Below are 40,835 nucleotides of genomic sequence, written 5' to 3' on the forward strand. Positions count from 1 at the left end.
GAAAATCAATCGACCAGACCCGGAAGTTCTTTTCCAGCGATTGATGCACTGGGGCAAATGCTTGAATGTTTGCGCCCCATCCATGCAATAAGACGACATCTTCCCCTTCGCCGGACACATGGTAGTTCACGTTAACCCCATCTATATCTATATACAAAGTGAGACTCTCCTATTCTAAATTTTCTATAGTCTGCATGATGCAGACCTGCCACCTATAGCCGCAGCCTATGTAATAAGTCTTTATAACACAGTAAAAATCAGCTGAGATACATTTCCCAGTAATTTTTTCATATACACAAATCCACCACTTTATATTATCACATAATCTTAAAGACGAGAATGACGACTTTGTGATTCATCAAGGCGTCTGAACGCCCTCGTTCATTATATTTGTTTCCAGGTTTTGTTTCAGTTAATATATGATAGTTCCATACAAAACCAACTTCCCTGAAACTAACAATAGAAAGCGTGAAATTTTATGACGAATGAATCTATACACGTCGGTCCGGCCCAGAAAAAGAAGCTTATTTTTCTGGTGGCTTTGATTTTAACCATCGCAGTTATGAACGGCACTATGTTTAACGTGGCGATTCCGGATATCCAGTCATATTTTGGCATCCCTTCCTCCCAGGTCAGCTGGGTACTCACCTCGTACATTATGGTCTACGCTATCGGGGCTTTGATGTACGGAAAATTAGCAGATTTTTATTCTATTAAAGCCCTGCTCACCTTTGGCATCATCCTTTTTGCCGCCGGGGCAACGCTCGGCCTTTTTTCTCAAAGCTTTGCCATGCTTCTCGTCGCCCGCGTGCTCCAGGCAGCAGGCGGAGCAACCATTCCCGCACTCGGGTTTGTGATACCTGCCCGCTTTTTCCCGGAGGATAAAGGCCGCGTTTTTGGCCTGATTTCCTCCACAGTAGCCTTCGCTTCCGGTGTGGGGCCGATTGTTGGCGGGCTGCTCGGGGGATGGCTCAGCTGGCGTTACTTATTTTTATTTTCTATTCTATCGCTTTTAGCCCTTCCTTTTCTTAGAAAATGGCTGCCGGATGAAGAAAAACGTTCCGGGTTTATCGATTATTTAGGCGCCGCTCTTTTCGGAGCAGCGATAGCCGGAATTTTACTGTTCGTGACTACTCTTCAATGGATCTTTCTTCTTATGTTTATCGTCTTTATGGCTGTTTTCGCTGTTCGGACGGCGAAAGCGGATGATCCGTTTATCCGCCCGTCCCTTCTGAAAAACAAATACTACACCGTGACCATTTTGACGAGCTTTCTCGGAGTCTGCAGCATGTTCGGCCTTTTATTTATCATTCCGCTGATGACCAGAGAGCTGTATGAACTTTCCACTACCCAGATCGGTCTTGTTATCTTTCCGGGAGCAATCCTTGCCGGCTTTCTCGGACGCACCGGGGGCGACCTGGCAGATCGCCACGGTCCAAAAGTAGTCGTTATCGCCGCCCTGGTTTTCATTGCTTTTGGAACAATGCTGCTTTCTGGATTTGCCGGTGTTTCCGCGGTCGCGGTCTCTGTGGTCCTAATCATTGCTTATATAGGCTTTCCCCTGATCCAGAGCTCGACCGCCAATATTTTATCTTCTGTCCTTGAAGAAAATGAAACAGGCGTCGGCATCGGCATGTTCAACCTGATGAACTTCATGGCCGGAGCTTTCAGCAGCGCAATCTTTGGAGCTGTGCTGGAAATTCAGGGCGTGACCACTTCGTTGAACCCGTTTGCATCCGGAGGCAACAGCGCCATTTATTCTAACGTTTATCTCGCTCTGACTCTGATTTCCCTGTTCGCCCTCGCCATGTTTACGTACACCTTCCGCGCCTTCCGGGTCGCACCACGGTCGGAGAAAAATCCTGAATAAAGAGTCCGGCCCGGTGCCGGTCTCTTTTTTGCTATAATAGATAAAATCAAACCGAAAGGAGCGACGGCCTGTGCAGAGACGCCGTGTATCCGTAAGCGATTTAGCCTACGAAGCTTTAAAGCAAAACATTATTGAATTTCGTTATTCCCCGGGGCAGGCGCTTCGTGAGGAACAGTTAACCGAAGAAATCGCAGTAAGCCGCACCCCGCTCCGTCAGGCGCTCTACCGTCTTGAACTCGAAGGATTAATTGTAAAAAAAGCGAATGGCCGTATGGAAGTCCAGACGCTCAGTATCGAAGAAGCCGTCGATATTTTTGCTGTCCGGGAAGCGCTCGAAGGGCTTGTGGCTAAAGAAGCTGCCATGCGGGCCTCTTCTGAGGCTGCAGCAGCTATGAAAGAAGCGCTTCTGCACATGGCTGAAGCAGATGAACGATTTACTTCCATTACGTACGGCAGCCGCTTTCATCATTTATTGTATGAACACGCTTCGCCTACGGCAGTTCAGTTTTTAAACCAGCTAAACAGCCGTCTCGAAAGATACCGTCGACTCAGCGGCTACAGGCACCCTGATTACACAATCGACACTCCAGTATCTGAACACGAAAAAATCCTGGCTGCTATCGAACAGAAAGACGGCCCGGCCGCCGAGCATTACATGCGTGCCCATATTCGCAGAAGCTTAGCCTCTGCAAAGGAAACGCTTGAATTTCATATTTCTTCATTTTAGCAGCTCGTCGAAAAGGGTTTTGCCTTTTTCCAAATAATTGTATACAATTATACAAAGAAGCAGCTTATATTTTTAACCGTTTTTGAAAACGCTTTAAAAATAAAGGAGGCACCACTATGTCTGCAGAAAACGAGTACAGCCCCGGCCTCGAAGGTATTATTGCCGCCGAGACGTCGATTTCCTACCTTGATGTCGAGCAGGAACAAATTGTTATACGCGGATACGACCTTATTGAATTAGCGGAAAACCGTCATTTTTTGGATGTTGCTCATTTGCTTCTTTACGGCTCTCTTCCAAAGGCAGCGGAGAAGGAATCGTTCCAGGACCTCCTTTATCAACAGCTGGAGCTTCCGGAAGCCCTGACTTCTTCCTTTTCATTATTTCCGGCTTCGATGAGCGCCATGGATATGCTCCGTACCGGCATTTCCCTGCTTGGCGGCTCAGAGAAGCATATGCATGACCATTCCGCAGAAGCCAATCAGGAAAAAGCGGTCAAACTGCTGGGCGCTATACCTGCCATCATGTCCGGCAGTTATCGTACGCAGCAGCAGGAACCACTGATATCTCCAGACTCTTCGATGTCTTTTAGTGCCAATATGCTTCACATGCTCACCGGGAAAACGCCTACAGCATTGGAAACCGAAGTGTTTGACCAGTCTCTTGTGGCTTACATTGAGCATGAAATGCCTAACTCTACCTTTGCAGCCAGGGTGATTGCCTCCACACAGGCCGATATGTATGGCGCCTTCACGGGTGCGGTGGCTTCTCTGAAAGGACCTTTGCACGGGGGAGCCAATGAAGCCGTTATGCATCTGCTGCTGGAAGCCGGCACCCCGGACGGAGTCGAGCGGCTCTTCCGGGAAAAACTGGCCAACAAAGAACGGATCATGGGATTTGGCCACCGGGTGTATATGAAAAAAATGGACCCGCGCGCCCAGCTGATGAAAAAATCGCTGCACCGACTCGCGGAAAAGCAGGACCGCATGGACCTGTATGATATGTGTGTACGCGGTGAAGAGCTTATTGCAGAAGAAAAAGGACTGCATCCAAACCTCGACTACTACGCAGCACCGGTGTATTATCTGCTCGGCATCCCGATCGATCTGTATACGCCTATCTTTTTTGCATCACGGGCGGCCGGACTCGGAGCTCATGTGATCGAGCAGCACAGCAATAACCGTTTATTCCGCCCGAGAGTCAACTACACCGGGCCGCGGGGCATTACGCTAACCTAAAGGAGGAAATGAGGATGAACCAGACGATGCAGCAGACAGATGCTTTACTGACCGACATTGCCGACTATGTATATGACCAGGAAATTTCAAGCAGCGAGGCGTATGATACCGCCCGCTATGTATTAATGGATACATTGGGGGCTGGAATTCTGGCATTAAGATATCCGGAGTGCACCAAGCACCTGGGGCCTATTGTGCCAGGCACTACCGTCCCGAACGGTGCGCGCATGCCGGGCACCCAGTTTGAACTCGACCCGGTGCATGCTGCTTTTAATATCGGATGCGCGATCCGCTGGCTCGATTATAACGATACATGGCTGGCCAAAGAGTGGGGCCACCCTTCAGATAACCTTGGAGGCATCCTGGCCACTGCTGACTATTTAAGCCGGCAGCGCGTAGCGGAAGGCAAAGAGCCCATGACGATGGATGACGTTTTAACCGCCATGGTGAAAGCCCATGAAATTCAAGGATCCATCGCTTTAAATCACAGCTTTAACCGGGTCGGGCTCGACCATGTACTTCTCGTTAAAGTAGCTACGACGGCGGTGGTCACCCATATGCTCGGCGGCAGCAAACAGGAAATGATCAACGCGGTTTCCAACGCATGGGTGGATAACTCCAGTCTCCGCACCTACCGCCATTATCCTAACGCCGGGTCCCGTAAATCCTGGGCTGCCGGTGATGCCACCAGCCGCGGGGTACGCCTCGCCTTAATGGCTGTCAAAGGAGAAATGGGATACGCTACAGCTCTTTCTGCCAAAGGCTGGGGCTTTCAAGATGTAATGATGAATGGAGAAGAGCTGTCTGTGCCAAAAATGGATGCTTATGTGATGGAACACGTGTTATTCAAAGTCTCCTTCCCGGCTGAATTCCACGCCCAAACCGCTGTGGAAGCCGCTATCGAACTGCACGGGGACGTAAAAGAACGGCTGCAGGATATTGAGCGCATCGATATTGTTACTCATGAAGCAGCTATCCGTATTATCGATAAAACCGGCCCGCTGCAAAATCCTGCGGACCGGGATCACTGCCTGCAGTATATGACAGCTGTCGGGTTGATCTTCGGCCGGCTTGACGCTGATCACTATGAAGATTCCGCTGCCGCAAACCCTGTGATTGACCAGCTCCGGAACAAAATGATCGTTAAAGAAAACAAACAGTACACCGAAGATTATTTGGATCCATCTAAGCGTTCAATTCCCAACCAGGTCCAGGTCCACTTTATGGATGGCACGAGTACCGCTCCAGCAGAAGTGGAATACCCACTCGGCCACCAGCGCCGCCGGGAAGAGGCCAAGCCGCAGATTATCGAAAAATGCCGTCAGAACCTGAATGCCCACTACCCGCCGAAACAGGCCTCTCTGCTTCTCGAACAAATGCTCGACCATGACCGGCTGGCAGAAACTCCTGTTCATCATTTTATGTCAGACTGGGTTTACTAAAAGGAGGAAATATATTGAGTTGGCTAACCGAAGAACCTGTCTCCCAAAAAGAACTCGCGCAATTATTTCGCGACCGTATTAAGCAGAAGCCGGCGGTGAAAATTCCCGGTGTTCATGACAGTATGTCTGCATTGATCGCCAGAAACACCGGCTTTGATATTTTATATCTATCCGGTGCTGCCTATACAGCGAGCCGGGGGATGCCGGACCTTGGAATCATTCATTCTCATGAAGTCGCTGAACGGGCCCGGGATATTGTCCGTGCAGCAAAGCTCCCTCTTCTCGTTGATATTGATACCGGCTTTGGGGGAGTGCTTGATGTGGCTCGCACCGCGCGGGAAATGACCGAAGCCGGGGTAGCCGCCGTGCAGATTGAAGATCAGGATCTCCCGAAAAAATGCGGACATTTAAACGGCAAAAAACTGGTACCGGCTGAGGAAATGGTTCAAAAGATTAAAGTTATTAAAGAAGTAGCTCCGACGCTCGCCGTTATTGCCCGTACCGACGCCAAAGGCGTGGAGGGAATGGAAGCAGCTATGGAGCGGGCAGCCCTGTACCGGGAGGCCGGCGCAGACGGCATATTTCCGGAAGCTCTCTCCGCAGAGGAGGATTTCCGCCGGGCCGGGGAGAGCCTCTCCAGCACACCGCTCCTCGCTAACATGACCGAGTTTGGCCGGACCCCGTATTATCATGCAGATCAGTTCGAATCATGGGGATTTAATATGATCATCTATCCGGTTACTTCACTGCGGGCCGCTGCCAAGGCAGTCGAACGGGTCTTTCAGGAAATTCATGACAAAGGCACCCAAAAGGATATGCTTGAGGATATGCAGACACGCGAAGAGCTGTACCGCACTATTTCATACTACGATTACGAAGCGTTGGATGAAAAAATCGCCAAAACCGAACTGCCGACCATCGATGAAGATTAAAAAAATAAAGCCGGGGGCGTCCCCGGCTTTATTTGTCTTCTTCGCCGTTTGATGACTCTTCTTCGAGTTCTTCTCCGTAATATTCTTCCATCACCCAGTCATTTTCGTTAAGTGTTTCGGCTAAATCCTCTCCTACATACCGCACGTGCCAAGGCTCATACTGATAGCCGGTAATATCCGTTTTATCTTCTGGATAGCGGATTACAAAGCCGTATTCATGCGCATTTTCTTCAAGCCATTCTCCTTCTTCTGTGTCACCGAGATCTGTCGTTAACGAATAGCCGACGGAAGCAGCACTCACGTCCATAGCCAGACCGCTTTGATGCTCACTCTCCCCGGCTCTTGCGCTATATTTGTTCGCCTCTTCCTCCCCGTCTTCTTCCGCATTAGCTGCAAATATACTTTCCTGACGGTCATACGAACGGTATCCTGACACAGCCGAAAGCTCAATTTCCTCCTCTTCAGCCTCCGCGAACATGTTTTCAAGCTGCACTGCCGCTTCCTCTCTCATATACTTTTTCTGCGGCTCTCCCTCAAATGGAAAAGCCACATCCGGTATTACTAAGTTTTCCGGTTCATAATCTGACGGCAAGTGGTATTCCCGGTTAATTAAAGCGTCTATAGCCGAGGGATTCTCTAAATCCCCGTTTTCTCCTGTCTCGGGTGGCTCCTCTCCTGCATCTGCCTGCTCTTCATTTTCTGCTTCCTCTGTCTTCTCTTCTGTATCGCTCTCTGTTTCTTTCTGACTCTCTTCGTTGTTATTTTCCTCTGAAGGGTCCGAAGAGGTTTCTTCAGCTTCATCGGTCCCGCTGTCTTCGTTCCCGTTATTTGCACAGCCAGCGCTGACCAGCAGCCCCGAAATTCCTGCAACAATCATCCATTTTTTCATCATGGGCATCCTTTCCCTGCCATTCAAGGCGGTCTTCATGCTTTTTGTATTTACGAGACTGTCTGCCTAGTTAATTATCCCTTACTTCCTCATGAATTTTTCCATCCGTCTTTATGTTAGCATCTCAAGCGCCGATATAAACAGTAGAATCAAACATAAAAGGATTGAAATGATAACTGGCTGCCCCCTTTCACGGAGCAGCCAGTTTTCTATCTTTCTGTTTTCAATTGTTCTTTATTATCCGCGTGTACCTGCTTTAATGGTGCTTCAAATTTATGACGGTCAATAAACGCAAAAATGGCGCTCTCCACGTATGGGTCCTCCAACGATTTTTTCGTATTTTCAATATACCATTCTGAATCCCGGAGACGCCTTTCTATTTCTTCCGGCTTCGAAGCAACGAGTCCGTGTCCCGGGATCACGGTGCTGTACTTGCCGTCCTTCCAGAGCTCATCCAGCTTCTTTAACGTAAACTGGTAGGATTCGCTGTGATACTCAATAATGGGAATCTCTACATTGCTTAAATAGTCCCCGGCGATACAAAGGCCGAGCGGCTCTACGACCGCCGCCAGTCCATCCACAGTGTGACCCGGCGCCAGGTAGAACGTAATTTTAGTCTCTCCTTCTTCAAGCACCTGCTCATCCGAATCAATAATAATATCTGGTTTCGGGTACAGGGCTTCATAGCTTCGGTGAATATAGTATGCTTCGTCAAACTCTTTCATTTCCTGAACAATCTCTTCTTTATCCGATCTCGCATTAAATCCGCGGGAAGCAATGATAGTCGCTTCCGGAAAAGCGCCAGCCCCGATAATGTGATCGAAATCCGAATGGGTCAGCAGCAGATATACTGGCTGACCCTTTTTTCGCTCTTCGACAAAATTCTTTATTTCCTCAATTTCGGCTGGGAGCCATGTAGGATCTGTAATTAATATTAAATCCTCTGTCACTACGACAGTCGTATTTGTCTGATAGAGCTCGCTTTGAAATACGCTCCATTGTTCACGATCTAATCTTTTTGCCACGCTGATCACCTTCTTATTAGTATTCATTTACATTTTCTTTCCCGAAAATGAAAGGTTTCATTCATGAATTGAAGTATTATTTTATTGAATAATTATATAAATGCATATAAAAGCAGAGCATCTCTTTTTTATTTTTCATAAGCAAATCGTTCGCATTCATCCCCCCTTTCTCTTATCGTAAAAATATACACTAGCCTAAAAGGAGGAAATTTTGTTGCTGAAGCAATGGATAAGAAGCCTCTCTTTCTCAAAACGCTGCTACTACTGCAGCTCAAAAACTCCCTATATGCGTCCATACTTTACAAAACAGGATGAAAAAGTATTTGTCTGCGAAAAATGCCTGGAATACGCTGAAAGAAGGGCTATGCAGCGAGCCGACTAGGAAAAAACGTATGTCATTTTCGTTTTATATATATCGTTTTGCGCTTATCTCTTTTTTCGATCCTGATCTATATTACAATAGAGAAAAAGACCGATTGGAATTGGAGGGGCCCCGATGAACGAACATGATAAAGAAATGCTCGAACTAATTGAAACTGGCGTGGTCACGTTAATGCGCCGGGCAGATTTTAAGCGGACGCTTGACAGTCAGGCAAGCAGCCTGGATCGTTCCGCTTATTTGATCCTTCAGGTACTGCATCAGCAGAGCCCCCGTTCTGCACGTGAACTGGCTGATCATTTTCTCCTCGATATTTCGACTCTCAGTCGTCAGATCCACTCACTGGAGAAAAAAGGCCTTGTTTCCCGCAGGCCGGATCATCACGATAAACGAGTCAACCAGATTGTTATTACGAACGAAGGAATCGAGGCGATCAATACGCTGAAGCAGGAACGAATTCATATGTATGATAGCCTGTTAGCTGACTGGGATAAAGAAGAGCGCGATCAATTTGCCCAGTTGCTCGAGCGATTTAATAACACCCTCGTACAAAAAAGGGGTCTTCCTTCTTCATAATGCACATGCCGGGCCCTGAACCAGAGCCCGGTTTTTTTATCAAAAATAAGAACATTTGTTCGTTTTAAATATTTATTTTGAGGTATACTTTATAGAAAGAAGCAACTGTTTCACCGAAGGAGGGTGGGCCGTGGAGCGGGTTATTTTTCTTATCGACATGCAGTCGTTCTACGCCAATGTTGAAAAATTGTATTATTCCAACCTGCAGCATAAACCAACAGCCGTAGCCGGAGATCCATCCATCCGGAGCGGTGTGGTTCTGGCTGCCTGCCCTGTTGCTAAACGCCAAGGAGTGAAAACAGCCGAGACAATTGGAGAAGCGCAGCAAAAATGCCCAGAGCTCGTTGTCATCCCTCCGCGCATGGAGCTTTATTTAAAGATTTCTGTACAAATTGCGACGGCGCTTGAAGCTTACACCGATAAAGTAGAACCCTACAGCGTAGACGAGCTTTTTGCAGACATGACGCATACATATAAACATACGGCTTCCACGCCGGAGCAGGCGGCCCTGTTCATCAACCGGCATCTTCTTCGGGCGTTCGGCGTCTACCCCCGCACCGGTATCGGAGCGACCAAAGTTCTCGCCAAGATGGCATGTGACCATTTTGCCAAAAAATCTGCCGACGGGATTTTCACCTTGAAGCAGGAACAGCTGGCTTCAACGCTTTGGCCTCTGCCTGTGAATCATCTGTTCGGGGTCGGGCGCCGGATGGAAAAACACCTGCGGCAGATGGGGATTCGAAAAGCCGGCCACCTCGCCGCCTACCCTGTGGAAGAGCTGCGGCACCGCTTCGGGCTGAACGGAGAGCTTCTATGGCAGACAGCGCACGGCATTGATCCTTCCCCTGTCTCTCCCGGCACTCACACGCACCGAAAGGCTGTCGGGCACCATATGACCCTTCCCCGTGATTACTCGAGTTGGGATGATATCAGCGTCGTGCTTCGCGAGCTGAGCGAGGAGGTGGGACGCCGGGCCCGGATGGAAGGCTGCAGCGGCTGGACAGTTACCGTAGGAGCCGAAGGTCATGACAACGGGAATTCTCTCCATTTTCACCGACAGGCTGCACAGGCCGAACCGGTTAATGACGGCAAAGCTATCTACGAAGCCGCCGCCTCCCTGTTTCGTAAACATTGGACACATTATCCGGTCCGCGGACTGAGCGTAAGTCTTCAACAGCTTGAAAGCAATCAATTTGTACAGTTGGATTTGTTTTCCGAAAAAGAACACCGCGAAGATTTAAACAAAACGATCGACGCCCTCAAAGACCGGTACGGACCAGCTGCTGTGCTCCAGGCCTCATCGCTTCTTCCCGGCGGCCAGGCCCTTTCCCGGGCAGAAAAAATCGGGGGCCACTACAAGTAGGCCCCAGCTGCTTCAGGAACAAGAGTTGACGGCAAAGACAAAAAACGGGATGCTGTAATAAATTGTACTTCCAAGGAGGAAAACTCATGAAGGAATCATCTGAACAGTTTTTATACGATCTGCTCCAAACTCCCTCTCCATCCGGCCATGAAATGGCTATTCAGCGCAAGTGGCTTCAGTACGTCTCTCCGTATGCGGATGAAGTTCACACAGACACGATAGGCAATGCCTGGGGCACCATCAATCCGGAAGCTCCGTTCCACGTACTTTTAGCCGGTCACTGCGACGAAATCGGCTTTCTAGTAAAGTCTATCGACAGCAGCGGCTTCGTACGGGTGGAAAAGCTCGGCGGCATCAGCCAGGCACCTGCTCTGGGAATGAAAGTGACCTTTCAGGGCAGACAGGGACCTATCACCGGCGTTACGGGCGTCAATGCGGAACACAAAGGCGGCAGTAAAAAAGATTTCGCTTTTTCTGATCTGTACATAGATTTTGGGGCCAAAAGCAAAGAAGAAATGGAAAAGTACCTTTCCGTCGGTGATGCCGGAGTTTACGAGCGCACTCCCGAAAAGCTGTTAAACAACCGTTTCAGCGGACGGGGACTCGACAACCGGACAGGTGCCTTTATTACCGCAGAAGTGCTTCGCCGGCTGCAGGACAAACGCCCGGCGGTCGGCGTCTACGGCGTGAGCACGGTCAACGAAGAAACAAACATGGGCGGGGCTCATTTTGCCGGCGCCGGCCTCCGTCCGGATTTAGCAATTGCCCTCGACGTTACATTTGCTTATGATTACCCTGGGTCCAATCCGAATCAGGAAACAGAAGTGACGCTTGGCGGCGGGCCCGTGCTGGCTAAAGGGGCTCCGATCCATCCGACAGCTAATGAAGGACTGGAGCAGGCTGCCAAAAAATCCGGTCTTTCCGTACAATACGAGCTTACTCCGCGGGTGACCGGTACTGATGCCGACCGGCTTCGTCTCGCTGGTAACGGTGTTCCAAGCGTCAATGTATCTCTTCCTCTTCGTTATATGCATGCCCCGGTGGAGACAGCCAGCATGGATGATATCGAAAATGTTATCGGGCTGTTGGTTGAATACATTTGTTCCCTGCAGGAAAATGAAGACCTGCGGCCTATCCGTCCGTAATTTACTTTTACGTACCTTTTATTTCACGGCTCTCTTCCTTTTTAGGAAGAGAGTTTTTATCATTTGTACTTTTTTGATTCAAGGCTGTTCATTTGAAGCTAAAACCGCTACGATACAATTATGAATATTTGTATCTACATCACTCAAAGGAGATGCAGCCAATGGAAGAACGTTTAGCAGAATTCGGACAAATCATCGATCAAATTATCTCCCGGGTCCCGGGGACCTTCGGCGAAAATATCGCTGTATTTGTTCTCGCTATTTTACTGTACCTTTTACTGCGTCCTCTCTTCTTTTTATGGAAGCCGGCAGCTGCACGGCTGTTAAAAATGCTGTGGTACATAGCCCTCGGTTATGTTCTGCTGCAGGAGGCCGGATCCATTTTCTTCATTCTTGGCTTTGCAGCTGCTGTGGAGGCATATGATCAGTTTTTTCTCTTTTTTGAAGAACGAAAACGGCGGGCTCCCATCCCAAAGGCGGAAGCAAAAACACGGACGACCCGGAAAAGAAAAGGAAGCTCTTAGGACCAGCTGACATTTAAGGAGGTTTTACATAATGAATTTTGCCACTGTGGGGACAAACTGGATCACCGAATCCTTCATTCAGGCCGGCAGTTCGCTTGAAGACTTTCAGCTGCAGGCTGTTTATTCCCGGAATATTGAGCGTGCCCAAACGCTGGCGGATCAATACAATGCCCCTGCGGCTTACGATAATTTGGAACAGCTTTGCCGGGACACAAACGTTGAAGCTCTGTATATTGCGAGCCCTACGAGGCATCACTTTTCAATAGCTATGGCCGGCATTCAGCACGGCAAGCACATCATCTGCGAAAAGCCGATGTGCTCTAATGCGGAAGAAGCAAAGCGGCTTCTTGCCGCTGCTTCAGAATACGGTGTCACAATTATGGAAGCGATTAAAAACATGTATTTCCCGGCCTGGGAGACTGTTTCGAACCATCTTGACGAAATCGGAAAGCTCCGCCGGGCATCGATTTCCTACTGCCAGTATTCGAGCCGCTACGACGCCTATCGCAAGGGGACCGTGCTCAATGCCTTTAAGCCGGAACTTTCCAACGGAGCCTCGATGGATATTGGCATCTACTGCCTCCACCCCGCCATTGAACTCCTCGGTATGCCGCACACGGTACAGGCGCATGGCTATCTGCTTGAAACCGGAACCGACGGCCAGGCCGCTGCTCTTCTCGGCTATCCGGAAGCCCAGGCCGTTGTCAGCTATTCAAAAATTTCTGCTTCCAACCAGCCGGTGGAGCTGCAGGGTGAAGACGGAACGCTCACCATCGATCATATTAACCATATGCACCGGGTGACTCTTACAAAAAAAGAGGAAACGACTGTTCTTTGGGAAAACAATCAGGAGGACTCCATGGCCCACGAAATAAAGGCCTTTATTCAGCTGTGTGCCGGCGAAGACGTGCGGCACATTCCTATCGAACGCTCTATTCAGGCGCTGCAGGTGCTTGATGAAATACGTGCCCAGATCGGCGTCCGCTTTCCTGCAGATGCCGAGGAGTAGCGGAAGATGATGAATCTTTCCTTTTTTTCTTTAATAAATGAAGGGTTAAGTGCTGTATTTGCCGTAGATTTGACTCAGGAATATGTGTTTTTCCTATTCAGCTTTGCCTTTTTTCTTCTGTTCCGGCCGCTGTGCTTTTTATGGATGCCTCCGCTTCAGCACCTGCTTCGATGTTCGTGGTACGTAATCATTGCTGTGGCCTTTTTTCAGGAATGGGCCGGAGCGCTTATTATTCTCTTTTTCGCTCTTGCTGCAGAGTGCTGGCATCTGCTGTTTGCTGCTCTGGAAGCAAACAACAGGAAAAGTCCGTCTTAAAAACGGGCTTTTCTTTTTATATGCCCTATGTTAGAATCCTCTCTTGTGTGCAAAAAACAGACCTGTCCCATATTACATATTTTAACAAGGGAGTAGATTCTATCATGAGTTCCACACAGGCAGTATCGTCTAAAAAACGGATCGGCCTGGCTATTCTGCTGGGCTCGCTGGCTGCATTTGGCGCTTTGACTATTGACATGTATTTACCCAGTTTCCCTTCTATAGCACAGGATCTTGATACAAGTGCATCGCTTGTACAGCTCAGTTTAACAGCCTGCCTGCTCGGCCTTGCCTTTGGCCAGTTAATCGTCGGTCCTATGAGTGATGTGAATGGAAGAAAAAAACCGCTGTCTATTTTCTTATTTATTTATATAGCCGCTTCTATTTTATGTATCTTTGCCCCAACAATTTGGATTCTGATTGCCTGCCGTTTCCTGCAGGGATTTTCAGCTTCGGCCGGCATCGTTATTTCCCGGGCAATTGTCCGGGACATGTATTCCGGAAAAGAACTGACAAAATTCTTTTCCCTGTTGATGCTCGTAAACGGCCTTGCGCCGATACTTGCTCCAGTGCTCGGCGGAGCTATTCTTAACTTCACGACATGGAACGGCGTCTTTGCCGTGCTAAGCGCGATAGGAATTATTATCTTCATTATTGTTTTATCCCTGCTTCCGGAAACCCTTCCGGAAACAAACCGTTCAGACAGCGATATAAAAGAAACAGTACGTACCTTTGGCAGCTTATTAAAGGACCGTTCGTTTATGGGCTTCGCTCTCGCCCAGGGGTTAAAAATGGCTGGTATTTTTGCTTATGTTTCCGGCACTCCGTTTGTGTATCAAGGCATTTACGGTGCTTCACCGCAAACCTTTGGCTTTTTGTTTGCACTTAACGGGATCGGCATTATTATCGGCTCGCAGACAACCGGCCGGCTCGCCGGTATTGTGCCAGAACGAAAAATACTCACCTTTGGGCTCGGGCTGACTCTCATTTCAAGCTCCGTCTTATTAACAATGACCGTGATTCAGGCACCGCTTGCTGCTATCGTCATTCCGATGTTTTTTGTTGTTTCAAGCCTTGGGCTTGTAAATACCGCTTCGTTCTCCCTTGCAATGGAAGAACAGGGCCACCGTGCCGGCAGCGCTGCTGCATTAATCGGGCTGCTTCCGTTTTTATTCGGTGCGGCTTCGGCCCCGCTGGTCGGCATCGCCGGAGAGCATACAGCGGTACCGATGGGCATTGTTATTTTTGGCGCAGACGCTGCGGCAGTGCTCAGCTACGTGTTACTCGCGCGATCGTCGAAAACGCCTTCTGCCGAAAAAGAAAAAACCTCTCAGGATTCCTATTATAAAAATGCAAGACCAAAAACAAGCTCATAACCTGAAATGCCCGGATTGCTAAAGCCTCCGGGCATTTCTGCTTTTTGTGCAGAACTCTATATCAAAAACCCTGCAGCCAGGCATATGGCTGCAGGGTTTAATTATTAATCTTCGATTTTTTTCCATTCTTTTGCTGATTCTGCTGCTTTTTTTACTTCTTCAAGCGTTTTTCCCATGCCAGCTTCAACCGCAGCGATATACGCTCCTTCCACAAGCGGGGCGTCAGCGATTGTAATACGGCCTTCAAGCTCCGGCAGCATTTCAAGAGCCATCTCCGCATTCATTAATGCACTGCCGATGTCAAAAAGAAGCAGCACGCCTTCTTCGGTCGTAACCGATTCCACGGCCCCGGTAATCCGGTCAACGCTCGTGCCAATTTCTCCGTCTTCAGTTCCTCCGGCTGCAGCGATTGCAACATCCTCCTGTTTCGTCTGAGATACAAGATCCACGATGCCGTCGGCGAGCTCTTTGCTGTGAGAAATGACGATGATGCTGACTTTAGCCATTAAGAGGCCCCCTCTTTGTACACTTCTGCCAACGCTTCAAAAACGAGCTGCGACGAAAAGGCCCCGGGGTCCATATGACCCTTCGAACGCTCACCTAAATAAGAAGCTCTGCCCTTTTTTGCGACCCGGTCGATGGTGGCTTCTGCTTCTTTTTCAGCTGTTTTGGCAGCCTTCTCTGCGTCTGCGCCGTGCTCTTTCATTTCATCCCGGACAGGTATCCATACGTCGAGCATGGTCTTGTCCCCGAGAGAAGCCTTCCCTCTTGTTTCGATGCCGCCGACGGCTGCCTCGATGCCTTCGGTAAACACCGCACTGTCGAGTACGTCTCTACCTTTCCATGCATTGGCAGCTTTAAGAAATGCCGTTCCATACAGCGGCCCCGAAGCTCCTCCCACCTTCGAAATCAGTGTTGAAGCTACGTCTTTATACATCGCGCCAATGTCATCGTAGGAAGCGTCTTCCACTTTATTGGCTACTTCCTGAAAGCCGCGGGCCATATTATGCCCGTGATCCCCGTCTCCGATGGCCTGATCAAGCTCGGAGAGCTTGTCCTTATGCTCCTGCATTTTTGCATTGATTCGCAGTGCCCATTGTTTCATTACTGCTGCGCTTAGTTCCATGAAAGCTTCACTCCCTGCCAGATAGTAGCAACCGTTTACGTTCCTCATCCAAATTTAAAATCGTTACCGAGCACCCTGTCATTTCAAGTGACGTCATATATTCTCCTACAAAGGTTTTCTTCACGTGAATACCACGGTCTTTCAACAGATGCATGGCCTTTCTTGCCACAATATAAAGCTCCATTAAAGGCGTCGCTCCCTGCCCGTTGATCATTAATGCTACTTCGCTACCGTCATTTAAGTGCATATCATCGAGCACGTGCTGAACCAATTCTTCCGTAACGGCATCTGCCTGCATGAGTTCGCGCCGTTCCACGCCCTGTTCGCCGTGAATGCCGGTCCCGATTTCCATCTCATTCTCATCAAGGGTAAATCCGGGTTTGCCGGAAGCCGGAACAGTACACGGAGAAAGGGAAACTCCCATCGAGCGCACGTTATCAGCCACGCCCTGCGCAATTGTCTCCACCTCGTCCAGGCTTTTTCCCTCAGCCGCTGCTGCCCCGGCAATCATATGCACAAGGGTCGTTCCTGCTACGCCGCGGCGGTCCTCCGGGTTGGAAATCGCTACATCGTCCCGTATAACGACCTGCTTGACCGTAATATCTTCTGCTTCTGCCAGATCGGCAGCCATATCAAAGTTCATGACGTCCCCACTGTAGTTCTTGACGATCAAAAGAACCCCGGAACCGCTGTCGACGGCTTTAATAGCTTCAAGCACCTGGTCGGGCGTCGGCGAGGTGAACACTTCCCCGCTCACTGCTGCGTCGAGAAGCCCTTCCCCGACGTATCCTGCATGAGCAGGTTCGTGACCGCTGCCCCCGCCGCTGATCAAAGCTACTTTGCCCTGCACCGGCGCATCGGCCCGCACAATAACATTCGTATTTTCAATCGCCCGGAGCTTATCCGGATGAGCAGCCACCAGTCCTTCAACCATTTCAGAAACAATCTGATCCACACCATTAATGAGCTTCTTCATTTCTTTTCCTCCCTCAGTCTATAATTTTGCTTTTATATCTTGTATTTGAGCGATATGGCGTTCTTCATGGAGACCGATCATTTCCAGCCACTGATGAAGAGGCATAGGCCCAAAATTGGGATGCGAAATGGAACGTGCTGCTAACTCCTCACTGGTATGTTTTTCCTCCAAGTGACGGATATAGTCTCTTGTTTCCTTCAGTTCTTCGAGCAGGCTCTGCTTACCAAATTCCATGTCCTCCGGCTGGAGCTCCTGCGGAGCTTCTGCCGGACGGCGCCGGTACTTCATCATTTGAATCGGCTTTTCTTCCGCCCTTGTAGTAGGTTCTGTTTCCAGGGCGCTTTTCATACTTCTTCCTACGAAGGCTTCAAACAACCGGAGGTGTTCGACTACCTGAGCCACACTCCAATCGGTGGCGTCTGTTTTTATGTTCCAATCTGCTTCCGGCACCGGTTCGATTTCTTCCAGAAGCTGGATGCGTATATTTTCAATATATTCCATCTTAAAACCTCCATCTAAACACAAGGATTCGATGTGTGTGTTCAATAATCCTTCTTTCTACCATGCATATTGTTTATTCCCCTTTTACCGAAGAATAAATCCTGAGTGCACAGAAATTTCCGCACATGAATTTCATCAATTTCGGGCAAAGAAAACAAAAGCAAAAAGGAGAGAATGCTTATGAGTTTTGATTATGAAGAAGATTTTGACCGTATTAATTTTCGTGAAAAACCAGAGAAGTACCTTGTAGGACGCGGAGAACAGGGCGTTTTGATGGTGGAACCGTACAAAAGTGAAATTCTGCCGTACTGGAGGTTCAAGACCCCGGACATTGCCAAAGAGTCTTCCCGGCAGATATATGAATTATTTTTGGAGTATAAAAAACAAAAGGACTTCGTCGGAATGGATATGGCAAGAAAATTTCTGCAGATGGGCTACACGCGCTCGCGCCGGTATGCCAACTATAAAGGAGGCAAAAAATACGACAAAGACGGTAATGTGAACGAGCGGCAAATTAATGAAGAAAAAGCCGAATCCGCCCGAATTTTTGAGAAAAAATGGATCAAAGCCCGGGAGGACGAAACCTATTTATCATGGAAAAAAGACCATCAGCAAAAATATGGTTAAAATAAAAAAGTTAAACAAACTTTTTTATTTTACCGCTGCGGCTACGCCTGCGATCCGTTCAGCCGCTTCTTTTAATCGCTCTTCTTCTTCCAACAGACCAATGCGGACGTACCCCTCCCCCATGCTGCCAAAGCCGTGGCCAGGAGCGACTACTACACCCGCTTCTTCCAGCAGCTTTTCGGTGAAAGAAGCGGAGGTGCAGCCTTGGGGGACTTCCATCCATACAAAAAAAGAACCCTGGGGCGACTGCACCGTTACGCCGTGATCATGAAGCGCCTGAATAAATACGTTTCTTCTGCTTTCATAAACATTCAGTATATCTGCAGCCATGTCTGCTCCGTGGTCAAACGCATACGCTGCAGTTTCCTGGACTGCGCCAAACAAACTTACATACAAATGATCCTGAATTTTATTAATCATCTCTATAACCGAAGCATTCCCTACCGCAACGGCTGCGCGCCACCCAGCCATGTTAAACGTTTTCGAAAGTGTATACATTTCCACACCCACTTCCTTGGCCCCGGGGGTCTGGAGAAAGCTGGGAGGCTTTTCGCTGTCATAGCCGAGCGACCCATAGGCAAAATCGTGAACGACACAAATGTGGTGCCGGACAGCGGTTCGGACCGTTTCTTCAAAAAATTCCGCCGTAGCAGTTCCAGCAGTCGGGTTGTTAGGATAATTTAAAAACATCATTTTTGCCCGGTTCAGCACATCTGCTTCAATCTGCCTAAAATCGGGACGAAAACTATTTTCTTTTTTCAGTGGCATAAAAGCTGTTTCTGCATTGGCAAGAGCTGTTCCCGAAAGATAGTCAGGATAACCCGGGTCCGGCAGTAACGCAGTATCCCCCGGATTAAGAAGACACTGGCTGATCTCCACGAGCCCGGTTTTTGCCCCGAATAAAACCGCCACTTCCGTTTTTGGATCCAGCGTCACACCGTATTCCCGCTGATAAAAATCAGCCGCCGACTTTTTCAAAAATTCATAGCCCCGAAACGGGGAATATTTATGATATTCCGGATTTTCAGCAGCACTCCTCATTTTTTCAACAATAGGAGCCGGAGTCGGCTGATCAGGATTTCCCTGGCCAAGGTTGATTAAATCCCTGCCTTCTTCTTTCAGGGTCTGGACTTTCCTTGAAAGCGAAGCAAAAAACTGTTCCGGCAGTCGTTCGATTTGTTCAGACGGTTCAAATCGCATAAAATTTCCTCCTGTACGCAGCATCTCCATCGTATGTTTTACAATCGTAAAAGCAAAGTATCTTCAGTGTAACGTTAAATAAACAAAAGCACATCCCTTCTATTTTTTACTAAAAATACATAAACAACATTTTTTGCTTAGTTCCAAAGGTTTACATTGTAATTATAAAATGAATACCATATAATAGTCATGCAAATGATTATTATTATCAACTGGGAGGATATACATATTGGTTAAAAAGTGGATTTCTTTATTTGCAGTTGGATTCGCCCTTTTATTTGTGCTTACCGCCTGCGGCAATGATTCATCCGGAGGTTCCGGAGAAGGTGAAGACAGCGGAGAAAATGCAGAAGCAGAAACAAGAACAGTCACTGACCCTACCGGCCGCGAAGTAGAGATTCCGGCAGAACCTCAAAATGTCGTGGCCCTGCAGAATGTGGCAGACATGCTGATTCTTGATGAACAGCCGATAGGCACTTCTGACTATTATCTTGATACTTATGGCGATCAGCTTGAAGGAGTGGAAAGCGTTGGCGGCGATACGCCAAACGTAGAACAGATCAACGAGCTTGATCCGGACATGATTCTTTTATCGGATTATCAGTCGGACTCTCTCGATCAGCTCGAACAAATCGCCCCGGTATATATGACTTCGTTTGAGGATACACCGGAAGAGCAGCTTCAAAATACTGCTGATGCATTGAACAAAGAAGACGCGAGCGAAGAATGGCTGAATGAATATGAACAACAGGCGGAGGAAGCCAGACAGACACTTGCGGACAATAACGTGCCGGAAGATGCAACTGCAGCCGTCGTCCAGTTCATCGGCAAGGAAGTATATGTTCATGACCAATCCGTCTTTGCCGGTCTGTATGAAGGCGCCGGGCTTGAACCAACAGAAGGTGTCGAAGAAAATACGGAAACTCAGGCTATCTCTCTTGAAACAGTGCCTGACTATGTGGAAGGCGCAGACTATCTGTTCGTCCTAACCGACCAGGGAGAGCCGACAGAACAGTCCCAGGAGCTTGTGGATGATCTGCTTGCTGATACACAAGCCGTACAAAACGAACAGTTTTATTACGTAAACAATACAAAATGGAGCGACTTCACGCTTCTTGGCCGTGAGTATCAGCTCAACGATTCAGTAGAAAAAATCACCAGCGAATAAAATAGAGGCCCGTTCTTTTATAAGAACAGGGCCTTTTTTGTATATACACGATTTGCGACCGAACTATTCTATGCTCTGCTGCCTGATCTCCATTTCATACATCCGGTTAAAACGGGCTTCTGTGCGGGCAAATACCGAACCTTCCGGATAGGTGCCGTCCTCGCGGCGTACCGCTCCCGCCCGTTCACCGGTCAGGATTTCCATGCCTTCAGAAATATGGCCCACTGCCCATACATGGAAGCTTCCTGCTTCCGCCGCTTCCACCACCTCTGGATCGAGCATCAAATTGCGGGCATTCTGTTTTGGAATAATTACGCCCTGTTTGCCGGTCAGCCCTTTTTCCCGGCAAATATGAAAGAAACCTTCAATCTTCTCGTTCACCCCGCCGATTGGCTGAATCTCTCCCCACTGATTGACTGACCCGGTTACTGCTATCCCCTGGTAAATGGGCACTTCTGCCAAAGAGGAAAGCAGCACGTACAGCTCTGTGCTTGAAGCGCTGTCACCGTCGATCAGATTGTAGGTCTGCTCAAAAGTGATGCTAGCTGATAAAGGAATAGGACGGTTTTTGGCAAACTGGCCGGAAAGAAAGCCGGTCAAAATCATCATCCCCTTGTGATGAATCTGGCCGCTGAGAGACGTTTCCCGCTCAATGTTCATCAACCCGCTTTTCCCGACGTACGTCTGAGCTGTAATTTTTGTCGGTATACCAAACATGGAGTCTCTTGTGCCCATGACGGCCAGTCCGTTAATTTGGCCGACCCGATAGCCTTCCGTTTGAATCATAATCGTTTCATCGTGAATTTTCTCCCGATACTGTTCGGGAATATGGCTTGAACGCCTGTATTTTTCCTCGAGTGCTCGGAAAATGTGTTCTGATTTGACGTAAGCATTTCCCTCCTGCAGCGCGTAGTGGCTGGATTCTACGAGCAACTTCGTAATATCCTGAAACCTGGTGGTCATTTTCCCCTGTTCATCTATTAACCGGGAGCTGTAGTCAATCACTCTGGATACAGCTTCCCGGTGAAACGGCAGCAGGCCTTCTTCCTGAACGTAGTTTTTTACGAAACCGGCCATTTTCCAGCTGTTTTCATCGCTTTTAGCCATGACGGTGTCGAATTCTACTTTGACTTTAAACAGCTTATCAAACTCTTCATCAAGTCTCGACAAAAGGTCATAAACGTAATAAGAACCGATGATGATAACTTTTGTCTGGAAAGGAATAGGTTCCGGCTTAAGTGCACTTGTTGGCAGCAGCCCCCGCTCTTCATAGGAGTTTTCTATATGCACATGCCCGGTCTGAAGCATTCGTTTTAAACCTGGCCATGCACCTGGATGCTGCAGTAAATCTGCGGCCTGAAGAATTAAATAGCCACCGTTCGCCAGATGCACCGCTCCTGGTTTAATGAAAGTAAAATTCGTGACCAGGCTGCCAATCTGTCCCTGGTACTCCACTTTACCAAACAGATTGTGATACGTTGGATTGGATTCGTAAATTACCGGTGCCCCGTCTAAATGCTTGTTATTTACGAGCAGATTCACCACGTACCGCTGATACTGTTTTTCTTTCATTCCTTCAAGCGCCCCTGCCGAACCTTCCTGCCCCTGGCCTTCGGCAAAAAAGTAAAAATGATCTACAACGTCCCGTTCATATGCGGTTAAATAAGCCGTAACCTTCGGCAAATGCCCGTACTGTCTGCGAAGCGGCTCAAATAATTTTTGTACCGCAGCCGAAGCTGTGTCCGCCATAAATATCTGCACATCTTTGCGGAAAGTTTCCTCCATTTTAGCGATACGCCGGAGAGCTTCCTGTACCTTTTCTTCCACGAGTTTTTCGTTCGCCCTCAGCTGTTCCTTTTCTGCTTCAAGCAGGTGCTGGTACGTCTCACGGTTCATTGGCTGACCGCGTTGAAGGGGAATTTTATTAATGCCATTCTGCATACGTTCGAGTTTAAAATGGTGCTGTACCGCGAACTGGTCGGTTTCTTTCCACAGCTCGTCCATCTCCGTACGCAGTCGTTCAAACATTTCCCGCTTCTGTCTTTCATGACTGTCGCTTGAGAATGCTGTCTTTAGTTCACGTTCGATGTTCAACAAAAGCTGTTCGATCTCGCGCCGGAAACGCTGGCCTTCCCCGGCCTGAAACGAAAGCACTTCCGGACGATCCGGATTATCAAAATTGTGAACGTAACACCAATCATCTGGCTGCTTCTGTTTCCGGGCCAGATTTTCCACGCTGTGCTGGGTATACGTCATTCTCCCCGTCCCCGTTGGACCGACCACAAACAAATTATAACCCGCCTGGCTCACTGAAAGGCCAAACTCCATGGCCCGCTCGGCCCGCTCCTGGCCGATCATTTCATATGGAAAATCCCTCATGTCTTCTGTCGTTTCAAATGAAAAGATTTCAGCATTAAATTCCAAACGAAGCTCTGCCGGAGACAGTTCATGCAGAGCAAGCCTTTCTTTATAATCATGATGATTCATAAAACGCTCCTCCTTTCACCACTATCCCGTTTTTCTAACGCGCTTTCGACGTTCGTGTTTGGACCAGAGCGCCGTATCGATTATTACTATCTATTCCCGTTATCGTCACTCCTATGCTGAGTCTTTTATATTTTCCTAAAAGAAAAACAGGCAGTTTACGAAATAAAGCTCATAATGGCATCTATAATACTGTAAACGCCGAGAAATATGCAGACTAAAACGATAACTCCACCTACCAGATTCATTTTCCAATGATTCACGTAATGGCCAAGCCGGTTTTTATTATTCATAATAACTAGAAGCATAATCGAGACAAACGGCAGAATAAGGCCATTCAATGCCTGAGCAAAAAGTAAAACATCGAGTGGCTCAAACCCAAGCCCTGAGGAAATAATCCCAATAGCCATCACGGACAAAAACACCAGTTGTGTAGCACCTCTCTTAAAATTAGCAGCTTTATAAAAATCGCAATATTCATTTTATTAAAAATATTACAGAGGTTTAAAATGATTCTTTTCTTTCCTCCCGCCATTCATACCGGCATCAACTAGGAAGTAATCATTAATTATTTCCTACCTTTATAATTAACGTTATTAAAACGTAATCTGGCTGAAACCTCCCGAATTATTCTGTTTGTTAGACTTACTCGTGGTTCGATAAATTGATTTACACCACGAGGAGGAACCTGAATGTTTAAATCCAACAGACAAGCACCAAAATATATATTATCCTCTGCCGTCGTTACGGCTTTAGCTCTAACACCAGCTTTAAGCGGAAACGCCGATGCATTCGCTGATCCTGAGTCAGACGAAAGCAGCAGCTCCAGCCAAAGCGAGTCTTCAGATACAGCAAACGAAACTGAATCTACTGATGACACCCTGCTATACCTTGGCGATACAGGCAGCAGTGTAGAATCTCTTCAGTCGACTTTAAGCGAACTTGATTACTATACCTCCGAAGCTGACGGTACTTATGATGATGAAACTGTACAAGCTGTAGAAGCATTTCAAACAGAAAACAACTTAAGCATAGATGGCATCGCAGGACCTGAAACAATGGGAGCATTAGATGAAACAGACGACTCCTCCGACGCCGGCAGTGAAACAGAAGAAAGCAGCAACGACAGCAGTGAAGATAGTGAAGAAAACGAAGAAGTGGCTTCTGCGTCCTCTGAAGAATCTTCGGAGCCTTCCACTGAAAGCACTTCAGCCAATGCGCCTGATTCCGGACTCGTCGCTTCTGCGGAAAGCGTACTCGGCACCCCTTATGAGTGGGGCGGTACTACGGCAAGCGGGTTGGACAGCAGCGGTTTTATCAACTACGTGTTTGAAGAAAACGACACAGACGTTTCGAGAACCCATGAAGGCATCTGGCAGAACAACGGTGAATTCGTAGAAGAGCCAAACGTTGGCGATGTTGTCTTTTATGAAGGTACGTATGACACAGAAGGCGCTTCTCACAGCGGCATATACATTGGTGACGACCAAATGATCCATTCCGGCTCGAGCGGTGTGGAAACAGCCGATACAACCAGTGATTACTGGGAAGAGCACTACATCGGTGCAAAATCGATCGATTAGTTCCTTCATATTGTTAAGTAACCGCCTCCCTGCTTGTTTGCAGGAGGCGGTTTTTCGATTGAGATACGTATTGCCTTATAAATTCTAATTGAATGTAACAAGCGCCCGGCACACCATTGCGGTGGTAAATACTGCCCCTAAAAATGAATGCCAATGGGCTTTCGATTCTGGTATATTTTCACGCTGCTCAATTGCTTGAATTAGTTGAACTAAAGCTAAAGGCATCCCGAGAAGAATCAAATACCACATCAGAAAATTTCCGGAGCTGATGCTTAAAAATAACACAGATGCCGACCCTGTCCATTCTAAAGATTTTTCTGCTATAATTACTGATTTACTTCTCTTGCGCTTCGGTTTATTTTTATAGGGTAGCCTGGTTTTCTGCCGTAACAATCCATCGAATATGAACCAAACAATCAATATCAGGAAAAATGGAAGCAGCACTTCTAAGATACTCTGATCCTGCGTGTACATAAAATAACCTTCCCAATCGCTTAATAATTCAATACAACCGGCTGCCAGAAATAAACAAAGGCTACGATAACGAAAATAGCGACAATGTTCATCCAAAACCCGGCCTTCACCATATCATCGATGGTTAAATAATCTGAACTAAAAACCGCCGCGTTGGGTGGAGTGGATATGGGCAGCATGAAAGCGCAGCTGGCAGTAAGGGCCACGATTCCCATGATGGCGTAAGGATCTACCCCAATGCCAAGCGCAAGACCAATACTGATCGGCATCAGCATATTCGACACTGCCGTATTGGACATGATCTCTGTCATAAATAAGACAATGGCAGCAAGTACTATTAAAATTAAGACAAAAGGAAGAACCTCAAGTCCCCCCAAAAGCTCCCCAAACCATCCTGTTAAATTCGAAGATTCAAACGCAGCCGCAAGAGACAGCCCGCCCCCGAAAAGCAGAAGCAGTCCCCACGGCAGCTCCTTCATATCCTGCCATACCATGAGCCCGCCCTTCTCCTGTTTAGCAGGAAGCAAAAACATCGAAGTAGCTCCAATAATAGATATAGAAGTATCGGACAGACGGTAGGCTTCCGGAATAAATCCACTTGTAATCCAAAGAAAACCGACAATTGTAAAGATTGTCAGAACCGATTTTTCTTCAAAGGACATAGGCCCCAGATCTTTTAACTGGTTTCTTGCAAAATCAGTTGAAATATCCTTTTGCGCTGTCACACGGAACTGAATTTTCGTTAAATAAAAATAAAGACCGGTCAATAGAATAACCGTTAAAGGAAAGCCAAATAAAAACCATTCTGCAAAAGTAACCGTACGGTCCAGATTGGAAGAAGCTACGGCTGCAAAAGCAGCATTGGGCACTGATCCTATTAAGGTTGCCAGCCCGCCGATAGAGGCCGCATAAGCCACTGACAGCAGCAGCCCCTTAGCAAAACGGTTCAAGGATACTTCATCAAAGAAATCTTTATCCTTCACCTCTTTAATTAACGCCAGCGCAATCGGCAGCATCATTAATGCGGTTGCAGCATTTGAAATCCACATGGAAAGCAGGGCAGTCGCCAATATAACGCCCAGCACAATGCGCTGACTCCCGGTGCCCACAAATGAAATAATTGTCATCGCAATTCGTTTATGTAAGTTCCATTTTTCAATCGCAAGAGCAATGGTGAAGCCACCCATATACATAAAAACAATGGGATCGGCGTACGCCATTGTTGCTGTCTCTTCGTCCGCCCCTCCTGTGATTGGCAGCAGAAAGATAGGCAGTAAAGAGGTAGCTGGTATCGGCAGGGCTTCTGTAATCCACCAGGAAGCTACCCAGGCCGTAACGGCAAGTACTGCTCTCGGTTCGCTTTCAAGACCGGTAAGCGACGGGATGAAAAACAACAAAGCAAATAAAGCGGGTCCCAGAATCAGCCCGATTTTTTTCCTTAATGGCATGGTGGCACTCCTTTCAAATAAGTATGTAAGCAGCGTTAAAATCCGATCGGAATATTCTGTTTTTTCAACACCGCATAATGCCCATTATATAGAAAAAAACCATCTATTTGGATATATATTATAAATGAGAGAAAAATAGGAAAAAAGATGGATACCTCTATGGCATCCACCTTCTGAACATTTTTATTTTACCTGCACATAGCCTGGATGCGCAGTGATATACAGGCCTGATTTTAACCGGAACATTTCAGTACTGCTTCCATCCACATTCACTTTTTCCATAATGGTGAATGCTTCTCCCTGACTGACCGTTCCTGCTACTGCGTCAGCATCAAAAGACGGACGGGAGCGCACATTCAGCACTTCGGCAAGGACTACCGCAAGTTTTCCCTTAACCGCAGAGGCTTCGAGGGCTTCCCACGTGTTCGGACCAACAACGCCGTCTACGTTTAAATTTTGCGACTCCTGGAAAGAACGAACCGCATTCTCTGTTTCATCTCCAAAATCTCCGTCTGTGCCGTACAACGGCAGTTTTTCCCCTGCATCAAGCAGCATCTGCTGCATCCGGGCGACTGCCGGACCGTTGTCACCGGGACGAAGCGTCGGGGTTAAGTCTTCTCCTACCGGATGGCCCTCACGCACCGCCTCCCTTACACTATCCATATCAATACCTGGGCACGTGTTTGACGAATGGCCGGGATATTCCCGATGTCCCTTAACGTCACCGATGGAAACACCGACTCCATCTGTGCCCCGAAGAGCTGCCTGAAGATCAAAGAACGAACGCTCCTGTGCCTCGGTAAATGAACTGCTGCCGACCAGGCAAACACCTATTAATGGGGTATTATTGTTTCCTACATGGTATGAAATCCGGTCGATTCCGTTGGCCCATTGAATTGTGCCGTCTTTTGTAATTACAAAATGATAGCCAACGCTCGGCCACCCGAGAGAATCCACATGATAATTGGCGAAGGAAAAAGCATCGCCACTTGTTGTTGCTGAGTGGTGTCTTGCGATTCCTGTAATCTGTGATAGTGACCTCTTTTGGTAGGAACCATCCCTTTTTACACTTCCCCGTACGTCGACGAGCTGAGGCAGCTGTTGAAACATTAAAACATCCCCTTTTTTCATATAGTCAGCCGGTATATTGCGGCTTCTATATATAAAAGGGGAGGCCAGGCTGCATTTTACAACCACTTTACCGGATTTTTTTCGTATAGCTTTGAGCCCATATTTCCAACGCTTCTAAGATTGGGAGAAGGCCGGTCCCCGCTTCCGTAAGCTGGTATTCCACCCGGACCGGCACCTCCGGATAAATGGCACGGGTCAAAATGCCCGCATTTTCGAGCTCACGAAGCTGATTAGTCAATATCTTCGGGGTAACTTCAGGGAGAATTTTTTGGAAAAAACCGTATCTTCGGGGAGTACCGTCAGACAGTATCTGAACAATATCTGCTTTCCACTTGCCACTAATTACAGCCAGCGTCACTTCCATCTCGCAATGTGCCTGGAATGGATCCATCATTTGAAAGCGCTCCCTTTTTTATACATACTATCATAAGAGAAAGCAACAAACAAGAAAGTGCGTACTTCCTTGCTGGCAATTTATCACCTACACTGAGGATAGGGCGTAAGCGCTCCTACTTCACTACTATGAGGAGGAATCAAAGGATGAGCAACAAAGCAGTGGTTTATCAAGGTGCTGGTAACGTTGAGATTCAAGACATTGGCTATCCTGATTTAGTACTTCACGAAGGCCCCGGGGTCCCTCCGTCCAATGTAGGACGGAAATGTGAACACGGTGTTATTCTTAAGATTGTGACGACAAATATTTGCGGAAGCGACCAGCATATGGTGCGCGGAAGAACGACCGCGCCTAAAGGACTGGCTCTTGGCCATGAGATTACAGGGGAAGTAGTGGAAGTAGGACGCGACGTAGAATTTATTAAAAAAGGCGATCTTGTCTCTGTACCGTTTAATGTAGCGTGCGGCAGATGTAAATTGTGTAAAGAACAGAAAACTCATATATGCTTAAATGTAAACCCTGAACGCCCTGGGGGAGCTTATGGTTATGTAGACATGGGCGGCTGGGTAGGCGGCCAGTCTGAATATGTTATGGTTCCTTATGCAGACTTTCAGCTGCTTGCCTTCCCGGACAAAGAGCAGGCTATGGAAAAAATCATGGACCTGACAATGCTTTCGGATATTTTCCCAACCGGCTTCCACGGAGCCGCTTCTGCAGGTGTACGTCCCGGTTCTACTGTTTATGTGGCCGGTGCAGGGCCTGTAGGACTTGCAGCCGCTCACTCCGCTCAGCTTCTCGGCGCCTCCGTTGTTATTGTGGGCGACCTTAATGAACAGCGCCTGAAGCAGGCAGAAAGCTTCGGCTGCGAAACTGTAAACTTAACAAAGCACGACAGCCTTGGCGAGCAGATTGAGCAGATCCTCGGCATACCGGAAGTAGACTGCGCCGTTGATGCCGTTGGTTTTGAAGCATCCGGCCACGGGCCGGACGCGAAAGAAGCTCCAGCTACCGTGCTGAACTCGATCATGACGGTTACAGAAGCCGGCGGGCAGCTGGGTATTCCGGGTCTGTATGTTACAGAGGATCCCGGTGCTTCTGACGATGACGCAAGACATGGGTCCTTAAAGATCCGTATCGGTTTAGGCTGGGCGAAGGCCCACACGTTCGTTACCGGACAGACACCGGTCATGAAATATCACCGCAATTTGTTAAAATTAATTCTGAGCGATAAAGCGCAGATTGCCAAAGCTGTAAACGCTACACTGATTTCACTGGATGAAGCGCCTAAAGGCTATCAGGACTTTGACAAAGGGGCCGCGAAGAAATTCGTTATTGACCCGCATGGTTCTGTCCGGTCTTAATTAAATAAAAACGAGCAGATAATCCTCTGCTCGTTTTTTTATGACATCCGGTCCCAGGATTCGATCCCTATAGTGCCGGTAAGTTTATAAAATTCCTTCCAAAGCTGCACGTGCTTAGGCCCCCAGGCTTCTTCCGCATGCACATGAGGCACGTAATCCAGAGTAATACCTGTATTTGACATCACGTCATCAAATTGAATTTTGGTCCGTTTCATATGGTAATCACTCGTTACCACCAGTGCAGAATCAAAATTCCGCTCCTGCATAATCTTCTTTGAATATACAGCATTTTCATGAGTGCTGACTGCCTTATTTTCCATAATAATCGCTTCTTCAGGTATTCCTGCCCGCACAGCCAGGTTTTCATTAAAGCTGCCATCTTCTCCATTGGTTAAGATCACTTTATCCGCGTAGCCTTTTTCCAGTAAATCAGCTACCGTATATAAACGTTCAAAATCTCCGCTGAGAGCAATGATAACGTCTGCGTTTTTCGGTTCATCCTGGTGTGTCAAAAGGGATGCTACGGTTTTTTGCGGAAGTGCAAAAAACGATGCATTGATTAATAAAGCTGCCCCTATAACAAAAAGCAGACTGTAAAAGATCTTTTTCATGCCTTGTTCCTCCGCCTCTAATGAAAGGTACGGATACATTGTATCAGAAAGATCGTTCTTCTTAACAGCTATTTCTGAACGGCGGACATATCAGCACGGAGAATTATTTACGCAAAATCACTCTTTTCCAACTTCTCTGCACAAAAAAACCTGCTCGCGCAGCAGGTTTTTATCATCGTTGGTCTTTTAGAGTTTTTTTACGAAGAACGCAGGGCTTCAAAAGCGTTAATACGCGATTCTACCGTCGCGTAAATGTTTCCGGCTTCTAAAGGAGAAACGTCGAATTTTTTACTGGCCAGAATTTCTACGTGTTCGTCATTCTTAGCTTCGTCGAACCGCTCCCCCCGCTCTGCCAATGCTTCATACTCATCTCGCATGTAGCGGAATATCGAGCTTTGCTGTTCCGGGAGCGAATTTAAAAATTCTTCTACGTCTGCATTTCTTTCAACCATTCTATTGGCCTCCTTGATAGCTTATGCCACCCGTTACTGCTGATAGATTCTTTATCTGATTCACCCAAGCATAACGGATGGTTCATTGTTATATAACTGGTTGATGGGTTTAGTATAACAAATATTACAGACTATTGGGAACAAAAAGCTTATACTTTATACAATATTACGTATTTTGCCATCAAGCAAATTTGTTTCCCTTTAGTTATTTTTATACCTTTGTAGAAAAACGTTGCTGTAGACTCAATGGCAGCTTTCCTGCTACTCTATAGATCGATCAATTGCGCAAGGGGACCAGGTCATATGAATGATGAACGTATTCGCAACTTAAAACGTGGAGAGCGGGGAGCTATCATCAGCATCTTCGCTTATTTATTCCTCTCTGCTTTAAAGCTCACAGTCGGCCAGTTGGCTAATTCTGCGGCTCTTCGTGCCGACGGTTTAAATAATTTAACAGATACAATCGCATCGATCGCTGTTTTGTTCGGGCTCCGCTATTCCCAGAAGCCACCGGACGCCGATCATCCTTATGGCCATTGGAAGGCAGAAATGGTGGCTTCTTTGTTTACTTCTTTTATTATGCTTGCTGTTGGTCTTCAGGTATTTGTGAGCGCGGTGCAGTCTGTTCTCGCCGGGCCGTCCGAGCCTCCCGGCTTAATTTCTGCCTTTGTCGGCGCTTTTGCGGCCGTCTGTATGTTCGGTGTGTACACCTACAACAAAAGTTTATCCAAAAAAATTAACAGCCCATCTATTATGGCTGCAGCTAAAGATAACTGGAGCGATGCCATGGTAAGTATCGGCACAGTTATCGGCATTGTTGGAGCTCAGTTTCAACTGTATTGGCTTGATCCGCTGACAGCTGCTCTTGTGGGCTTATTGATTATTAAAACCGGTTGGGACGTTTTCCGGGGCGCGGCGCTGCAGCTCACCGACGGCTTCGATGAAAATAAAATTGAAGATTACCGGGAAACGATTTCCAAACTGTACGACGTGCAGAAAGTCCGGAATATTAAAGCAAGAAATTACGGGAACAACACCGTGGTTGATATTACCATTCTGGTGGATCCTTCCCTCGATATCCAGGAAGCGCACAATACAGCTACAAAAGTTGAATACGCTCTAATCGAGCAGCACGGTGTACATGACGTCCATGTGCACGTAGAACCGGAAAACGCTGAGCACTGAACACTGCTTTTATTCAAGAGATTCAGCCCATCTCAATTTCCAGTTCTATTATCGATGAAAATGGGTATAGTTAAAAGCACTTGGCCGAGACTGTTCAATTTAGAAGTCGAGGAACCGAAATAAGAAATGGTACTGAACTTTTATCAGCTATTACTCTATGATCGTTTTGTAACCATTAAAGTTACAGGTGGTGACCAATAATGATAAATACGCGATTCTCTGTCGCTGTCCATATTCTTTCACTGCTTGCAAGTGAGCCGGAGCGAAGACTCAGTTCCAGTTACATGGCAGCAAGCGTTAATACAAATCCTGTCGTTATCCGCCGGATTTCAGGTATGTTAAAGCAGGCAGGCCTGCTGCAGACGAAGCCCGGGGTCTCCGGTGCTTTAATCACCAGAGCACCGGAAGATATTACGCTTCTTGATATTTACCGGGCGGTTCAGCAGGAAGACTTGCTATTTTCCACCCACAGCAGCCCCAGCCCTGACTGTCCTGTCGGCCGAAATATTCAAAGCACCCTGGACGAATCATTTAAGCGGGCACAGAATGCCATGGAAGCAGAGCTGCAGAAGCAGAGCCTGGCGGACGTAACGGCCCATCTCTTTGTATAGAATATGAAAAGATGTTTCTCTACTCCTATATGTAACTGTAAAAGCTATAAACAAAAGGGGTGATTGAGGTATGAAAGCAGGCATTATCGGCGCTTCCGGGAAAGCCGGCAGCCGTATTTTAAAAGAAGCAGAAGCCCGGGGCATAGAAACGACAGCCATCGTCCGGGACGCTTCGAAGCTTCCTGACAGCAGCCTGAATATAAAAGAAAAAGACCTTTTTTCGTTAACTGTTTCAGACGTATCAGACTTTGACGTGGTAGTGAATGCGTTTGGAGCCGCGCTTGGAGAAGAAGAAGCACATGTAGAAGCCGGGCGGCACCTCATTTCTATTATTCAGGAAGCTGCAGCTGTTCGTCTCATCGTTGTGGGCGGGGCCGGCAGCTTGTTTACAGATAACGGAAAAACCACCCAGGTCGTTGAAATGCCGGAATTTCCCGAGGCGGTAAAGCCCACCGCTAGCGGACAGAGCCGGAATTTACAGGACCTTCAGCAGACAACCGGCATACGGTGGACGTTTATCAGTCCGGCTGTAAATTTTGACGTAGAGGGGAGGCGCACCGGCTCTTATTCCACCTCCCGGGACGTACTGCCGCTTAACAGCGATGAGGAAAGCTATATCAGCTATGCGGATTACGCTGTGGCAGTTGTCGATGAAATAGAAACAGCGGCTCATGAAAACCAGCGCTTTGCTGTCGTTGGCGAGCGCGCATAAAACCCAAATCCGCCGCTTTTTTGGCGGATTTTTATATTACAGGCGCAGAAAAACAATCCCTGTAAGGACGACCGCAAGGATTACCGCCTGATACCCTGTAATACGTTCCTGCAGATAAAGCATCGAAAGCACCGCTACTAAAAGCGCGTGGGCCGCAAACAGAGGAGAAACAATACTTGCCGGTCCTTCCCGGAGAGCGGCAGCGTACAGCTGCATCCCCCCAAACGAAAAAACTCCTGTAATCAGTCCCCACCTGAATGCCTTTTTCGTATGTATATGAGCGGCGGCACAGGCTTGTTGCTTCTTTTCCCGATGCCATCCGTATAACGAATAAAGCATGCCAAACAGATAGCCTGTAAACAATACCGGCGTATTCTCAAGTCCCGCTTCTTCTGTTATTTTCAGCCCTCCATTCCGGAAAAACATAAATAACATGGCTGTTAAAACAAACCCATACCATACGCCACTTTTTATCGAGAAGTCCTCCTTCGGGTCCAACGGCAATACTGCAATAGCTGCCATAATTAAACCAATGCCGGCGTACTGAACTACTCCGAGCTGTTCCCCGTATACAAACACGCCCAGCAGAACAATCAGCAGAATGTTTGTATTTACCAGCGGAGAGGAAAGACTCGCCGGCCCAACGTTTAAAGCTTTCATGTACAGAAGGTTTCCGAAAGTAGATCCAGCCCCCACCATTACCCCACCAAAAAGCACCGCGAGGCTCAAATGCAACGTGCCCTCCATTAGAGCATATCCCAGAAAACCGATGCTCCCACTCGTATAGAGCCCCGTTAAAAATGGTGTTAACGGGAGCTGCCAAAAAGAATTAACCTTCATGAAAAAGGAAGAAAACCCAAACACTACGGCGCTTAACAGCGCTAAAATAAACCACATGTCCCGCACTCCCACTTGTTCTTATGTACTAAGAAGCCGCATAGGCAGCTTCTTTTTATAACAGATAAAACACGTGACCATACTTATCCACTCTGGAATTCGTACCATCAAAATAGACAGTTCCCTCCTCTGGTTCAAAAGGGTCCTTCGTTTCAAAATCCACTTTAAAATAAGGAGAACCGTCTATTGGTTCATAATGCTCGCAGGTATACGTCAGCGTAATTTCATCATTCACCTGAATACGGTCACTACCGGCGATCCCGGAATCAAAAACTACTTTTAGTGTCATATCTTGCTCTCCCTCCTATTTAACCTCTCCGGCTATTCTCTTTACGGTCCTTCAAATATATTCCCTGCTCTTCCTTTATTTATACATAATGATTGCGAAAAGAGAGGAATTGTATTATTTTTAAGCGGAGAAAGGGGAATTCCTATGAGCATCCGTCAGGCTGAAGCAGCCGATATTTACGCGATTACCGAGATATATAATGACGCAATCATAAACACAACTGCTGTCTACGATTACCATCCTTATTCGGCAGAAAACCGGCTGGAATGGCTCCGGACCAAAAAGCAAAACGGCTTCCCTGTTTTTGTCTATGAACAAAATGGACAGGTTCAGGGATATGCTTCTTATGGTCCGTTCCGCCCCTGGGCAGCTTTCAAATACTCTATTGAGCATTCAGTATATGTTCACCCCGGCACCCGTGGTGCCGGGGTTGGCCGCGCCCTGCTCCGCACATTAATCGACCACGCGGACCAGGAGGGCTTTGCCACTATGATTGCCGGCATAGATTCTTCCAACCCGGGAAGCATCTATCTGCACGAAACAGAGGATTTTGAATACGTTGGCACGGTGAAAAAAGCCGGGTACAAGTTTGAACGATGGCTGGATCTTATTTTTTACCAGCGTGCCCTCTCCGGCCCAGAAACACCCGTAGAACAATAAAAGCTGCTTCTCCCGGATAGGGGGAGGCAGCTTTTTACATGCTTCTTTTCGTTTGTTCTGCAGGAAATCGTTTTGGTTTCCCCTGTGTAGTAAGCAGCACCCCGGCTATCACAATCAGCGCCCCAACTACTTTGGCCGGTGTTAATATTTCTCCGAGCCACAGCACCGCCCCCGCCATCGTAACCACTGGAAGAAAATTCAGGAAAACCGAAGCTTTTGAGGCTCCAAGCTGGTCCACTGCCCGGTTATAAAACAACAGAGCGATGAACCCTGGAAAGAGCCCCAGATAAGCAAGGCTCGGCAGCTGTTCGCTTAAGGTGAAGGAAGGCACTCCGAGAAAGAGCCACTCCGCCGTAATAAAAGGGACTAAAATTATAATTGACACCCCCGTCATTACGAGCAGTACACCGTAGGGGGGAAACAGATGCATATAACGTTTTACAGCGATGGAATAAATGGACCAGCAGGCTATCGCCCCTATCATAATACCGTCGCCGGCGTTCCAGTTCATTTCCGCTATAGCAAACAATCTCCCGTTCATTACTACCCATAGTGCTCCTACAATTGACAGTACAACCCCGATCCATTGAATATAACGCAGCCTTTCTTTTAAAATATATGTACTTAATAAGACGGTTACTGCTGGAATTACTGTTTCCAATACAGAGACATTAGTGGATGAAGTAAATTGGAGCGCTCCATAGATGAAGGTATTAAAAAACGTGACCCCTGTAACTGTTAAAACAATAAGCGGCAGCCTATACTTCCAAAATACATTTCGTGCCTTCCAGGCGCTTTTCCATCCCAGGGGAATGATGCATAAGAAGGCAATTATCAGCCTGAAAAAAGCTATCGTAAAAGGAGGCAGTTCGTTGATGGCCTTTCCCACTAAAATATTTCCAGAATAAAAAAACACTACCATGATAAGCATAATATACGCAGCCATGCTGACCGTCCACCTTTTCTGTCCTTAGTATCACGGACATTTCCCGGGAAATTTTGAGATTTCCCTACATTCTCCCGTAACTTTCAATACTTTTTTCTTCTTTTACAAGTTTTCATAATAATTATACATTTTTATAGACTGTTAAAGCATACAGGAGTAACGACGTGTGTTACAATGCCCGGAGAACATAACAATGGAGAGGAGAAATCAGAGTGAGTAAAAAATGGATTCTGAGTACAGGCCTCGCCCTGTCGGTAGCTATCATTGGTGCCTGCAGCAACGGCGACGGCGGGGAGAATTCCTCTGATAACAATAACGGAAACGAAGAACAACAGTCAGAGGAAAACTCCAATAACAACAATGAAAATAACCAACAAGAAGAATCAGATGAAGGATCCTCTGATGAACAGGCATCCGGCGAAGAACAGGCGGAAGATTTACCTGAACCGGATTTAAGCGATGTACCTGATGTCGTCGCTACCGTGAATGGAGAAGACATCACCAAAGAGGAATTTGAACCAATATTTACTACAAACTATGAGCAATATGCTCCTCAAGCTGCTGCTTCCGGTGACCAAAGTAATGAAGAGCTCCAATCAACCCTGAAAGAACAGACAGCTGAATCCCTTATTAACCAGGAGCTTTTAGTACAGGAAGCTGAAGCAGGGGATTATGAGGTTAATGAAGAAGACGTAGATGAGCAGGTAAGCTCTATCAGAGAACAGTTTGAATCTGATGAAGAATACCAGCAGGCTCTTGAAGAACAGGGCTATACAGAAGAAGAGCTTCGCGAGGAAGCACGAACCTCTCTGCAGATACAGGCTCTCCTGGATGAAGAGCTTGAAGATGTAGAAGTCTCCGACGAAGAAGTCGAAGAATTATACGATCAAGTCTCTCAAGGCCAGGGAGAAGAAGCCGGCTCTCTTGATGAAATGCGTCCTCAGCTTGAACAACAGCTTGAATCCCAGAAACAGCAGGAACAACAGCAGGAATATACCGATGAATTGCGTGAAGACGCAGACATTGAAAATAACGTTGCTTCTGAATCAGAAGAAGACAGCGATTCCGAAGAATAACCGAACTAAAATCCCGGCTTAGCAGCCGGGACTTTTTATATAAACAAAACGACGCAGCTTCTCATGCAGAGGCTGCGCCGTTTTTTATATTTGTTTAGAAAGAAACGTAGGAACGCGGGTTAACAGCGTTTGATTTTGCTCCGTTCCAGGCACCTTCATGCACTTCAAAATGCAAATGTCTGCCCGTACTCCGGCCGGTGTTACCCATGACACCAATACTTTCTCCCTGAGATACTGATTCCCCGTTTGATACGCTAATGGACCTTAAATGAGCGTACAGGGTATTGTACGTTTCGCCGTTAACTGTATGCTCTAAAATAATTGTATTGCCGTAGCCGCTCATCGTACCAGCATACGTTACTGTCCCGGAAGCAGAAGCAGAAATGCTTGAGCTGCCGCCGTATCCGATGTCGATTCCGTTATGCGAACCGCTTCCTCGCTGGCCGTATTCAGAGGTTACGGGACCGGAAGCCGGAAGCGCAAATCCGGAACTGCTGTATGTAGACTCTGCGGCTACCGCTGTATCCTCTGATGAGTCAGAACTGCTTTTCGAAGAGGTCGAATCTCCTAAGTTCATCTCCCCAAACGTTTCCGGTCCGGCAATGCCATCTACTGAAATGCTTTGCGCTGCCTGAAAAGATTCAACACCCTGCTTCGTCAGCGGACCAAAAACACCGTCTACAGGCCCTGCTTCGTAGCCTTTATCATTCAACCACTGCTGCAGCTCCGACACATCTGAATCTTTCATTCCTGATTTAAGGTTCTGATCTCCAATGGAAGCATCCGCTACTGAGGGAGCGAATAAAATTGCTGCTGCTACTGCCGAACTCATTACAAATTTTTTCATAAATAGTGTACGTTATGTTTATTAACAGTGTTGCTTTTGGGCACGTTTGTGTTTCCTATATGTATAAACTCTGCCTGTTAATAAATTAACGCTGTCACCTCCTGGTTTTTTATTTGATATGTTTGCTTACGGCTTAGTATACGTAGCGTCTCTCAGTACTACAAGGTATTACACATTGTTGTTAGAAGACTGTAAACTATTACAATTTTTCGAAATATTACTGCAATGTTTGTCATGCAATAATATTCAATATTTAACCTTTTCCATACTTTTGCTTCATAATTTTCTAATTATATAAGAAATAGCTCCCGGAGACTTTATTCCCGGGAGCTGTTTTCTGTCTATATTTTATTTTTCGCATGCAGGAGATCCTTCACTTGTTCCACCAGGTCTTCAGCATCCTCCGGGTTATGAACGACATCGGTTTTGTCCATATCTACAATTAGTGTATCACTTGCGCTATAGTAATTTTCCAGCCAGTCGTCGTAGCCTTGCCAGAGCTTCCGGTAGTATTCCAACAGCTCCTCGTCCTGTTCGAAATCCCGCCCACGTTCGAAAATTCGGTCCATGACTGTTTCAAAAGAGCCACGCAGATAAACGTTAAGATCCGGTGCTTTTTTATAAGGAAGACCTTCAATTTCTTTCATCATTTCTTCAAGCAGGCCTTCATAAATGGAAAACTCCATATCATTAATGTTTCCGAGATCACGATTAATTTTTGTGAAATACCAGTCTTCATAAATGCTGCGATCTAAAATAGCATCGTCATCCTTGTAAGCCTGTTTGATCGATTGGAACCTCGTCCGGAGAAAATAGAGCTGAAGCAAAAATGGATACCTTTTTTCATTAATTTCTTTTTGATCTGCCTGATAAAACAAAGGAAGAATCGGGTTTTCCGATACATGCTCATAGTACACTTTCGAGTCCAAGCCATCCCCAAGTATCTGCGCGACGCTCGTTTTGCCAATTCCAATCATTCCACTTACTACAATCACCAAAAATAACCCCTCAATCTAATTATGGATTTGCACACATTGCACTATTATAATATACTTCCCTGCGCAGTTGCGACCATTTAAATTTTCCATTCTTCATTCAGCAGACTATATACTATAATATCCACGTATTGGTTGTGCAGCCAGTGTTCCTGCCGCAGTGTGCCTTCCTGCTTAAATCCCAATCTCTCCGGTACAGCACGGCTTTTTTCGTTGGCTGTGGCAACTTTAATAACGATTTTATTTAAGCCAAGCTGTTCAAAGCCATAAGAAATAAACGCTTCTACAACCGCAGTCATAATGCCTTTTCCCTGATAATCCTCTCCAAGCCAGTAACCAATTTCCCCAAGGTTGTTTTGATGATCCAGGCGGTTGAATCCGCCTATGCCGGCAATGCAGCCTTGAAAAACGATACCGGCAGAAAAGATTTTTTGTTCCGCCCATCCCTGGCGCACACTATGGATGAACGCTTTTGTGTCCTCTTCTTCATTCGTATGATCGACCCATGGCAGCCACTGTCTTAAATGAGCCCGTGAATTGTCTGTCAGCGCAAAAACGGCCTTGGCATCTGATGGCTCCAGCAACTTTAAATAAAGATCTTCACGAACACGGTATGTAAACATAAAAAGCTCCTCTCTTTTTCCCAATTTCATTATAAAGGACATTTCCCGTGCGTTATAATTACAGAGGAGAAACGGGAGAGAGCCGGCAGCAATCCCGAAGCTGGCAGCGGCTCCGGTTCATTTTAAAGCATACTTAAATACTTATAATTAATAAATAATGGAGGTGCTTCAACTGTCTGTTCTGCGACGCACTGGCGTAATGTTCTTTACAGTTATGCTTGTATTCGGAATAGGAATGATCTATCAGGCATTGACATGGGAGCTGAGTGACAGAGCCCATGAAATACTCCGACTCGGATTTTACCTTTCAGCGCTCATCACTTTAGCCTTGGCCGCAGCCCTTACTATTCGCGACCCAAGGATACGGGTTAATACCGCATCTCTACTCGGGGGGTTTCTTATCGGTCTTCTTTTTGCTGTAAACGCGGGTATCGCTTTTTATCAGCTCTTTATGTAACAACCAGGCTTTTAAAACAGCCTGGTTGTTGTTTATTCAGACATTTGTATTTCTCTAACACGAACGATGGTTTTCGCCCGTATCATAGCTCTCCCAATCGCCCCGGCATACGTATAAAAAGAAGAAAGGCGATTGCCTCTATTCGCACTGCGCAAGTCTTCATTCGCAAAAAAAGCACGGCGCTGGGCTGAACTGATCTCAAGCTGTACGCCCTGCATTCTTGCATTTTTATTACATATATTTCCTTCGTACTTTCCTTCTATGGCAGATGGAGGTTCAAAATCCACATTAAAACCGGCAGCAGCCAGCTCTGTACCTATAAGGTCTGCCGTGGACGTATCCAGTCCTCCTATATAGGTTTTTTCCTCCTCACCCCGGTACCCATGAAGTGTAACTGTAAATAAAGCTTCAGCAGCCAGTGAAAGGGCTCTTGGTTCATCAAAACGTGTGGATCTGATATGCAGACCTCTGTTACCAGTACGTTTTTTGGCACGAAAATCATAAGCGGAAAAATGACAGCTGCGGTGAAGTTCTTCGACCAGTTCACTTGTTCCTGCTTCAATAGCTCCCCCGTGCGGTGCCAGAGCTGCCAGGGATCTATGCCCGCCCTGAAGTACACGTATTTCATAATCACGACCTTCTAATTCTTCAGCATTTAATTCAGCATAATCAGCGTACTTCTTTTTCCTCATTCAAACTTCACCACCGCTTCTTTAACAGTAACCGTTCTTTTATCGGAACGAGTATAGTTTACCCTATTCCGGCAATTTTTAAAATAAGGAGAATGTTTAACCAGGGCGCCTTCTGTTGAAAGCCGTCTGAATAAAAAAAGCCAGCCCGGCATTTCGGACTGGCGTTGTCATTTAATTAAATGGAGCTTCCTACCGGATTCGAACCGGTGACCTCATCCTTACCATGGATGCGCTCTACCTGCTGAGCTAAGGAAGCAGATAAAATATTTCAGCTATGTAAGCTTACATATGCCCTATTCAGACACAAATATTATTGTAAAGGGCTTTGAAGACATAGTCAACCTCAATTATTAAATCATTTCATATAATAAAAGCCTTCCTCTCAAGTAAGAGAAAAAGGCTTTAGTGCCCGGCGGCGATCTACTTTCACGGGGGGAGAACCCCCGGCTATCATCAACGCTGAAGAGCTTAACTTCCGTGTTCGGCATGGGAACGGGTGGAT

44 protein-coding genes, 1 tRNA gene and 1 rRNA gene (1 of these 46 only partly in view) are annotated in these 40,835 nt (G+C 47.0%); 21 read left to right on the forward strand and 25 right to left on the reverse strand.

From position 1 onward, the window contains the following. Window positions 1–157: the beginning of an alpha/beta fold hydrolase gene (locus BLV22_RS08975; protein ID WP_091614141.1), read on the reverse strand. It extends 626 nt beyond the left edge of the window; 157 of the gene's 783 nt are visible here — the first part of the coding sequence; its start codon is at window positions 155–157; the stop codon falls past the left edge of the window. 321 nt (window positions 158–478) lie between these two features. On the opposite strand from BLV22_RS08975, the gene BLV22_RS08980 reads away from it, so the two are divergent. From BLV22_RS08980 to prpB, 5 genes are all read left to right on the forward strand, one after another. Further along, complete coding sequence (locus BLV22_RS08980; protein WP_091614144.1) at window positions 479–1,870, forward strand: MFS transporter; 1,392 nt, start codon at window positions 479–481, stop codon at window positions 1,868–1,870. Window positions 1,871–1,940: 70 nt separating this feature from the next. Further along, window positions 1,941–2,597 carry a GntR family transcriptional regulator gene (locus tag BLV22_RS08985; RefSeq protein ID WP_245724056.1) on the forward strand — a complete coding sequence of 219 codons (657 nt, stop codon included), beginning with the start codon at window positions 1,941–1,943 and terminating at the stop codon, window positions 2,595–2,597. A 116-nt stretch (window positions 2,598–2,713) separates the two neighbouring features. Next, window positions 2,714–3,832 (forward strand): citrate synthase, encoded by a 1,119-nt coding sequence (gene mmgD / locus BLV22_RS08990; RefSeq protein WP_091614149.1) that lies wholly within the window; start codon window positions 2,714–2,716, stop codon window positions 3,830–3,832. A gap of 14 nt (window positions 3,833–3,846) precedes the next feature. After that, entirely contained in the window at window positions 3,847–5,274 is a 1,428-nt protein-coding gene (locus BLV22_RS08995; protein WP_281241105.1) for a bifunctional 2-methylcitrate dehydratase/aconitate hydratase, read from the forward strand. A gap of 14 nt (window positions 5,275–5,288) precedes the next feature. Then, window positions 5,289–6,206, forward strand: coding sequence for a methylisocitrate lyase (prpB, locus tag BLV22_RS09000; protein ID WP_091614155.1), 918 nt, complete (start codon window positions 5,289–5,291; stop codon window positions 6,204–6,206). Between the two features lie 28 nt (window positions 6,207–6,234). Here prpB and BLV22_RS09005 read toward each other — a convergent pair whose 3' ends face one another. Both BLV22_RS09005 and BLV22_RS09010 read right to left on the reverse strand, forming a co-directional pair. Beyond that, window positions 6,235–7,095, reverse strand: coding sequence for a M15 family metallopeptidase (locus BLV22_RS09005; RefSeq protein ID WP_245724057.1), 861 nt, complete (start codon window positions 7,093–7,095; stop codon window positions 6,235–6,237). Window positions 7,096–7,304: 209 nt separating this feature from the next. Then, a complete protein-coding gene (locus BLV22_RS09010; protein ID WP_176967725.1) occupies window positions 7,305–8,120 on the reverse strand; it encodes an MBL fold metallo-hydrolase in 816 nt (271 codons plus the stop codon). A gap of 496 nt (window positions 8,121–8,616) precedes the next feature. Between BLV22_RS09010 and BLV22_RS09015 the strand changes: the two genes are divergently transcribed. The 7 genes from BLV22_RS09015 (at window position 8,617) to BLV22_RS09045 (ending at window position 14,807) form a co-directional block, all read left to right on the forward strand. Continuing rightward, a complete protein-coding gene (locus BLV22_RS09015) occupies window positions 8,617–9,075 on the forward strand; it encodes a MarR family winged helix-turn-helix transcriptional regulator (protein ID WP_091614163.1) in 459 nt (152 codons plus the stop codon). Window positions 9,076–9,205: 130 nt separating this feature from the next. Continuing rightward, window positions 9,206–10,438, forward strand: a complete 1,233-nt coding sequence (locus tag BLV22_RS09020) for a DNA polymerase IV (RefSeq protein ID WP_091614166.1) — start codon at window positions 9,206–9,208, stop codon at window positions 10,436–10,438. An 86-nt stretch (window positions 10,439–10,524) separates the two neighbouring features. Further along, window positions 10,525–11,583 carry a M20/M25/M40 family metallo-hydrolase gene (locus tag BLV22_RS09025; RefSeq protein WP_091614168.1) on the forward strand — a complete coding sequence of 353 codons (1,059 nt, stop codon included), beginning with the start codon at window positions 10,525–10,527 and terminating at the stop codon, window positions 11,581–11,583. A 161-nt stretch (window positions 11,584–11,744) separates the two neighbouring features. After that, entirely contained in the window at window positions 11,745–12,107 is a 363-nt protein-coding gene (locus BLV22_RS09030) for a hypothetical protein (protein WP_091614171.1), read from the forward strand. A gap of 31 nt (window positions 12,108–12,138) precedes the next feature. Then, window positions 12,139–13,116, forward strand: a complete 978-nt coding sequence (locus BLV22_RS09035) for a Gfo/Idh/MocA family protein (RefSeq protein WP_091614174.1) — start codon at window positions 12,139–12,141, stop codon at window positions 13,114–13,116. Between the two features lie 6 nt (window positions 13,117–13,122). Beyond that, window positions 13,123–13,431, forward strand: a complete 309-nt coding sequence (locus BLV22_RS09040; protein ID WP_091614177.1) for a hypothetical protein — start codon at window positions 13,123–13,125, stop codon at window positions 13,429–13,431. 104 nt (window positions 13,432–13,535) lie between these two features. Further along, the gene (locus BLV22_RS09045) at window positions 13,536–14,807 is read left to right on the forward strand and encodes a multidrug effflux MFS transporter (protein WP_091614179.1); all 1,272 of its coding nucleotides are present in this window, start codon (window positions 13,536–13,538) and stop codon (window positions 14,805–14,807) included. A 104-nt stretch (window positions 14,808–14,911) separates the two neighbouring features. Here the strand turns inward: BLV22_RS09045 and dhaM are convergent, their stop codons facing one another. From dhaM to BLV22_RS09065, 4 genes are read right to left on the reverse strand one after another with little or no spacing between them, the layout of a single operon-like run. After that, window positions 14,912–15,313, reverse strand: coding sequence for a dihydroxyacetone kinase phosphoryl donor subunit DhaM (gene dhaM / locus BLV22_RS09050; protein WP_091614182.1), 402 nt, complete (start codon window positions 15,311–15,313; stop codon window positions 14,912–14,914). After that, window positions 15,313–15,933, reverse strand: coding sequence for a dihydroxyacetone kinase subunit DhaL (dhaL, locus tag BLV22_RS09055; RefSeq protein WP_091614184.1), 621 nt, complete (start codon window positions 15,931–15,933; stop codon window positions 15,313–15,315). The genes dhaM and dhaL overlap by 1 nt, the downstream gene beginning before the upstream one ends. Window positions 15,934–15,940: 7 nt before the next feature. Further along, window positions 15,941–16,909 carry a dihydroxyacetone kinase subunit DhaK gene (gene dhaK, locus BLV22_RS09060; protein WP_091614186.1) on the reverse strand — a complete coding sequence of 323 codons (969 nt, stop codon included), beginning with the start codon at window positions 16,907–16,909 and terminating at the stop codon, window positions 15,941–15,943. An 18-nt stretch (window positions 16,910–16,927) separates the two neighbouring features. Beyond that, a complete protein-coding gene (locus BLV22_RS09065; protein WP_091614189.1) occupies window positions 16,928–17,410 on the reverse strand; it encodes a DinB family protein in 483 nt (160 codons plus the stop codon). A 180-nt stretch (window positions 17,411–17,590) separates the two neighbouring features. On the opposite strand from BLV22_RS09065, the gene BLV22_RS09070 reads away from it, so the two are divergent. Further along, entirely contained in the window at window positions 17,591–18,037 is a 447-nt protein-coding gene (locus BLV22_RS09070; RefSeq protein WP_091614193.1) for a DUF4385 domain-containing protein, read from the forward strand. 24 nt (window positions 18,038–18,061) lie between these two features. Here the strand turns inward: BLV22_RS09070 and BLV22_RS09075 are convergent, their stop codons facing one another. Continuing rightward, window positions 18,062–19,237: a pyridoxal phosphate-dependent aminotransferase gene (locus BLV22_RS09075; RefSeq protein ID WP_091614196.1), complete on the reverse strand. Its 1,176-nt coding sequence runs from the start codon at window positions 19,235–19,237 to the stop codon at window positions 18,062–18,064. 229 nt (window positions 19,238–19,466) lie between these two features. On the opposite strand from BLV22_RS09075, the gene BLV22_RS09080 reads away from it, so the two are divergent. Next, the gene (locus tag BLV22_RS09080) at window positions 19,467–20,405 is read left to right on the forward strand and encodes an ABC transporter substrate-binding protein (protein ID WP_091614199.1); all 939 of its coding nucleotides are present in this window, start codon (window positions 19,467–19,469) and stop codon (window positions 20,403–20,405) included. 63 nt (window positions 20,406–20,468) lie between these two features. Here the strand turns inward: BLV22_RS09080 and BLV22_RS09085 are convergent, their stop codons facing one another. Together BLV22_RS09085 and BLV22_RS09090 are read right to left on the reverse strand one after the other, a co-directional pair. Further along, on the reverse strand, window positions 20,469–22,892 hold the full coding sequence (locus BLV22_RS09085; protein ID WP_091614202.1) for a Lon protease family protein: 2,424 nt from the start codon (window positions 22,890–22,892) through the stop codon (window positions 20,469–20,471). A 155-nt stretch (window positions 22,893–23,047) separates the two neighbouring features. After that, the gene (locus tag BLV22_RS09090; RefSeq protein ID WP_281241106.1) at window positions 23,048–23,314 is read right to left on the reverse strand and encodes a divalent metal cation transporter; all 267 of its coding nucleotides are present in this window, start codon (window positions 23,312–23,314) and stop codon (window positions 23,048–23,050) included. Between the two features lie 267 nt (window positions 23,315–23,581). On the opposite strand from BLV22_RS09090, the gene BLV22_RS09095 reads away from it, so the two are divergent. Next, window positions 23,582–24,472, forward strand: a complete 891-nt coding sequence (locus BLV22_RS09095; protein WP_091614206.1) for a C40 family peptidase — start codon at window positions 23,582–23,584, stop codon at window positions 24,470–24,472. An 84-nt stretch (window positions 24,473–24,556) separates the two neighbouring features. Here the strand turns inward: BLV22_RS09095 and BLV22_RS09100 are convergent, their stop codons facing one another. From BLV22_RS09100 to BLV22_RS09115, 4 genes are all read right to left on the reverse strand, one after another. Then, window positions 24,557–24,946, reverse strand: a complete 390-nt coding sequence (locus BLV22_RS09100; protein ID WP_091614209.1) for a hypothetical protein — start codon at window positions 24,944–24,946, stop codon at window positions 24,557–24,559. A gap of 20 nt (window positions 24,947–24,966) precedes the next feature. Next, the gene (locus BLV22_RS09105; RefSeq protein WP_091614212.1) at window positions 24,967–26,394 is read right to left on the reverse strand and encodes an SLC13 family permease; all 1,428 of its coding nucleotides are present in this window, start codon (window positions 26,392–26,394) and stop codon (window positions 24,967–24,969) included. A 183-nt stretch (window positions 26,395–26,577) separates the two neighbouring features. After that, a complete protein-coding gene (locus tag BLV22_RS09110; RefSeq protein ID WP_091614214.1) occupies window positions 26,578–27,504 on the reverse strand; it encodes a peptidoglycan-binding protein in 927 nt (308 codons plus the stop codon). A gap of 88 nt (window positions 27,505–27,592) precedes the next feature. Beyond that, entirely contained in the window at window positions 27,593–27,919 is a 327-nt protein-coding gene (locus BLV22_RS09115; protein ID WP_091614217.1) for a winged helix-turn-helix transcriptional regulator, read from the reverse strand. A 146-nt stretch (window positions 27,920–28,065) separates the two neighbouring features. Between BLV22_RS09115 and fdhA the strand changes: the two genes are divergently transcribed. Continuing rightward, window positions 28,066–29,280: a formaldehyde dehydrogenase, glutathione-independent gene (fdhA, locus tag BLV22_RS09120; protein ID WP_091614219.1), complete on the forward strand. Its 1,215-nt coding sequence runs from the start codon at window positions 28,066–28,068 to the stop codon at window positions 29,278–29,280. A gap of 38 nt (window positions 29,281–29,318) precedes the next feature. Here fdhA and BLV22_RS09125 read toward each other — a convergent pair whose 3' ends face one another. Both BLV22_RS09125 and BLV22_RS09130 read right to left on the reverse strand, forming a co-directional pair. Then, on the reverse strand, window positions 29,319–29,891 hold the full coding sequence (locus tag BLV22_RS09125; protein WP_176967726.1) for a YdcF family protein: 573 nt from the start codon (window positions 29,889–29,891) through the stop codon (window positions 29,319–29,321). Between the two features lie 197 nt (window positions 29,892–30,088). After that, window positions 30,089–30,343 (reverse strand): hypothetical protein, encoded by a 255-nt coding sequence (locus BLV22_RS09130; protein ID WP_022794243.1) that lies wholly within the window; start codon window positions 30,341–30,343, stop codon window positions 30,089–30,091. A gap of 303 nt (window positions 30,344–30,646) precedes the next feature. Here BLV22_RS09130 and BLV22_RS09135 point away from each other — a divergent pair, with 303 nt between their 5' ends. The 3 genes from BLV22_RS09135 to BLV22_RS09145 all read left to right on the forward strand — a co-directional run bounded on the left by BLV22_RS09135 (window position 30,647) and on the right by BLV22_RS09145 (window position 32,851). Beyond that, window positions 30,647–31,528: a cation diffusion facilitator family transporter gene (locus BLV22_RS09135; RefSeq protein WP_091614225.1), complete on the forward strand. Its 882-nt coding sequence runs from the start codon at window positions 30,647–30,649 to the stop codon at window positions 31,526–31,528. A gap of 200 nt (window positions 31,529–31,728) precedes the next feature. Next, window positions 31,729–32,139, forward strand: coding sequence for an Rrf2 family transcriptional regulator (locus BLV22_RS09140; RefSeq protein WP_176967727.1), 411 nt, complete (start codon window positions 31,729–31,731; stop codon window positions 32,137–32,139). A gap of 70 nt (window positions 32,140–32,209) precedes the next feature. Then, window positions 32,210–32,851, forward strand: coding sequence for an NAD(P)-dependent oxidoreductase (locus BLV22_RS09145; protein WP_091614231.1), 642 nt, complete (start codon window positions 32,210–32,212; stop codon window positions 32,849–32,851). A gap of 36 nt (window positions 32,852–32,887) precedes the next feature. On the opposite strand, the gene BLV22_RS09150 is transcribed toward BLV22_RS09145, so the two are convergent. Further along, a complete protein-coding gene (locus BLV22_RS09150; RefSeq protein WP_091614233.1) occupies window positions 32,888–33,748 on the reverse strand; it encodes a DMT family transporter in 861 nt (286 codons plus the stop codon). A gap of 55 nt (window positions 33,749–33,803) precedes the next feature. Then, entirely contained in the window at window positions 33,804–34,037 is a 234-nt protein-coding gene (locus BLV22_RS09155; protein ID WP_091614236.1) for a hypothetical protein, read from the reverse strand. 144 nt (window positions 34,038–34,181) lie between these two features. Here BLV22_RS09155 and BLV22_RS09160 point away from each other — a divergent pair, with 144 nt between their 5' ends. Next, window positions 34,182–34,697 carry a GNAT family N-acetyltransferase gene (locus BLV22_RS09160; RefSeq protein ID WP_091614238.1) on the forward strand — a complete coding sequence of 172 codons (516 nt, stop codon included), beginning with the start codon at window positions 34,182–34,184 and terminating at the stop codon, window positions 34,695–34,697. A 34-nt stretch (window positions 34,698–34,731) separates the two neighbouring features. Here BLV22_RS09160 and BLV22_RS09165 read toward each other — a convergent pair whose 3' ends face one another. Continuing rightward, window positions 34,732–35,643, reverse strand: coding sequence for a DMT family transporter (locus tag BLV22_RS09165; protein ID WP_091614241.1), 912 nt, complete (start codon window positions 35,641–35,643; stop codon window positions 34,732–34,734). Window positions 35,644–35,855: 212 nt separating this feature from the next. Between BLV22_RS09165 and BLV22_RS09170 the strand changes: the two genes are divergently transcribed. After that, a complete protein-coding gene (locus tag BLV22_RS09170; RefSeq protein WP_176967728.1) occupies window positions 35,856–36,719 on the forward strand; it encodes a SurA N-terminal domain-containing protein in 864 nt (287 codons plus the stop codon). Window positions 36,720–36,813: 94 nt separating this feature from the next. On the opposite strand, the gene BLV22_RS09175 is transcribed toward BLV22_RS09170, so the two are convergent. The 6 genes from BLV22_RS09175 to rrf all read right to left on the reverse strand — a co-directional run. Next, window positions 36,814–37,551, reverse strand: coding sequence for a peptidoglycan DD-metalloendopeptidase family protein (locus BLV22_RS09175; protein WP_176967729.1), 738 nt, complete (start codon window positions 37,549–37,551; stop codon window positions 36,814–36,816). A gap of 356 nt (window positions 37,552–37,907) precedes the next feature. Continuing rightward, window positions 37,908–38,561, reverse strand: coding sequence for a deoxynucleoside kinase (locus BLV22_RS09180; protein ID WP_091614248.1), 654 nt, complete (start codon window positions 38,559–38,561; stop codon window positions 37,908–37,910). An 80-nt stretch (window positions 38,562–38,641) separates the two neighbouring features. Beyond that, complete coding sequence (locus BLV22_RS09185) at window positions 38,642–39,184, reverse strand: GNAT family N-acetyltransferase (protein WP_091614289.1); 543 nt, start codon at window positions 39,182–39,184, stop codon at window positions 38,642–38,644. A gap of 489 nt (window positions 39,185–39,673) precedes the next feature. Beyond that, window positions 39,674–40,333, reverse strand: coding sequence for a poly-gamma-glutamate hydrolase family protein (locus BLV22_RS09195; RefSeq protein WP_091614253.1), 660 nt, complete (start codon window positions 40,331–40,333; stop codon window positions 39,674–39,676). Between the two features lie 180 nt (window positions 40,334–40,513). Next, window positions 40,514–40,589 (reverse strand) — tRNA-Thr (locus tag BLV22_RS09200). A 151-nt stretch (window positions 40,590–40,740) separates the two neighbouring features. Next, window positions 40,741–40,835, reverse strand: a 5S ribosomal RNA gene (gene rrf, locus BLV22_RS09205); the annotation flags it as partial.

This window comes from Marinococcus luteus (genome assembly GCF_900106595.1).
GTDB lineage: Bacteria > Bacillota > Bacilli > Bacillales > Marinococcaceae > Marinococcus > Marinococcus luteus.

Coding starts and splice junctions, on each gene's coding strand:
- BLV22_RS08980 (WP_091614144.1), top strand. CDS start 479: ATGACGAATGAATCTATACACGTCGGTCCGGCCCAGAAAAAGAAGCTT.
- mmgD (WP_091614149.1), top strand. CDS start 2,714: ATGTCTGCAGAAAACGAGTACAGCCCCGGCCTCGAAGGTATTATTGCC.
- BLV22_RS08995 (WP_281241105.1), top strand. CDS start 3,847: ATGAACCAGACGATGCAGCAGACAGATGCTTTACTGACCGACATTGCC.
- BLV22_RS09005 (WP_245724057.1), bottom strand. CDS start 7,095: ATGAAAAAATGGATGATTGTTGCAGGAATTTCGGGGCTGCTGGTCAGC.
- BLV22_RS09015 (WP_091614163.1), top strand. CDS start 8,617: ATGAACGAACATGATAAAGAAATGCTCGAACTAATTGAAACTGGCGTG.
- BLV22_RS09025 (WP_091614168.1), top strand. CDS start 10,525: ATGAAGGAATCATCTGAACAGTTTTTATACGATCTGCTCCAAACTCCC.
- BLV22_RS09030 (WP_091614171.1), top strand. CDS start 11,745: ATGGAAGAACGTTTAGCAGAATTCGGACAAATCATCGATCAAATTATC.
- BLV22_RS09035 (WP_091614174.1), top strand. CDS start 12,139: ATGAATTTTGCCACTGTGGGGACAAACTGGATCACCGAATCCTTCATT.
- BLV22_RS09040 (WP_091614177.1), top strand. CDS start 13,123: ATGATGAATCTTTCCTTTTTTTCTTTAATAAATGAAGGGTTAAGTGCT.
- BLV22_RS09045 (WP_091614179.1), top strand. CDS start 13,536: ATGAGTTCCACACAGGCAGTATCGTCTAAAAAACGGATCGGCCTGGCT.
- dhaM (WP_091614182.1), bottom strand. CDS start 15,313: ATGGCTAAAGTCAGCATCATCGTCATTTCTCACAGCAAAGAGCTCGCC.
- dhaL (WP_091614184.1), bottom strand. CDS start 15,933: ATGGAACTAAGCGCAGCAGTAATGAAACAATGGGCACTGCGAATCAAT.
- dhaK (WP_091614186.1), bottom strand. CDS start 16,909: ATGAAGAAGCTCATTAATGGTGTGGATCAGATTGTTTCTGAAATGGTT.
- BLV22_RS09065 (WP_091614189.1), bottom strand. CDS start 17,410: ATGGAATATATTGAAAATATACGCATCCAGCTTCTGGAAGAAATCGAA.
- BLV22_RS09070 (WP_091614193.1), top strand. CDS start 17,591: ATGAGTTTTGATTATGAAGAAGATTTTGACCGTATTAATTTTCGTGAA.
- BLV22_RS09075 (WP_091614196.1), bottom strand. CDS start 19,237: ATGCGATTTGAACCGTCTGAACAAATCGAACGACTGCCGGAACAGTTT.
- BLV22_RS09085 (WP_091614202.1), bottom strand. CDS start 22,892: ATGAATCATCATGATTATAAAGAAAGGCTTGCTCTGCATGAACTGTCT.
- BLV22_RS09095 (WP_091614206.1), top strand. CDS start 23,582: ATGTTTAAATCCAACAGACAAGCACCAAAATATATATTATCCTCTGCC.
- BLV22_RS09100 (WP_091614209.1), bottom strand. CDS start 24,946: ATGTACACGCAGGATCAGAGTATCTTAGAAGTGCTGCTTCCATTTTTC.
- BLV22_RS09105 (WP_091614212.1), bottom strand. CDS start 26,394: ATGCCATTAAGGAAAAAAATCGGGCTGATTCTGGGACCCGCTTTATTT.
- BLV22_RS09110 (WP_091614214.1), bottom strand. CDS start 27,504: ATGTTTCAACAGCTGCCTCAGCTCGTCGACGTACGGGGAAGTGTAAAA.
- BLV22_RS09115 (WP_091614217.1), bottom strand. CDS start 27,919: ATGATGGATCCATTCCAGGCACATTGCGAGATGGAAGTGACGCTGGCT.
- fdhA (WP_091614219.1), top strand. CDS start 28,066: ATGAGCAACAAAGCAGTGGTTTATCAAGGTGCTGGTAACGTTGAGATT.
- BLV22_RS09125 (WP_176967726.1), bottom strand. CDS start 29,891: ATGAAAAAGATCTTTTACAGTCTGCTTTTTGTTATAGGGGCAGCTTTA.
- BLV22_RS09130 (WP_022794243.1), bottom strand. CDS start 30,343: ATGGTTGAAAGAAATGCAGACGTAGAAGAATTTTTAAATTCGCTCCCG.
- BLV22_RS09135 (WP_091614225.1), top strand. CDS start 30,647: ATGAATGATGAACGTATTCGCAACTTAAAACGTGGAGAGCGGGGAGCT.
- BLV22_RS09140 (WP_176967727.1), top strand. CDS start 31,729: ATGATAAATACGCGATTCTCTGTCGCTGTCCATATTCTTTCACTGCTT.
- BLV22_RS09145 (WP_091614231.1), top strand. CDS start 32,210: ATGAAAGCAGGCATTATCGGCGCTTCCGGGAAAGCCGGCAGCCGTATT.
- BLV22_RS09150 (WP_091614233.1), bottom strand. CDS start 33,748: ATGTGGTTTATTTTAGCGCTGTTAAGCGCCGTAGTGTTTGGGTTTTCT.
- BLV22_RS09155 (WP_091614236.1), bottom strand. CDS start 34,037: ATGACACTAAAAGTAGTTTTTGATTCCGGGATCGCCGGTAGTGACCGT.
- BLV22_RS09160 (WP_091614238.1), top strand. CDS start 34,182: ATGAGCATCCGTCAGGCTGAAGCAGCCGATATTTACGCGATTACCGAG.
- BLV22_RS09165 (WP_091614241.1), bottom strand. CDS start 35,643: ATGGCTGCGTATATTATGCTTATCATGGTAGTGTTTTTTTATTCTGGA.
- BLV22_RS09175 (WP_176967729.1), bottom strand. CDS start 37,551: ATGAGTTCGGCAGTAGCAGCAGCAATTTTATTCGCTCCCTCAGTAGCG.
- BLV22_RS09185 (WP_091614289.1), bottom strand. CDS start 39,184: ATGTTTACATACCGTGTTCGTGAAGATCTTTATTTAAAGTTGCTGGAG.
- BLV22_RS09195 (WP_091614253.1), bottom strand. CDS start 40,333: ATGAGGAAAAAGAAGTACGCTGATTATGCTGAATTAAATGCTGAAGAA.